The 50,691-nt window shown below is 70.6% G+C and carries 49 protein-coding genes and 1 tRNA gene (1 of these 50 cut by a window edge); 29 read left to right on the top strand and 21 right to left on the bottom strand.

The window, feature by feature from the left end:
• Positions 1-759: 759 nt before the first annotated feature.
• On the bottom strand, positions 760-2,094 hold the full coding sequence (locus ACIP2X_RS34120) for an SGNH/GDSL hydrolase family protein (protein ID WP_401680933.1): 1,335 nt from the start codon (positions 2,092-2,094) through the stop codon (positions 760-762).
• 185 nt (positions 2,095-2,279) lie between these two features.
• On the opposite strand from ACIP2X_RS34120, the gene ACIP2X_RS34115 reads away from it, so the two are divergent.
• From ACIP2X_RS34115 to ACIP2X_RS34105, 3 genes are all read left to right on the top strand, one after another.
• Positions 2,280-3,671, top strand: a complete 1,392-nt coding sequence (locus ACIP2X_RS34115) for a DUF445 domain-containing protein (protein WP_401680930.1) — start codon at positions 2,280-2,282, stop codon at positions 3,669-3,671.
• Positions 3,672-3,748: 77 nt separating this feature from the next.
• Complete coding sequence (locus ACIP2X_RS34110; protein ID WP_401680927.1) at positions 3,749-5,275, top strand: MFS transporter; 1,527 nt, start codon at positions 3,749-3,751, stop codon at positions 5,273-5,275.
• Positions 5,276-5,294: 19 nt separating this feature from the next.
• Complete coding sequence (locus tag ACIP2X_RS34105; protein ID WP_401680925.1) at positions 5,295-5,654, top strand: VOC family protein; 360 nt, start codon at positions 5,295-5,297, stop codon at positions 5,652-5,654.
• An 83-nt stretch (positions 5,655-5,737) separates the two neighbouring features.
• Here the strand turns inward: ACIP2X_RS34105 and ACIP2X_RS34100 are convergent, their stop codons facing one another.
• Entirely contained in the window at positions 5,738-6,187 is a 450-nt protein-coding gene (locus ACIP2X_RS34100) for a hypothetical protein (protein ID WP_401680922.1), read from the bottom strand.
• A gap of 197 nt (positions 6,188-6,384) precedes the next feature.
• Here ACIP2X_RS34100 and ACIP2X_RS34095 point away from each other — a divergent pair, with 197 nt between their 5' ends.
• Entirely contained in the window at positions 6,385-7,332 is a 948-nt protein-coding gene (locus tag ACIP2X_RS34095; protein WP_401680919.1) for a GlxA family transcriptional regulator, read from the top strand.
• Positions 7,333-7,371: 39 nt separating this feature from the next.
• On the opposite strand, the gene ACIP2X_RS34090 is transcribed toward ACIP2X_RS34095, so the two are convergent.
• Positions 7,372-7,674, bottom strand: coding sequence for a hypothetical protein (locus tag ACIP2X_RS34090; protein ID WP_401680916.1), 303 nt, complete (start codon positions 7,672-7,674; stop codon positions 7,372-7,374).
• 162 nt (positions 7,675-7,836) lie between these two features.
• Here ACIP2X_RS34090 and ACIP2X_RS34085 point away from each other — a divergent pair, with 162 nt between their 5' ends.
• Positions 7,837-8,256 (top strand): Hsp20/alpha crystallin family protein, encoded by a 420-nt coding sequence (locus tag ACIP2X_RS34085; protein ID WP_401680913.1) that lies wholly within the window; start codon positions 7,837-7,839, stop codon positions 8,254-8,256.
• A 114-nt stretch (positions 8,257-8,370) separates the two neighbouring features.
• Positions 8,371-8,853, top strand: a complete 483-nt coding sequence (locus ACIP2X_RS34080) for a DUF2267 domain-containing protein (RefSeq protein WP_401680910.1) — start codon at positions 8,371-8,373, stop codon at positions 8,851-8,853.
• Here ACIP2X_RS34080 and ACIP2X_RS34075 read toward each other — a convergent pair.
• The 4 genes from ACIP2X_RS34075 to ACIP2X_RS34060 all read right to left on the bottom strand — a co-directional run bounded on the left by ACIP2X_RS34075 (position 8,828) and on the right by ACIP2X_RS34060 (position 11,839).
• A complete protein-coding gene (locus ACIP2X_RS34075) occupies positions 8,828-9,607 on the bottom strand; it encodes an SDR family NAD(P)-dependent oxidoreductase (RefSeq protein ID WP_401680907.1) in 780 nt (259 codons plus the stop codon). The genes ACIP2X_RS34080 and ACIP2X_RS34075 overlap by 26 nt on opposite strands.
• A gap of 166 nt (positions 9,608-9,773) precedes the next feature.
• Complete coding sequence (locus ACIP2X_RS34070; RefSeq protein ID WP_401680904.1) at positions 9,774-10,391, bottom strand: NAD(P)H-dependent oxidoreductase; 618 nt, start codon at positions 10,389-10,391, stop codon at positions 9,774-9,776.
• A 392-nt stretch (positions 10,392-10,783) separates the two neighbouring features.
• Positions 10,784-10,993 carry a DUF397 domain-containing protein gene (locus ACIP2X_RS34065; RefSeq protein WP_401680901.1) on the bottom strand — a complete coding sequence of 70 codons (210 nt, stop codon included), beginning with the start codon at positions 10,991-10,993 and terminating at the stop codon, positions 10,784-10,786.
• A complete protein-coding gene (locus tag ACIP2X_RS34060; RefSeq protein ID WP_401680899.1) occupies positions 10,994-11,839 on the bottom strand; it encodes a helix-turn-helix domain-containing protein in 846 nt (281 codons plus the stop codon). It abuts the gene before it with no gap.
• A gap of 116 nt (positions 11,840-11,955) precedes the next feature.
• Here ACIP2X_RS34060 and ACIP2X_RS34055 point away from each other — a divergent pair, with 116 nt between their 5' ends.
• A complete protein-coding gene (locus ACIP2X_RS34055) occupies positions 11,956-12,690 on the top strand; it encodes an ATP-binding protein (RefSeq protein ID WP_401680896.1) in 735 nt (244 codons plus the stop codon).
• Here ACIP2X_RS34055 and ACIP2X_RS34050 read toward each other — a convergent pair.
• Complete coding sequence (locus ACIP2X_RS34050) at positions 12,687-13,436, bottom strand: HNH endonuclease (protein WP_401680893.1); 750 nt, start codon at positions 13,434-13,436, stop codon at positions 12,687-12,689. The genes ACIP2X_RS34055 and ACIP2X_RS34050 overlap by 4 nt on opposite strands.
• Positions 13,437-13,596: 160 nt before the next feature.
• Here ACIP2X_RS34050 and ACIP2X_RS34045 point away from each other — a divergent pair, with 160 nt between their 5' ends.
• A complete protein-coding gene (locus tag ACIP2X_RS34045; RefSeq protein ID WP_401680890.1) occupies positions 13,597-14,826 on the top strand; it encodes a DNA cytosine methyltransferase in 1,230 nt (409 codons plus the stop codon).
• An 8-nt stretch (positions 14,827-14,834) separates the two neighbouring features.
• On the opposite strand, the gene ACIP2X_RS34040 is transcribed toward ACIP2X_RS34045, so the two are convergent.
• From ACIP2X_RS34040 to ACIP2X_RS34015, 6 genes are all read right to left on the bottom strand, one after another.
• Positions 14,835-15,314 carry a very short patch repair endonuclease gene (locus ACIP2X_RS34040; protein ID WP_401680887.1) on the bottom strand — a complete coding sequence of 160 codons (480 nt, stop codon included), beginning with the start codon at positions 15,312-15,314 and terminating at the stop codon, positions 14,835-14,837.
• A gap of 13 nt (positions 15,315-15,327) precedes the next feature.
• Positions 15,328-16,086 carry an NgoMIV family type II restriction endonuclease gene (locus tag ACIP2X_RS34035; protein WP_401680885.1) on the bottom strand — a complete coding sequence of 253 codons (759 nt, stop codon included), beginning with the start codon at positions 16,084-16,086 and terminating at the stop codon, positions 15,328-15,330.
• A gap of 12 nt (positions 16,087-16,098) precedes the next feature.
• The gene (locus ACIP2X_RS34030; RefSeq protein WP_401680882.1) at positions 16,099-17,061 is read right to left on the bottom strand and encodes a NaeI family type II restriction endonuclease; all 963 of its coding nucleotides are present in this window, start codon (positions 17,059-17,061) and stop codon (positions 16,099-16,101) included.
• Positions 17,062-17,075: 14 nt separating this feature from the next.
• Positions 17,076-20,051 carry a Z1 domain-containing protein gene (locus ACIP2X_RS34025; RefSeq protein ID WP_401680879.1) on the bottom strand — a complete coding sequence of 992 codons (2,976 nt, stop codon included), beginning with the start codon at positions 20,049-20,051 and terminating at the stop codon, positions 17,076-17,078.
• A 52-nt stretch (positions 20,052-20,103) separates the two neighbouring features.
• A complete protein-coding gene (locus ACIP2X_RS34020; RefSeq protein WP_401680876.1) occupies positions 20,104-21,657 on the bottom strand; it encodes an ATP-binding protein in 1,554 nt (517 codons plus the stop codon).
• A 495-nt stretch (positions 21,658-22,152) separates the two neighbouring features.
• Positions 22,153-23,169 (bottom strand): SEC-C metal-binding domain-containing protein, encoded by a 1,017-nt coding sequence (locus tag ACIP2X_RS34015; RefSeq protein ID WP_401680873.1) that lies wholly within the window; start codon positions 23,167-23,169, stop codon positions 22,153-22,155.
• A 168-nt stretch (positions 23,170-23,337) separates the two neighbouring features.
• On the opposite strand from ACIP2X_RS34015, the gene ACIP2X_RS34010 reads away from it, so the two are divergent.
• From ACIP2X_RS34010 to ACIP2X_RS33990, 5 genes are all read left to right on the top strand, one after another.
• Entirely contained in the window at positions 23,338-23,763 is a 426-nt protein-coding gene (locus tag ACIP2X_RS34010) for a VOC family protein (protein WP_401680870.1), read from the top strand.
• A gap of 158 nt (positions 23,764-23,921) precedes the next feature.
• Positions 23,922-24,701, top strand: a complete 780-nt coding sequence (locus ACIP2X_RS34005) for a class E sortase (protein ID WP_401680867.1) — start codon at positions 23,922-23,924, stop codon at positions 24,699-24,701.
• Positions 24,702-24,776: 75 nt separating this feature from the next.
• Positions 24,777-25,097 carry a DUF6412 domain-containing protein gene (locus ACIP2X_RS34000; protein WP_401680864.1) on the top strand — a complete coding sequence of 107 codons (321 nt, stop codon included), beginning with the start codon at positions 24,777-24,779 and terminating at the stop codon, positions 25,095-25,097.
• Positions 25,098-25,200: 103 nt separating this feature from the next.
• A complete protein-coding gene (locus tag ACIP2X_RS33995; protein WP_401680861.1) occupies positions 25,201-25,920 on the top strand; it encodes a YidC/Oxa1 family membrane protein insertase in 720 nt (239 codons plus the stop codon).
• A 130-nt stretch (positions 25,921-26,050) separates the two neighbouring features.
• Positions 26,051-26,908 (top strand): fumarylacetoacetate hydrolase family protein, encoded by an 858-nt coding sequence (locus ACIP2X_RS33990; RefSeq protein WP_401680858.1) that lies wholly within the window; start codon positions 26,051-26,053, stop codon positions 26,906-26,908.
• A gap of 63 nt (positions 26,909-26,971) precedes the next feature.
• Here the strand turns inward: ACIP2X_RS33990 and ACIP2X_RS33985 are convergent, their stop codons facing one another.
• The 3 genes from ACIP2X_RS33985 to ACIP2X_RS33975 all read right to left on the bottom strand — a co-directional run bounded on the left by ACIP2X_RS33985 (position 26,972) and on the right by ACIP2X_RS33975 (position 29,539).
• Complete coding sequence (locus ACIP2X_RS33985; protein WP_401680855.1) at positions 26,972-27,847, bottom strand: LLM class F420-dependent oxidoreductase; 876 nt, start codon at positions 27,845-27,847, stop codon at positions 26,972-26,974.
• A 91-nt stretch (positions 27,848-27,938) separates the two neighbouring features.
• Complete coding sequence (locus ACIP2X_RS33980) at positions 27,939-28,457, bottom strand: heme-degrading domain-containing protein (protein ID WP_401680852.1); 519 nt, start codon at positions 28,455-28,457, stop codon at positions 27,939-27,941.
• Complete coding sequence (locus ACIP2X_RS33975; protein ID WP_401680849.1) at positions 28,454-29,539, bottom strand: Gfo/Idh/MocA family oxidoreductase; 1,086 nt, start codon at positions 29,537-29,539, stop codon at positions 28,454-28,456. The genes ACIP2X_RS33980 and ACIP2X_RS33975 overlap by 4 nt, the downstream gene beginning before the upstream one ends.
• 535 nt (positions 29,540-30,074) lie before the next feature.
• Here ACIP2X_RS33975 and ACIP2X_RS33970 point away from each other — a divergent pair.
• The 14 genes from ACIP2X_RS33970 to ACIP2X_RS33905 all read left to right on the top strand — a co-directional run bounded on the left by ACIP2X_RS33970 (position 30,075) and on the right by ACIP2X_RS33905 (position 43,808).
• Positions 30,075-31,157 (top strand): ROK family transcriptional regulator, encoded by a 1,083-nt coding sequence (locus ACIP2X_RS33970; RefSeq protein WP_401680847.1) that lies wholly within the window; start codon positions 30,075-30,077, stop codon positions 31,155-31,157.
• Positions 31,158-31,368: 211 nt separating this feature from the next.
• Positions 31,369-32,184 carry a hypothetical protein gene (locus ACIP2X_RS33965; RefSeq protein ID WP_401680844.1) on the top strand — a complete coding sequence of 272 codons (816 nt, stop codon included), beginning with the start codon at positions 31,369-31,371 and terminating at the stop codon, positions 32,182-32,184.
• Positions 32,185-32,215: 31 nt separating this feature from the next.
• Positions 32,216-32,971, top strand: coding sequence for a GntR family transcriptional regulator (locus ACIP2X_RS33960; protein WP_401680841.1), 756 nt, complete (start codon positions 32,216-32,218; stop codon positions 32,969-32,971).
• A gap of 122 nt (positions 32,972-33,093) precedes the next feature.
• Positions 33,094-34,227 (top strand): TIGR03364 family FAD-dependent oxidoreductase, encoded by a 1,134-nt coding sequence (locus tag ACIP2X_RS33955; RefSeq protein WP_401680839.1) that lies wholly within the window; start codon positions 33,094-33,096, stop codon positions 34,225-34,227.
• A gap of 5 nt (positions 34,228-34,232) precedes the next feature.
• A complete protein-coding gene (locus ACIP2X_RS33950) occupies positions 34,233-34,949 on the top strand; it encodes an HAD family hydrolase (protein ID WP_401680836.1) in 717 nt (238 codons plus the stop codon).
• A complete protein-coding gene (locus ACIP2X_RS33945) occupies positions 34,949-35,998 on the top strand; it encodes an ABC transporter ATP-binding protein (protein WP_401680833.1) in 1,050 nt (349 codons plus the stop codon). The genes ACIP2X_RS33950 and ACIP2X_RS33945 overlap by 1 nt, the downstream gene beginning before the upstream one ends.
• Entirely contained in the window at positions 35,991-36,941 is a 951-nt protein-coding gene (locus ACIP2X_RS33940) for a 2-aminoethylphosphonate ABC transporter permease subunit (protein WP_401680831.1), read from the top strand. The genes ACIP2X_RS33945 and ACIP2X_RS33940 overlap by 8 nt, the downstream gene beginning before the upstream one ends.
• Positions 36,928-37,725 carry an ABC transporter permease gene (locus ACIP2X_RS33935; protein ID WP_401680828.1) on the top strand — a complete coding sequence of 266 codons (798 nt, stop codon included), beginning with the start codon at positions 36,928-36,930 and terminating at the stop codon, positions 37,723-37,725. Before ACIP2X_RS33940 ends, ACIP2X_RS33935 begins: the two co-directional genes overlap by 14 nt.
• Before the next feature lie 60 nt (positions 37,726-37,785).
• Positions 37,786-38,847, top strand: coding sequence for a 2-aminoethylphosphonate ABC transporter substrate-binding protein (locus ACIP2X_RS33930; RefSeq protein ID WP_401680825.1), 1,062 nt, complete (start codon positions 37,786-37,788; stop codon positions 38,845-38,847).
• A 109-nt stretch (positions 38,848-38,956) separates the two neighbouring features.
• Positions 38,957-40,432 carry an alkaline phosphatase family protein gene (locus ACIP2X_RS33925; protein ID WP_401680822.1) on the top strand — a complete coding sequence of 492 codons (1,476 nt, stop codon included), beginning with the start codon at positions 38,957-38,959 and terminating at the stop codon, positions 40,430-40,432.
• An 80-nt stretch (positions 40,433-40,512) separates the two neighbouring features.
• The gene (locus tag ACIP2X_RS33920; RefSeq protein ID WP_401680819.1) at positions 40,513-41,292 is read left to right on the top strand and encodes an HAD-IIA family hydrolase; all 780 of its coding nucleotides are present in this window, start codon (positions 40,513-40,515) and stop codon (positions 41,290-41,292) included.
• Between the two features lie 161 nt (positions 41,293-41,453).
• Positions 41,454-42,020: a hypothetical protein gene (locus tag ACIP2X_RS33915; RefSeq protein ID WP_401680816.1), complete on the top strand. Its 567-nt coding sequence runs from the start codon at positions 41,454-41,456 to the stop codon at positions 42,018-42,020.
• Positions 42,021-42,026: 6 nt separating this feature from the next.
• Positions 42,027-42,692, top strand: coding sequence for a class F sortase (locus tag ACIP2X_RS33910; protein WP_401680813.1), 666 nt, complete (start codon positions 42,027-42,029; stop codon positions 42,690-42,692).
• A 93-nt stretch (positions 42,693-42,785) separates the two neighbouring features.
• A complete protein-coding gene (locus ACIP2X_RS33905; protein ID WP_401680811.1) occupies positions 42,786-43,808 on the top strand; it encodes a glycoside hydrolase family 6 protein in 1,023 nt (340 codons plus the stop codon).
• Between the two features lie 31 nt (positions 43,809-43,839).
• On the opposite strand, the gene ACIP2X_RS33900 is transcribed toward ACIP2X_RS33905, so the two are convergent.
• From ACIP2X_RS33900 to ACIP2X_RS33885, 4 genes are all read right to left on the bottom strand, one after another.
• The gene (locus ACIP2X_RS33900) at positions 43,840-45,777 is read right to left on the bottom strand and encodes a galactose oxidase-like domain-containing protein (protein WP_401680808.1); all 1,938 of its coding nucleotides are present in this window, start codon (positions 45,775-45,777) and stop codon (positions 43,840-43,842) included.
• Positions 45,774-47,639 (bottom strand): glycosyltransferase family 2 protein, encoded by a 1,866-nt coding sequence (locus ACIP2X_RS33895; protein WP_401680806.1) that lies wholly within the window; start codon positions 47,637-47,639, stop codon positions 45,774-45,776. Before ACIP2X_RS33895 ends, ACIP2X_RS33900 begins: the two co-directional genes overlap by 4 nt.
• 254 nt (positions 47,640-47,893) lie before the next feature.
• Positions 47,894-48,607, bottom strand: coding sequence for a FadR/GntR family transcriptional regulator (locus ACIP2X_RS33890; protein WP_401680803.1), 714 nt, complete (start codon positions 48,605-48,607; stop codon positions 47,894-47,896).
• An 82-nt stretch (positions 48,608-48,689) separates the two neighbouring features.
• Positions 48,690-48,763, bottom strand: a tRNA-Lys gene (locus tag ACIP2X_RS33885).
• A gap of 195 nt (positions 48,764-48,958) precedes the next feature.
• Between ACIP2X_RS33885 and ACIP2X_RS33880 the strand changes: the two genes are divergently transcribed.
• Positions 48,959-50,092, top strand: coding sequence for a peptidoglycan-binding protein (locus ACIP2X_RS33880; RefSeq protein WP_401680800.1), 1,134 nt, complete (start codon positions 48,959-48,961; stop codon positions 50,090-50,092).
• 49 nt (positions 50,093-50,141) lie between these two features.
• Positions 50,142-50,691 carry the 5' end (the start) of an SPFH domain-containing protein gene (locus ACIP2X_RS33875; RefSeq protein WP_401680797.1) on the top strand. It continues 581 nt past the right edge of the window, so the window shows 550 of its 1,131 coding nt (coding positions 1-550); the start codon lies at positions 50,142-50,144; its stop codon lies off the right edge, out of view.

Below are 50,691 nucleotides of genomic sequence, written 5' to 3'. Positions count from 1 at the left end.
CGCCCCGGGCTCGCGCCTTGGCCCCGGGCTCGCGCCTTGGCCCCGGGCTCGCGCCTTGGCCCCGGGCTCGCGCCTTGGCCCCGGGCTCGCGCCTTGGCCCCGGGCTCGCGCCTTGGTCCCCGAGGCTGCTGCCCCGTGCCCTCGCCTGGAGCGCGCGTCCTACTTCTGGGCTCGCGCCCTGCTTCTGGGCTCGCGCCTCCACGTGGAGCCCACCGCTCCGCTTTCGGCCCGGGGCCCGCGCTCTCGGCCTGGGCCCCGCACTTCTACCTGGAGCCCTGCGCTCCGTGCCCTCACCCGGCCTGCCGCCCCGCGCATTCGCCCTTGGGCCCGCGCCCTTGTCCCGGGCCCGCAGCGCGCCTCCACTCGGAGCTTGCCTCTCCGCCCTCCGGGCCTGCGGCCTACGCCCTCGCCCGGAGCCCGCCTCCACCCTTGGCCTACCGCCTCGCGTCCTTGCCCCGGGCTCCCACCCGGAGCCCGCCGCTCCCAGCCCTCACCTGGAGCCCGCGCCCTGCTTCTGGGCTCGCGTTACGGTTCCGGGCTTGCGCCTCCACCCGGCATTCGCTGCCCTGCGCCTTCGCCCGGAGCGCGCCGCTTCGCGCCATGGTTCCGGGGCTGTGCCCTGGTTTCTGGCTCGTGCCTCCACTCGGGGGTCGCCGCCTCACGCCCCCGGAGCCCACCGCTCCGGGCCCGCGCCCGGACTCGCGCCCGTTTCCGCGCCGGGGCCCGCGCCCCACCGCTCCGGGCTCGCCCCGTCCCCGCTCAGAGGCGGGCCGGGGCCGCGCCCTTGAGGGTGGGGAGGTCGAACTCGTGGGCCATTCGGTCGTAGCCGCGGTCGTTGGGGTGCAGATGGTCGCCGGAGTCGTAGTCCGGGCGGAACCTGCGCGGGGCGTACGGATCGCGTACCGCCCGGTCGAAGTCGACCACCGCGTCGAAGAGGCGACCGGAGCGGATCTCGGCGTTGATCTCCTGCCGTACCGCCTCGCGCTCGTCGCTGTGGCCGCGGTGCCCGCCGAACGGCATCAGGGTGGCGCCGACGACCCGGATGCCCCGGGCGTGGGCCTGGCCGACCAGCGTGCGCAGGCCGGCGAGGACCTGGCCGGGGTCGATGACCGTGGGGGAGCGCAGGATGTCGTTGACGCCGAGGTCGATGACGACGACCCGGACGTTCGTGCGGCCGAGCACGTCACGCGGGAAGCGGCTGAGGCCGCTCGGGTTGTCGGCGGGGCGGCCCAGACCGCCGGTCAGGACGCGGTTCCCGCCGATGCCCTGGTTGACGACGCCGTACCGGGGCACGTCCTTGCCCGCCTCGGCCGCCTCGCGCAGCCGGTCGGACAGGACGTCGGGCCAGCGCCGGTTGGCGCCCACGGTGGAGGAGTGCCCCTCGGTGAGGGAGTCGCCGAAGGCGACGAGGGTGCCGTCGGACTCCCCGCTGAGCACGTCGAGGGCGGTCAGATAGCGCCAGGCCTCGACCTGTTCGGTGTACGGCGCGCCGGTCACGTCCTCGGTGCGCTCGCCGCGCGCGGCGTACGAGATCTGCCGCACGCGCGGGTGCACGGTGACGGGGCCCGGCTCGGCGGGGGCGTACGTGGTGACCAGGACGTCGCTGTCGGGCGGGACGGGCAGGCGCACACCGTCGCTCATCACCTGTTCCCCCGGCGGGATCACGACGGTGGGGAGGCCGTCGAACGTCAGCCGCCGCATGGTCCGCGGGATCGCGGCCGCGCTGTCGTCGGCGGCGGCGAGCGCGATCGTGGCCCGGGTGAGGGTCAGCGGCAGCCGGCCGTAGAGATTGGACAGCGTGATCCGGGCACCCGTACCGCCGACACTGGTGTGGACGACGTTGCGTACGGAGCGGTCGCGCAGGCCGGCGGTCTCGGTGCCGGGCTCGGCGGCCGACGGGGAGGTCGACCAGGAGCCGACCCAGGTGCCGGTGGACGCCGGCGCGGCGGGATGGTGCTGCGGGCGCGGTCCGGCGAGCGCGCCCGGCGCCGTGCCGCCGTCGGAGGCGGCTCCGGCGTATATGGCGACCGACATGGCCACGATCAGCGAGACGACGGCGGCGAGCAAGGCATAACCGTGATGACGCCTGGTCATGCGGTGCGTTTCTCCTCGGGAGGAAGCGGAGCCTGAGGCTCCGAGGTGATCGACTCCCATGATGCGCCATGGGGTGGGGGAAGGTGCGCCGCCCCTCCCCACAGACGCCGGGAACTCCTGTCACGTTCCAGGAGTCGGTCAGGAAGGGACAATGAGGAGTGCAGGCTCGGGAACGGGTGGAGCGGATGGATCGTACGAAAACGGATCAAGCAGGCGAAACAGGAGCAGGTGCCGTAGAGCAGCATGCCCGACCGGGCACCGCCGGTAACCGCGCGGGCGCGGGGCGCGGCGTGCCCGCGTCCGCCGTCCGGGCGATGACGACGTTCAGTCCGGCCGACGAGGAGAAGCGGCGCGGCGTACGCCGGATGAAGCTCACCGCGACCGGCCTGCTGCTTCTGGTGGCCGTGGTCTACGTCCTGGCCAAATGGGCGCAGAACTCGGGTGCAGGCCCCTGGGCCGGCTACGTCGCCGCGGCCGCCGAGGCCGGCATGGTCGGCGCGCTGGCCGACTGGTTCGCCGTCACCGCCCTCTTCCGTCACCCGCTCGGCATCCCCATCCCGCACACCGCGATCATCCCCACCAAGAAGGACCAGCTGGGCGTCTCGCTGGGCGAGTTCGTCGGCGAGAACTTCCTCTCCGAGGACGTCGTACGGCAGCGGCTGCGTGCCGTCGGCATCGGCAGCCGCCTCGGCGCCTGGCTCGCCGCACCCCAGAACGCCGACCGGGTGACGGCCGAGCTGGCGACGGCCCTGCGCGGCGCGCTCACCGTGCTGCGCGACTCCGACGTGCAGGCGGTGGTCGGCGAGGCGATCACCCGGCGGGCCGGCGTCCAGGAGATCGCGCCCGGCATCGGCAAGATGCTGGAGAAGGTCGTCGCCGACGGCGGCCACAAACGGGTCGTCGACCTGGTCGTCTCCCGCGCGCACGACTGGCTGGTGCTGCACAGCGACTCCGTGATGGACGCCGTGCAGGGCGGCGCACCCGGCTGGACCCCCCGCTTCGTGGACCGCAAGGTCGGCGAGCGGGTCTACAAGGAGCTGCTGCGCTTCTGCGCGGAGATGCGCGACATGCCGTCCCACCCGGCGCGCGGCGCCCTGGACCGCTTCCTCTCCGACTTCGCCTCCGACCTCCAGTCCGACACCGAGACCCGCGCGAAGGTGGAGCGGCTCAAGGGCGAGGTGCTGGGCCGTGGCGAGGTCCAGGACCTGATCGCCTCCGCCTGGACGGCCGTACGCTCCATGATCGTCTCCGCGGCCGAGGACGAGCGCAGCGAGCTGCGGCTGCGGGTGCGGGCCTCCCTGCTCTCCCTGGGCGCCCGGATGGCGACCGAACCCAAGGTCCAGGACAAGGTGGACAAGTGGGTCGAGGGCGCGGCCGTGCACGTCGTGACGACGTACCGCAGCGAGATCACCCTGCTGATCACCGACACGGTGGCCGGCTGGGACGCCGAGCACACCACCCGGAAGATCGAGGCCCACATCGGTCGTGACCTGCAGTTCATCCGTATCAACGGCACGGTCGTCGGCTCGCTGGCCGGGCTGCTGATCTACACCGTCTCCCGCATGCTGGGGGCGTGACCTCCCGCGTCCGCGTACGGGCGTGACCCCCCGCTTTCCGGGCAGACGGGAGGGGGTCGCCCGACGGAGAGGGAGCCATGACAGCAGCAGCGTCGTCGTCACCGGACTCTGTGCCCGCCTCCACCGGAACCATCACCACGTCCGTCCCGGCCCGTCTGGACCGGCTGCCGTGGTCCCGGTGGCACTGGATGATCGTGATCGGCCTCGGCACCGTCTGGATCCTGGACGGTCTCGAAGTCACCATCGTCGGCAATGTCGCCGGCCGGCTGGCCGAGGAGGGCAGCGGTCTCGACATCAGCGCCGCCCAGGTCACCGGCGTCGCGGCGGCGCTGTACGTGGCGGGCGCCTGTACGGGCGCCCTGTTCTTCGGCTGGCTGACCGACCGCTACGGCCGCAAGAAGCTGTTCATGGTGACGCTGGCGGTGTACCTGGCGGCCACCGCCATGACGGCGCTGTCCTTCGAGTCGTGGTGGTTCTTCCTCTTCCGCTTCCTCACCGGCTTCGGCATCGGCGGCGAGTACGCGGCCATCAACTCGGCGATCGACGAGCTGATCCCCTCCCTCTACCGGGGCCGGGTCGACCTCATCATCAATGGCAGCTACTGGCTCGGCGCCATCGGCGGCGCCCTGCTGTCGATCGTCATGCTGGACACCACGATCTTCCCGAAGGACCTGGGCTGGCGGCTCAGCTTCGCGCTCGGCGTCGTCCTGGGCCTGGTCATCCTGCTGGTACGACGTCATGTCCCGGAGTCGCCACGATGGCAGTTCATCCACGGCCGGGGCGAGAAGGCGGAGGACCTGGTCTCGTCCGTCGAACGGGAGATCGAGCAGGAGAAGGGTGAGCCGCTGCCGCCCCCCGCCGGCGAGATCACCATCCAGGTACGCAAGAGCATCGGCTTCGGTCTGATCGCCAAGACCGTCTTCGGCCGCTATCCGCGCCGGGCCGTGCTCGGGCTGTCCCTCTTCATCGGCCAGGCGTTCCTGTACAACGCCATCACCTTCGGCTTCGGCACCATCCTCAGCACGTTCTTCGACGTGCCCACCGGACGGACCGGCTACTACTTCGCCGTCATCGCGGCCGGCAACTTCCTCGGCCCCCTGCTGCTCGGCAAGCTCTTCGACACGGTGGGCCGCCGGGTGATGATCTCCTCGACGTACATCCTCTCCGGCGTGCTCCTCTTCGGCACGGCCTGGCTCTTCGACCGGGGCTCCCTGACGGCGACGACGATGACGGCATGCTGGTGCGTGGTGCTGTTCTTCGCCTCGGCGGGCGCGTCCAGCGCCTACCTCACCGTCTCGGAGGTCTTCCCGATGGAGACCCGGGCCATGGCCATCGCCTTCTTCTACGCCCTCGGCACCGCGGCGGGCGGCATCAGCGGCCCGCTGATCTTCGCCGACCTGACCGAGTCGGGTGTCGTCGCCGACACCGTGCTCGCCTTCCAGATCGGCGCCGGACTGATGTGCGCGGCAGGCCTGGTGGCGGTCTTCCTCGCGGTCCGGGCGGAGCGGCGGTCCCTGGAGGACATCGCGACGCCGCTGTCGGTGACGGGGTCCTCGGGGGCCTCCGGGGGCTCCGGGACGAAGACGTCCGACGCGCCGGCCTGACACCTCGGAGGAGCGCCCCATGACCGTCCGCAGAGTCGTCCCCGACTGCCAGGTGCCGTCCGAGGCGGCGATGGAGGGCAACCGTGACTTCTACGGTCTGCTCGGCCTGGAGGAGGTCATGAACCTGGGCTGGGTGATGACCCTGGCCTCGCCGGCCAACCCCACCGCTCAGCTCATCTTCCTCACCGAGGAGCGCACCGCGCCCGTCGTCCCCGACCTCAGCGTGGAGGTCGAGGACGTCGACGCGGTGTACGCGCGGGTGCTGGCCTCGGGTGCGGAGGTCGTACGGGACCTGCGGGACGAGGAGTGGGGCGTACGGCGCTTCTTCGTACGGGACCCGAACGGGCGCGTGGTGAACGTGCTCACGCACCGGTCCTGAGCCGCGGGCGCCTCGCGCGAGGTCCGATCCCCGGGCGCCTCGCGCGAGGTCCGATCCCCGGGCCCCTCGGCGCCTGAGGTGGCTCAGGCGCCGGTCGTGGACCCCGGGCGGACGATCATCAGCACCGTCACGACCGCCCACAGCAGGTTGAAGACGCCGGTGAACATGGCCAGCCGCACGGTCGCCTCCCGTGTCCCGACGCCCTCCACGAGCGCGCCCTGCCGGGGCAGTACCAGCGCGGCGAGCACGACCGCGGCCAGGGCGGTCAGCCCGATCGACACGATCAGCCAGGCGTCGCCGAGCACGCCCATGGCGCTCGCGGTGGCGAACCCGAACACGGGCACGACGACACCGACGGTCGCGTACACCCGGCAGATCCGGTGCAGCAGCTGGACCGTCTCGACGGCCTTCGGGTCGTCGGGCGCGGCCATGGCACGGCGTGCGGCGGGCGGGAACATGCTCGCGGCGACGGTGACGGGCCCGACGGCGACTATCGCGGCGAGGACGTGGACGGCGAGGAGGAACTTGGTCACGGACGTCGACGCTAGGGGGGTGGTGGATCTTGGAGAAGTGGCGGTAGTGCCAGCCTTCGACGGATTCTCGCCACGAGCATTCAGGGCGGCCTCGTGGGCCACGTCAGTGGATGGACGGGTGGGCGGACGGCACGCGTCGGGCCGTGTCCAGGCCGCCCAGGATTGGCGAAAGTTCGTCGTACGCCTAGGATCGCGCCATGCACACCGTGGCCGTACTGGCGCTGGACGGCGTCATCCCCTTCGACCTCTCCGCCCCGATCGACGCCTTCGGCTGGGCCCGGCTCCCGGACGGCCGGGAGGCCTACCGGGTGCGGGTCTGCGCGGAGCGCGAGGAGGTGCACGCGGGGGCGTTCACCGTGCGGGCGCCGTACGGCCTGGAGGCGCTGGCGGAGGCCGACACGATCATCCTGCCCGGCGTCGAGGACCCGCCGCGGACGCTGCCGCCCGGGGTCGCCGAGGCGCTGTGCGCGGCGGCGGCGAACGGCACGCGGATCGCGTCGGTCTGCGTCGGCGCGTTCCTCTTCGCCGCGACCGGCCTGCTGGACGGCCTGCGTGCCACGACGCACTGGATCGCGGCACCGGAACTCGCGCGGCGCCACCCGGAGGTGACGGTCGACCCGAACGTCCTCTACGTCGACAACGGCCAGTTCCTGACGTCCGCGGGCGCGGCCGCGGCGCTGGACATGTGCCTGCACATGATCCGCAAGGACCACGGCTCGGCGGTCGCGGCACACGCCGCCCGGATGTCGGTCATGCCGCTGGAACGGGAGGGCGGGCAGGCCCAGTTCATCGTGCACGACCAGCCCCCGGCCCCGGCGGGCGCGACGCTGGAGCCCCTGCTGGCCTGGCTGGAGGACAACTGCGACCGCGACCTGACCCTGGACGAGGTCGCGACGCGGGCCGGGATGAGCACGCGCACCCTCAACCGGCGCTTCCGGGAGCAGACGGGGACGACGCCCTTGCAGTGGCTGCACCGGGCGCGGGTGCGGCGGGCGCAGTACCTGCTGGAGACGACGTCGTACCCGGTCGAACGCATCGCGACGCAGGCCGGCTTCGGCTCGCCCACGGCGTTCAGGGAGCGCTTCCGCAGGGTGGTGGGGACGAGCCCGCAGGGCTACCGGAGGGCGTTCAGGTCGGCGTCGTAGCCGCTCCGGCGACGCACGAGGTGCCGGACTCCTGAGAGTTCACTCCTGCCGGTCGGCGACCGCCCAGGACGCGAGGGCGACGGCGCCCGCCGCCCCGAGGACGGCGGGCCAGGCGCCCACCTTCTTGGCCAGCGGATGCGACCCGGCGAAGGCGGCGACGTACGCGGCGCTCAGCGCCCCGGCGGCCGTCCCGCCGGCCCGTTCCCGCCACTGCCGCGCCGCGGCGACCCCCGCGACGGCCAGTACGACTCCGCCGAGCTGCCGCTTCCTGGTCCAGCGGGCGACACCGTACCCGCCGACGAGCCCGCTCGCGGCGACGAGCGCGCTGGGAACCCTGGCCATGTGCTGCCTCCTCGTACGACCCCCCGTGTCCGCCCCCGAGACTACTGCTCACCTGCCCCGGTGCACTTAACCTGAGTCGCAGCTTGTCAACTTTCCTCGCGCGAGCTATATAAGAAGGCGTAGGGCATCGCACCCAGCCTCTTCCGAAAGGAGTGACCCGTGATGCTCATGCGTACCGACCCCTTCCGTGAATTCGACCGCCTCGCGCAGCAGGTCTTCGGCCCCGCCCGTGCGGCCGCGATGCCGATGGACGCCTACCGGTCCGGTGACGACTTCGTCGTCCACTTCGACCTGCCGGGCATCGACCCCGAGACGATCGAACTGGACGTCGAACGCAACGTCCTGAACGTCCGCGCCGAGCGCCGCGTCCCCGCCCCGCAGGGCGCGGAGATGATCGTCGCCGAACGCCCCACGGGAACCTTCACCCGTCAGCTCTTCCTCGGCGAGACCCTCGACACGGACCGCATCGACGCCTCGTACGAAGCGGGCGTCCTCACGCTGCGCATCCCCGTCGCGGAGGCGGCCAAGCCACGCCGCATCCAGATCACCGGCGGCGACAGCCGCAAGCAGCTCAGCACCTGAGCGCCCGATCAGGGCGGTCGACGAGCGGCGTCCCGCAGACACGGCACCCCGCCTGCGGGACGCCCCCGCGCCCACCTGGACTTTTTCGGCCCACCTGGAGGAGAAGGCCGCACGATGACCGCACCCACGATGCCGCCCCTGACGACGGCGCCGGCCCGCACCGTGACCTGGACGGAACTGATCACTGCCGTACAGCGGGCGGGCCGGTACCCGACGCGGACGGAGGCGGAGCGCCTCACCCGCACCGTCCTGTGCGCCCTCGGCCGCCACGTCACGAGCGACGCACGGGCGGCCCTGGCAAAGGCCCTCCCGGAGGAGGCGGCGCGGGTCGTCGCCTCCGAGATCCCGGCGCCCCGGCCGCTCACCGCCCCGGAGTTCGTCGACGCGGTGGCCGACCGCGTGCAGGGCGCCACCCCGGCCACCGCCCGCTGGCACGTCAGCTCCGTCCTCGGCGTCCTGCCCGAGGTGGTCGGCGACACCTTGGTGGACGACCTGCTGCGCCAACTCCCGCGGGGATACGCGCTGTTGTTCGGCCGGGCGGAGCTGATCCCGAAGCCGCTCGCCGGGACCGTCAGTCGACGACCTGGCCGCAGGTGACGTTGGGGACCGCGCCGGTCATGGCGGCCGCGTGGTCCGACGCCATGAGCGCGGCGACATTGCCGACGTCGGCGAGCGAGGGCAGCCGTTTCAGCAGGGTCATCTCCGTGAGCTGGGCGACGAAGTCGTCCCGGGTCGTCCCGGTGCCGGCGGCGTGTCTGTCCAGCACGTCCTCGATCGACTCCACCGATCCGGCCGAGCGCAGGCAGATGACCCGCACACCACTCGGGCCCAGTTCCGCCGCCAGGGTGCGGGACAGGCCCTCCAACGCGGCGCAGGTGACGCCGAAGCCGCCGACGAGGGGGAAGGGGATCCGGGAGGGTGTGGCCGTGATCATCATGATCACGCCGGATCCGGCCTCGATCATGCGGGGCGCGACGGCCTTCGCGGTCAGGAACTGGGTCCGGGTCGCGATGCCGATGGGCCGCGCGAAGTCGTCGTACGACATCTCGACGAGCGGCGTCCCCTGGACCTCGTCGAGCCCGATGGCGTTGAACGACACGTCGATGCGCCCCGCCCGCGCGGTGACAGCGGCGACACAGTCCTCGACGGACCCCTCGTCGAGCGCGTCGACCCGCACGGTGTCGGCCCGCCCGCCGGCGGCGGCGATGTCCCCCGCCACCGCCTGAAGCTTGCCTTCGGTGCGACCGGCGAGGAAGACGGTGGCCCCTTCCCGGGCGAAGGCACGCGCGACGGCGCCTCCCACCGCCCCACCGGCGCCGTAGATCAGGGCGTTCTTGTCCGCGAGCAGCATGATCATCAGGGGGGGTAGGCGGATGAAGCACCTGGCAGTTGAGTCTCCTGGCAGTTGAGTCTCCTGGCAGTTTCAACACTCCTGGCAGTTGAAACTCCTGGCGGTTTCCTCATCGTCCCGCGCGGGCCGCGGAGATCGCATCTTGAGCCGGGGCGCGCCGACGCGGTCACGAACGGCTGGACGGATCCCGCCCGTCCAGGAGCGCGGCGGCTTCGCGCCGGGCCCGGGCGAGCCACGCGGCACGCTGCTCCTCACTCGAATCGCCGACCGTACGGAACACCACGCGCCGCACGTCGACCACGCCCACGTACGGCAGGACGCAGGCCCTCCAGACCCGCTCCAACGGATCCCCGAACTCACCCGCCTCCCGTTCGGCGGGAGTGTCGGACGTGTTCAGCACCAGCGCCCGCCCGGCCCGCAGCAACCCGACGGGCTCCCCTTGCGCACTCCCCAACTTGTAGGCCACTCCCGGCACGAACACCCGCTGCACCCACCCGACGAGCACGGCGGGCGGCATTCCCCACCAGTTGGGATGCACGAACACCAGGGCGTCCAGCGTGGCGACCTCGCGCCGATGCAGCGCGACCTGGGCATCCCCGGTACGCGCGGCGACCTGAACGGTCCCCGTCTCCTCGGCGGACGCCTCTGCCGGAAACCCCTCGGCACACAGATCATGCGCGACGACTTCACACCCACGCCGACGCAACTCACCGACCACGGCCCCGAAGAGGGCGTGATTGAAACTCCCGTCCCGCGGATGCGCGAGATACACCCCGACCCGCATGGCTCGCCCTCCCTCAAGTGGCCCTGAACGTCGGAGAGATCCTGGCAGACGGCCAATGGGGCCGACAGGCCCGATCGACGAGCACTCGCGTCACTCGCCGTCCGACCCGGCGTGCCTGGAGAAGCCGGTGCGTCCCACCCGCCCACTGGCACCCGGCGACGCGGCGTCACCACGCACCCACCGGTCCCGGAGGCCCCACCCCTGGGCCGCCCGGCCGGAGGGAACACCGCGGTGGAGGGGCGAGGGTCAGGAGTGGAGCGCAGCGCAATCGGCGAAGCCGACGCCCGAAGGGCGCTCTTGACCCTCGCCCCGGAACCGCCACCCTCAGAACAACCGGGCGGCCGTGGGCACCCTGCAGCCGACGCCACGTCAGGCAGACGGAGATCACCCGCTCAGACGCCTTCCACCTGTCGGGTCCCGGCTACGAAGAGGGCCCACGCCGTGGCTGAGACGGCGATATGCCGATAACCCAGGCGCTTCGAGTCGCGTATGAGTACACCCGGGCTTGCGAACGCCGCCTCCACACACTCGGTGGCGTTTCCGCCGCTGTACGACGACTTGAACCAGACGAGCTCGGACCCCGACTGCTCGGCGACAGACATTCACAGCTCCTTGCGGGCGCGATGGATGAGGGCGGAGGAAGCCTCCATGTCCAACGCTTGTGCGCGCAGGTACTCGAACGCAAGTCTGTATCTGTCTAGTTCTTCGTCCTTCTCCAAGAAGAGTGAGCCGGTGTGGAAGTCGACGTACACGACATCGAGAGCCGACTCTGGGCCGCCAATGATGACGAAGCTCCCCAGCGCTGCGGCGTGAGCGCCCTTGGAGAAGGGCAGCATCTGAAGCGTCACGTGGGGGGACTCGTTGGCTTCGAGCAGACGGTCGAGCTGTTCCTTCATCGTCTCTGGCGACCCGACGACGCGGCGGACCACGGACTCGTCGAGGATCGCCCATAGGCGCAGCGGCTTCGGGCGGGTGAGGATTTCCTGCCGCTTCATGCGGATGTCCACGAGCCTCTCGATCTCCGCTGGATCGAGGGGTACTTCGTTGGCCTGCTGGAGTGCTGTGCTGTAGGCCCGGGTCTGCAAGAGGCCGGGGACGTAGACGCAGGAGAAGTGACTCTCGCGCAGGGCTTCGTCCTCAAGCGTGAGCAGCAGATTCATGCTCTCCGGGATGGAGTCGGCGAAGGAACTCCACCAGCCCTGCTGCTTGGCGTCCTTGGCGAGCCCTACGACCGCCTTGCGCTCGGCTTCCGTGGCCCCGTACTCACGACACAGCGCATCGATGACGATCCACTTGACGGGCCCCGACTGGGTTTCGTACCTGCTGACCGTTGCCTTGGAGACGCCCACAAGCTGGCCGGCTTCCTCAAGGGTCATCCCCTGTCGTGCCCGCAACTTGCGCATCATTGCGCCGAGTTGACGCCTCCGTGTGGTGGTCCGTTCAGACATTCGGCTCCTCAGCCCCTGCGGCGGGCTCAGCCCGTGGATCTCCATCAGGCTAGGCAGCGCTCAGCCGAGTCACCATCAGATTCACTCTAAGGGTCCCCATCGCAGTGAGAAGTTACATGGTGAGACTTCTCTGTGCCATGCTCGCTCGCAAGCCGCTACACAGTGCAGTCGTCCGGACACGGCATGGCGTTGTGTGGCTTGGGAGGGAAGGCTGGTTCATGCCTGGCTTTGAAGTCCGCGAAACGCGAATCCGCTGCGTTCTGCCATTCGAGGCGGCCCCAGCGGAACTGAGGCTGCTTCGGCGAACGGTCGCCAGACAGCTGACCCAGTGGGGGATGCCCGTGGTGGCCGACGAGGCCAAGCTGCTTGTCACGGAACTTGCGACGAATGTCCTCAAGCATGTCGGCGAAGGCGCGCCGGCCACTCTGGTCCTTGAGTGGAGAGGTGCGCGGCTACGGGTCGAAGTCCACGACAAGAGCCCGGTGGTGCCGTCGGTGAGGACAGCTGGCTGTGACGAGGAGTGCGGCCGGGGGCTGCCACTGCTCGCCGCGCTCTCTCTCGATTGGGGCGCAGTCCTGACTGCGGCTGGCAAGGCGGTCTGGTGCGAGATCTCGGCTGGCCCGGTGGGAGGCTGCCAGCGCCTTGAAAGAGCCGTCGCGGCGCTCGTGAATTACCAGAGTGCGACCGGCAACGCCTGCCAGCACGGGAGGAGCCTGGAGATGGCGCTCGGGGAATCGGCGGTCGAGCTGATCGCGGACCTGCTCCACTGGACGGCCGCCCGTGGCGGCGATCCCGACGACATCCTTGATCGCGCCCAGATCCACTATGAAGCCGAGGGGCGGGCGGCTTAGTGGATGGCTGCCTGAACGGGCTTCTGTATCTGGCTCCGAAGAGAGGCCGGAGTGCGCCAGGATTCACCGGGACGGCTCCTGTGGCACATGCGGTGGCAGTTGGCGCACAGGCACGCGAGATCGTCGAGCTTGGTCTCCCGCGTGCCCGACACGTACAGGGGAGTGATGTGATGCACTTCGATGTAACCTTCGCCCAGCTCTCCGTAGGTGCGGGCGAAATCGAAGTCGCAGACCTCGCACTGGAGCCCCTGCCCCTGCCTCCGTGCATGCCGGATCTTGAGCGCGCGCAGCTTTGGATCCCGCTCGCGCGCGAGCGCACGCCGTACGAGGAGGCGTCCCTCAATAGCAGTGACGCCCGTCTCGTCGACTTCGTCAGGCTGCGGGGGAAGGAGCTGGAGTTCGCCGGAACCGATGCCCTCCTCGATCGCTTCAGCGGCCAGAAGCATCTCAGTCTCACGTGCGGTGAAAGCCTCGATCATCTGACGCGTGGGCTTGCCGCACCGGGTCGCCTTTCCCGGGTAGTGCCGGTGGTTGGTCATGAAGTCCGTGGTCTTGCGGCTCACGCTGTCCGGAGAGCGGAAGCTGGGCATCGCGAGCGCATCCGGCCCGTGGATCGGGAGCGAGCGAAGGAGTTCCGACAACTCCTGGACCTGACGGTTGCCAGTGCGCAGCTCACGCCAGCCGTTCTTCACGACGAGGGCTCCGGCGAGCACCAGTTCGTCCTCAGTCCACGCAGGTATCCGCATGGGCCATATCGTATGAGTGTTCGGCGTGACGGAGGGTACGGTCAGCGACCCGCGGTGCGTGCTGCACACTTAGTGGGTCTCGTTGTCAGTGGGGTCTGTCACCCTCAGTGATGGTGGATCGCAAGAGGTATCTGCCGCTGCACGGCTGTAAGGAGGGGGCATGACCCGCATGAAGGAGTCTGAGCGCACTATGGCGGCGCCCGGGGAGCCGGAGTTCACGTCGATCGAGATCTGTGCGGGCGCCGGCGGGCAGGCCATCGGCCTGCACCAGGCAGGTTTCGGTCATCTCGCTCTGGTGGAGATTGACGCGCATGCAGTGGAAACGCTGAGGCTGAACATCGAGGACCACGAAGTCTGGGCGTGGGAGCGAGAGCACTGCGACGTGCTGTCTGCAGACGTCAAGAAGTTTGAGCCTTTCCGGGACATGGAGAAGGGCGGCGACCTCCTCAGGCGGCGCGACCTGGATCTCCTGGCCGGAGGGGTCCCCTGCCCGCCGTTTTCCCACGCGGGCAAGCAACTCGGTAAGAGCGACGAACGAGACCTCTTTCCGCGCATGCTTGAACTGGTCGAGATCCTGAAGCCGCGCGCAGTCATGATCGAGAATGTGCGCGGGATCATGGACCCGAAATTCTCCGACTACCGTGACTGGATCACAGCCCGCCTCCAGGGCGGTGAGTACCTGGGCGATGACGGGCAACTCGTCAGCGAGGAAGGCCTCGGCTACAAGGTGTGCAAGTGGGGCGTTCTGGAAGCCAGCGACTTCGGCGTTCCGCAACTCCGCCCGCGCGCCATCTTGGTTGCCTTCCGTGACGACGTGATCAAGGATCTCAAGTATGAGTGGCCGACGGCCACGCACGAAGAGCCTGTGAGTGTCGCGGAGAGCCTCGGCCCGTCAATGCTCAAGCGCTACGAACCGTACTTCGATGGGGCGCACGCGGGTCGCGCCCGCGAGGCCTACGACAAGTGGCTTACGAAGGCACGTGAGCGAGACGCCGAACTCAAGGGCAAGGGTGGGGGCATCGCGCCCACGCTGGTAGGCGGCTCGAAGAAGCATGGCGGTGCAGACCTCGGTCCGAGCCGAGCCAAGGCGGCTTGGAAGCAGCTCGGAGTCTCGGGACTGGGTGTGGCTAACGACGCTGAGACATGCATGAAGAAGCAGACGGAGGATAGGGACCTCTTCGGCCCCGATGGGCCGATGCTCACTGTTCGGCAGGCCGCCATGATCCAGGGCTTCCCGCCCGAGTGGGACTTCTCAGGTGGGAAGACCGCACAGTATCGACAAGTGGGCAACGCATTTCCACCGCCTGTCGCCAAGGTCGTCGGTAAATCAATTATCGATGTGCTTCAGGCGGCGCAGGAGCGGGACCGAGCGAGTACTGATCAGTCGTAGGTCTGGCTCTACGTAATTGCACTGCGGCGCTTTTCCACTTCGGCTGCAATGCGTGCGGCACATTCCTCCGACGGCTCGTGTTCCCAGAACCGGAGCACTGTCCAGCCGGCGTCGGCCAAGCGCTGGTCAGTGTCCCGGTCGCGGGCCATGTTTCGTGCAACCTTGTCTGACCAGTAGCCCGGGTTGGTCCTCGGGGCGACGTAGTGTTCCGGGCAGCCATGCCAGTAGCACCCGTCGATGAACACAGCTATCTTCGTTGGGCCGAAGACCATGTCGGCCGTACGGCGCAGGTTCGGCAAGGGCCGGGCGGCTACCCGGTACCGCAACCCTCTGGCATGGACAAGCCTTCGAATCAGGCGTTCGGGCGTGGTGTCACGGCTTCGGATGGCCTGCATGTTTCGACGGCGTGCAGCGGACGACGCCCAAGAACCGGCGGGTGGTGACCACTGCTGCGCGGGCTCGTCCGGGAAACCTGAAGAACTACTCATGGCCCTCTGAGTCTTACCAGGTTGCCAGCGTTGAGGCGAGTTCCTCGTAGGGACGCAGACGACCCTGGGCTACACACTCGGCCAGGTCGTCCTTCTGCTGCTTGCTGCCGATCTCGTCGACAGCCTGCCGCAGGGCGTCAAAGGCGATGTGGTAGACCGTGTCAACCTCGCCTGTCCCTCTGGCAATGGCGGCAATTCGGCTCGGCATTGGCTCTGCAGTCACCGTCACCAAATGCGGAAGCCTTCCGCGCCGATGCCGAATCATCTGCAGGAATTCATGCCTGATGTTCTGCACTCGGTCGGAGCGTATGGTCCACTTGCACGATACAGCGGCGTGCATGAAGGGCGTCATATCGGAGTGCATGCCGACCGGGACTACGCCGACAGTCACGTCTGGTTTGATCAGATAGTCAAGCCCTAGGTCGGCGCTCAGTACGGGATTCTTCCGGACTGCCTTCTTGACGTTGTCCAGATGTGCGTACTGCGCAAAATCAGACACGACCTTCTTGTGGTCGACAATCCAGGTGCGACCTGGGTCCTCCTTCGGCAGCGAGGCGTCGAGGTCAGCTCGAACAGCACGTTCCAGTGCCGGTCCGAGGTCCTTGGGTGTACCAGGGAGGACGATTTCAGGCGAGATGCCCAGATGCGCGAGAATCTGAGCGGCGATCGCCTTTGAGGGTGCGCTGCTGCTATCCGCGCTATTGGGAACCGGCTTTCCCGACTTCTTCAGAATCTTCCAGCCGAGGAGCTGCGTGGCGGATGATGCGATCATTCTTCGCTTCTTCTATCTGGTGTGAGAAGGGAGTGGCGGTGCCGCTTCAGGTTTATCATGAGGAAGAGCGGCAACCCAACTCTCACCGTTCAGTAGTACGTGGCGGGCCATGCCGTGATGGGGTCGCTTTCTGGCTACGCGCACACTCACGAATTCGCCTTCACGAGGGCGTGGGAGACCCAACTGCTGTGCTACGGCACGATGGCTGTCGTAGTCACCCATGATCAGAATTCCTTCGGGCATCAGTGCCGAGCGTGAGCCTCCGTTGCCGCGAACACGCTTCATGTAGTCCTTCTGCTGAGCCACTGTACGGACAACGTTGCGCCCTATGCGCCGCCTCTGCACCCGCCGGAAAAGTTCGTTGAGGCGTTGCTGGCCCGACGAAGGGGAAAGGACTGCCACCCGGTCCGTCGGGTCCATGTGGAGGAGAACGTTCTCCGGTAGTTCCGCGTCTCGCCATAGCCAGCAAATCTTGTCTCGATGTGCCGCTTTCACGGTGAGCTTTGCGTCACGGTTTCCACCTTGGTTCAGCCATTCCTGCCGCACTCGGAAGAGCCCCGCGCTCCACCGGCTCTCATCGTCGTTCGCCCACACGAGGAGGCAGAGATGCCCCATGGCCTCGGGGGGAATCATCCAGCCGCCAAAGCTCTGCGAGTATTTGCAGTCCACGTCTATACCGGCAATTTTGTAATCCATTGCCGTGCCGTCCGCGAACTGGAATTCGCGCTGCAGATTGATTTCAACCAGGGTGCCGGCATGCGTTTTCTCGGTCTTGTAGAGCTGGCTCCATCTATAGCGACCGGTATTCTCGCCGTTCAGTAGCTGATCGATAGTGTTTCGCAGAACCCCCGCGAACCGCTCCTCGACGCGTTCAAGCCCGGTGATCGCCGCTAGGACAGTCTGGAGCTCGGCGTCGCGTCGAACCTCCTCAGACGTGATGATGTTCTGCGCGGCCTGGATGTCGATCGGCAGCAAGCGAGAATCTCCAATCACGAATTGAGCGGAATTGTGGCGTCGTTGCTGTACCTCGAGTCCTTCGCGCGGAAGCGCACCAGCCTGCGATCCGCGCTCATGGCAGACGTGGGCGGGATCAGAGTGAAGGCCATAACGATTTTGGAAGTGTCGGCTGATCCGTTGCGGACGGCAGCATGAACATCGCTCTGACTGTCGCCTTCGACGACCGGATACAGGAGGACCACTCCGGTGGTGGGGTCGATCATGCCGCTCGCCATGGGCGTGGCGGCTTCGTCGATGAGACGTTGTGCCGCGGAGCGGTGCTCCACGCTGGCAATGCGGCCGAACGAGGTCTTCCCGGTCTGGCGACGCCGCCGGACGAGCGACAGCGGAGTCGAGCCCAGGATGCTGGCTTCCACTCGCTGAGCCGATGTCAACTTCGGTGAGATCAGCAGCCATTTCGTTACCCTGGCTAGGGTTCCGTCGAGTTGCCGGAGGTAGGTGAGGTGGGGGTCGAAGTACCGCGGACGCTCCCACTCGAGTTGCGCCAGAAGGTTCAGGATGTCCGCATGTCCTACGACCCCTGTAAGCCCCTCGAAGGTCCGTGGCACAGGGCTGGAGTCATCTGGTGGGTTGCTGAATAGCGTGGGTGCGGTGCTGAGCGCGTCCAGCAGTGGCCGCCATCGCTCCGTGTTCCGCATGAGTGCCGCGCTATCCCGAGGGTAGGACGCGGGCTCGATCGGGCGTCCGGGCGAGCGGATCTCTACCAATTCGGCGTTGAACATCTTATTTCGGGCCGAAGGCCTGATCCATGGGAGATGCTGAGCGACGAGAGGGGGCACTTCCATGGGCGTGATCTGAGGCCTACCGTCGACCACTACGGCGTATTGGGCGAGTTGCTCACGGAACGTCTCCTCATCTCGGCAGATGCCCTCATAAGCCTCGTAAAGATCTGCGGTCCGGTCCCGGCCGAACGGCTCCTCCCGCCCGATGTACAGCCGTACCAAGTCCCGGTAGCCCGGTCGGAAGCCGAACCAGCGCCCCATCTGCATGAGTGTGTCCGCCTGCTGTGTGGTCCGCCGGTAGTAGGTGACTGTGAGTCCCTCGACGGTGAAGCCACGTGACAACTTCGTGCCTCCCACGAGGATCTTCCAGACGTGCGGAGTCCGGTCAAAGTCGAGGTCGAGCTGGTCGAAGTAGCGGTCGGTGTCCCCGTTGACGACGACAACCGGCTGCCCGCCAGAACCGATGCGCTGCCGTGCGGCGTTGACGTAAGGACGCAGATCGCCATACGAAGTTGGCGTGGGAAGGTCGGAAGCCCGTGCTTGGCTCACGGGAGCAAAGTCCGACTCCCACAGCGCGGCGAGACGATCGTGGCCGGCGGTCGAGCTGTAGCCAGCTTGATGCCACATCGAGTTGATGCGTAGCGCCAGTTCGGCGTGGTCATCCTTTCTCACCGACTGGTGGACCAGCATGGTGTGGTGGCGGAACGGTCCGTCGGGAACGCCACGAGCAGCTCTGTACAGCTTGAGGGCGCCAGAGACGACGAATGCGTCCATGGCTTCCTGGAGGCGGTCGCCTGTGGAGTCGTAGATGCCCCGAACGTGCGACTGCTCCTGCGAGTTGGCGTACGTCCGCTCATTGGGCGGTATCGCAGAGTCCAAGTCGTGGAAGTCCTGTGCGCCCATGTACCCCGACGGGCGGGGCAGCGAGATGAGGAAGTCGCTTGGGAAAAGGTCCTTGTCGTCCCCAGGGTCGACGAAGACGTTGGCGAACGGGGTAGCCGTGTAGCCGACGTACTGGGCCCGAGGCAGCAGTCCAAGGAGCTGGGAGATCAGCCCGTTGATCGCGGTGCGGTCCGCGCTGCCCCGTTCCCACTTCTTCGGGTCCGAGGTGTTCACAGAAGCCTGGTCGGATTCGTCGTCGATGATGAGGGCTGGGAGCTCCCCGAGGAGGCCGTGGATCTGCTTGAGGTCCTTTACCAGCTTCTCAAGAACCGATTTGTTCTTCTTCACCACCAGGATGCGCGCGGCGGCGTGGTGCAGGTTCGCCGGGTCGCACAAGGGGCGCGTGGGCTCCCTCTTCTCGAACTCGAGGGCGCGAATGCCTTGTGCCAGGCTCTTGTAGTCATTGTCGCGGGTCGTCAGGCGTTCGATGTCGAATGCGCCGAGCGTGGACGGACGCCCGCCGTGTTCGACGAAGTCAGGCCAGTCCTCGTCACCGTCGCTGACGTAGTCCACGCCCACAAGAGAATCGAGGTCGGTGATGTCTGCACCGCGCAGGATGTTCTCCTGGCCGATCAGCTCCATGTCCAGGCGCCGTTGCGTTTGGGCGCGCAGAAGGTTGAGCGTGCCGCCCAACACGATGACAAGTCGGTAGCCGGCGTCTATCGCCTTTGCGGTGACGCCGGTGAAGTTGGCCGTCTTGCCCGACTGTACATAGCCGACGACCAGGCCTTTCGATTGCCGGGCCGCGGGCTGCTCAGGGTCAGACAGTCGCTCGACGACAGCCCGGCTCGCCTCGTGCAGGCTTGCGATGGCCGATTCCGGCCAGCCCTTGGCGCGGAGTTTGCCCTCATAGGACGCCCAGTAGAACGACCTGGCGGCTGCGCGTTCCAGTGTGTACCACGGTGTGAACTCGCGCGTGATGACCGTGGGGCCAGGCAATTTCGCCACGGGGGCGGCGTTGTCGAGCGCCTTGCAGAGGTCGCTCCCGAAGCGCAGCCGCTCGTAAATGGCCGTTCGGCGCTCGTCGGTACGCGCTGGTGTGTCCTGCGCCCACTGCGCACCTTCCGCGAAGTCCCAAGCCGTCAGGTGGCGGCTCCATATCGCTGCTAGTGCCTCGTGTCCGCTGACCAGACTCTCTCGGAAGCGCTCCTCGCCCAGGTCGGCGTCTGGATAGTCCTCGTCGGCGGCCAGCGCGGCCCAGCGGGCGAAGTGCCGGGGGACGATGCCCATACCCGCCAGTGCGGACGTATGGATAGCCAGGAGCTGGTCCGGGGTCACGCTCATGCGAAGTCCTCAATCAACGGATCAGGGGCGAGTTCTCACTGCTGCACGCTGGCTATGACCCAGCCTCCGCACGTCGCGCGCGATGTGCTTCCGCCGAAGCGAGAAGGATGGTGTTCCAGTAGTCGACGCGGTCCTGACGGCTGCGCTCCCAGCGTCCGAGTCCGAAGCAGTCCTCCAAGAGCAGGTAAAGGAGAGTCTTCGCTACCGGTGCGTCGTTCGCTCCGCCCCTCCTGCCTTCGTTGAAGTCCTCCCGGAACTCCTTGTTCAGGACGACACTGTTGTTGTCGCGGTCGAGTTCGAAGAAGCGGTCGCGCGGGAGCGGGCCCCAAGCAAAGGCGATCGGCTCCTCACCAAGCTTCTCCGGCAGCTCCTCCTTGATGACCCGCTTGACCTTGGGGTCCAGGCCCTTCCCTGGCGGAGTAACCGCCCTGCGCACGATCTCAGTTCGCTTCGCACCGTCCCGGTAGGTGCTCTCGGCGTCCGCGAGGTACTGGTGGAAGGTGTTGCCATCGGCGTCGATCGCCTTCTCGACACCCACTGTGAAGGCCGGAGTGACGGTGACGCGCTCCTTCTTGACATCAAGGCTGATGACGCTGTTCTTCTGAGTCGGCAGATCGACTGCAACCCGAGCCAGCGCAAGGTGACCCTCTTGATTACGCAGACCGTTCCAGCCGCCTGCTTGGACAAGGCGGTTGTTTCGGTAGAAGTAGAACCCTTGTCGATCCGCCAGCGAGCCGATCTGCCGGAAGCCGGCCTGCTTGGACTTGGCAGGCCAGATGTGGGCAGTCAGGACGACGTCGCCCAGACCCTCGACAGGGGCGACGAACTCCCTCGGATAGCCCTTCCTGCCCGGCACTTTGTACCCAAAGGGGTCCAGAGCCTCTACGGCTATGTGATCCACTTCCTCGCCGATTTCGCTCTCGTCACTGTTTACGTCCCAGACGGCGATGTCCAATTTGAGACCCTGCTGCAGGAAGCGATGCAGGTACAGGCCCAAGTGCATCTCGAGGCGGGAGATCGCCTTCGACAGAAACTGGTCACCCTGACCGCGAGTGATGGTCTCGAAAGCGCGTACGTGGTCCCAGCGGACGATCGTGCCGTGCCATTCAATGACGCCGTCGTACCGGTCGACGAGATCTTGTGCGTAGCGAGGGTCGACGGTGTCGCAGCGGAAGCTGTCCTCGATCCCTTCCGCGGTGAGGCGGCGGCCTGCCGCACGGCTCTGCTTGGTGCGGCTTACGACAGTCAGCGAGGACGCGTGGGAAAGCGACGCCGCCTTCAAGCCCGTGCCGTACATACCAAGGGCGCTCTCGCCGTAATCCCGGCGTCGTCCCACTGTCATCGCCGCATTGAGGCCGGAGTCGTCCATGCCCTTGCCGTTGTCGATGATCAACAGGCTGAGTATCCGCTCCGCGTCACGGAGGAAGTGCACGACAATCTTGTCGGCGCCCGCGTCTATCGAGTTGTCGATCAAGTCCGCGACAGCGACCTCGAACCCGTAACCCTGGTTGGTCAGCGCCCGGCCGTAGCCGGCGTCCGGCGGCAGGTACGTGCTTCCGGTTGTGGGGACGTCGTACTGCCAGACGGTGCCGGACTCGTAGGGCATTGCTTCCTCAAGTGTGCAGCTCAGGGCGCTGCTTTGCGGGCAGCGGCCCTTAAGGCCAAACAGTAAGTGTGAATGTACTGCAAAGCTCGGACATACGGTGAGGTTGATCTGTGAAGTGGGCGAATTGTTGCCTTATCTGCTAGGTCTGGCCCACGTCGCGACTTGCGCACCATGTCAACGCCCCTTGACGGAGGCTTCCTTCGGGCCGGGCACCAGCGAGTGCGGCTAGGAAGGTTCTGCGTGGGGTGGCCTCGGCGGATCGTGGTAGCGGCATCAAGTGCGCCGTGGGCACCAGCATTCCATCGGAGTGGCGAGGCCATCCGCTGCAGCGGCCTGGCAAGTTGCTCACCACAGCTGGACGGCCCCGCCACGACGAAATGCGGCGTGGCCTCAACGCCGATCAGAGTGGTGTCGCGCAGGAACAGCGTGCCGTCTGTTCCTGGCTGCACATGAATCGACCCTCGACAGCCCCTGGCTCTCGCATTCGGCCCAGAGCTACCTCTGCGTGCCGTGGCACGCCCCGTACGGCTGTCCCGTTCCGCACCAGCACGGTCCCGTCCCCTCCGGGGGCCAGGCGACCGCGCGGCCGCGGGCCGCGAGGGTGGTGGCGTACTGGGGGAGGAGGGTCGGGTCGTCCGGGGTCGTGCCCTCCGATGCGGCGAAGGCCTCGAAGGAGGGGACCGTGCCGGTGACGACGCCCAGGTTGGGGGTGCCGGAGGACGACAGTTCCCGCAGGGAGGTCTCTATGGTCGACAGGTGCTCCTCGTGGGAGGGGTACTCCGACGACAGCGCCGGGTACGCCGAGAGCAGTTCCGTCAGTTCGCCCTGCGGCCAGTGCAGGACCGCCACGGGGAACGGGCGGGACAGGGCCTCCCGGTAGGCGCCGAGTTCGGCGCGAAGGCGCGAGATCTCCGCCTCCAGCTCCGCCGGGTTGTCCGAGCCCAGGGACCACACCCGCTTCGGGTCGTGGAGTTCGTCCAGGGAGACCGGCATGGAGTGCAGGGTGTCGGCGAGGGTGTCCCACTCGTCGTGGGGCAGGCCCAGCATGCGGCGCACCCGGTGGCGGCCGAAGAAGAGGGGGTGCGTGGGCTGCGGGGGGCGTGCGCCGTCCGTCACGAGGAGCCGGGCGGCCTGCGTGAGGACCTCCTGCGCCGTCTCCAGCTCGTCGTGGGCCTCCAGGGCCTCCGCCACGATCACCCAGGGGGCCGCGTCGCGCGGGGACGCCGTGCGGATGCCGTCGATGATCGCCCGGGCCTCGGCCTCGTGGCCGTACTCCCAGAGGTTCGAGGCCTTCAGGGCCCGGACCAGGAACGGGTCGTCCAGGCTGTCGCCGGAGGAGAGCAGGCGGTCGTAGAGCGCGGTCGCGGCGGGGCGGTCGCCGGACAGTTCGAGGTGGGCCGCGGCCCGCAGCAGCAGGGCTTCGGCGTCCTCGGGGTACAGGCCGGCGGTTCGCTCCAGGCGGGCCGCCTCGGTGGCGTGGTCGACGTTTTCGGCAGGCGTGTCGGGGCGCATGGGGGACACCGTACTGCCGAGCGGTGACAAAGGAGAGTCCGTCCCGCGCCCCTGGCCGGCCGGCCGGACGAACACCGCCGTGCGCCCGCGTCCGGCGGGACGGACCGCCCGTCGCCCGGGTCGCCCGCCGGGCGTGACCGCGTCGCACCGCTGCGGCACAGTGAAGGTATGGATGACAGGGACACCGGTCTCGCCGGGGCCCGACCGGCCACCCGGCTGCCCGCCCAGGACCTGGAGCGGGCCCGCCGCTTCTACTCCGAGAAACTCGGTCTCGAACCCGTCGACGAACGGCCCGGCGGGCTGCTGTACCGGAGCGGGGGCGTGGAGTTCGCCCTGTTCCAGTCGGCGGGGGCCTCGCCGGGGACCTTCACGCAGATGGGCTTCCAGGTCGACGACGTCGACGGTGTGGTCGCGGCGCTCCGGCGGCGCGGTGTCGTCTTCGAGGTGGTCGACCTGCCGGGGCTGCGGACGTCGGAGGAAGGGATCGCCGACGTCGAGGGGCACTATCCGAGCAAGGGGGCGCGCGGCGAGCGTGCCGCCTGGTTCCGGGACAGCGAGGGGAACCTGCTCGGGATCGGGGAGCCCGTCGTCTGAGGGGGACCGCTCGGCCGGAGCGGAGCGAGGCGAGGGCAAGGCGGAAGCGAGGCGGAAGCGGGACGCGAAAGGCTCCGCGCGGGTCTGGAGACCTCGCGCCGCGCGCCTTATCGTGCGGGTCGCCCGTCCCGTGGCGACGGGGGAGGAGGCGTCCGCCCATGCGTGTGCCCGTCGTGCAGCACACCGACCGGCGGCGCCGCGCCCGGCGCCGGCGCGCGCTGTGGACGGGGGCGGAGGCCCTCGTCACCGTCGGGGTCGTCGTCCTGCTCCTGGTGGTCCACCAGTTGTGGTGGACCAACCGGCAGGCCAAACAGGGCGCCCAGCGGCAGGTGGCCGCCCTGGAGCGGGAGTGGGGCGGGGCCCGCGGGCCGGTCCAGGGGGAGGGCGGCAATCCGGCGGACCACGACGACGCGGACCCACCGGTCCGGGCGCGGCCCGGCACTCGGACCGGCGGGCCCGCCCCGGCGCCGGCGCCCGCGTCCGGGCCCTCCCGTGCCTACGCCATCCTCGCCATCCCCCGCCTGGACCTCCGCGTCCCCGTCGCCGAGGGCATCAGCAAGCCCGACGTCCTCGACAAGGGGTACGCCGGTCACTACCCGGGCACCGGGCAGCCCGGCCGTGCCGGGAACTTCGCGCTCGCCGGGCACCGCAACACCCACGGTGAGCCCTTCCGGTACCTCGACCGGCTCGGCGACGGCGACCGGATCGTCGTGGAGACGCGGGCCGCGGTGTACACGTACGCCGTCGACCAGACCCTCGCGCGGACCTCCGCCCACGACACCGGGGTGATCCGCCCCGTGCCGCGCAGCCTCGTCCACCCCGGCCGGGGCTACAGCGCGCCGGGCTTCTACATCACCCTCACCACCTGCACGCCCCAGTACACCTCCACGTACCGCCTGGTGGTCTGGGGCACACTCCTTTCCCTGCGCCCCCGGTGAGGCGCGCCCGGTGAGGTATAAACGAACGACAGCACGCCGTACGCGCACGAGGGACACGGGGGAGGGGGAGCCGCGATGATCCAGCGTTGCGCGAGGTCGCGCGCCGGCCTCCTGCTCCTGACTCTCTTCGTCCTCTTCCTGGACCTCGTGCCGCTGGACGCCGGCACCCTGACCGCCACCGTCGCGCTCGCCGCGACCGCCGCGGCCGGGTCGGCGTTCGCGCTCTCCCAGCTGGTCTCCGCGCGCTGCGCGCCCGCCGTGCCGCCCACGCGGGTGCGTACGGCCATCCGCGACCGGGACCTGCGGACGGCCTTCCTGCCGCAACGCGACCCCGACGCCAAGGGGCGCACCCGCCCCCGAGCGCCCGGACACGCCCTCCTGACGACCGTCGCGTAGGGCACGCCACCCCGGAGCAGCACCTCACCGTGAACCCCGCGCGGGTCGTCATGCCGCCATCCCATGTCCCGGCACGACGAGACCCACCACGGAGGGCTCACCCATGTCCGTTTTCGCCAACCTGGTCGAGCAGCTCGCCGAGTTGCTCCAGCCGTTGTTCCACGCCTCCGCGGCCGCCGCCGCGATCGTCCTGTTCACCGCGTTCGTACGGCTGCTGGTGCTGCCGCTGTCCCGGGCGTCCGCGCGGGGGCAGAAGGCGCGCACCGCGTTGCAGCCGAAGATCGCCGAGCTGCGCAGGAAGCACCGCAAGAACCCCGAGCGGCTTCAGCAGGCCGTGCTGGAGCTGCACGCGAAGGAGAAGGTGTCCCCGCTGGCGGGCTGCCTGCCCGGTCTGATGCAGATCCCCGCCTTCTTCCTGCTCTACCACCTGTTCTCGAACCCGACGATCGGCGGTGAGGCCAACGCCCTGCTCGGCCACGAGCTGCTGGCCGCGCCGCTGGGCGACCGGTGGCTGGACGCGCTCGCCGGCGGCGGGGCGTTCGGCGCCGCGGGACTGGTGTACGTCGCGCTGTTCGCCCTTGTCGTGGTCGTCGCCGTGTTCAACTTCCGCCGTACGCGGCGGATGACGGCCGCCGGTGCTCCGATACCGGCCGACGGTGAGCGGCTGCCGGGTCTCGGCGCGGTCGGCGCCGTCACCAAGGTGATGCCGTTCATGTCCTTCTTCACACTGGTCACGGTGGCGGTGGTGCCGCTGGCGGCCGCCCTGTACGTGGTCACCAGTACGACGTGGAGCGCCGTGGAGCGGGCCGTGCTGTACCGCTGAGCGGGGCGCCTGCCTACGGTCCAGTACGTGAACGGGTATTGCGGACCGGACCGTCACCTTGGAGGATCGACCAGTCCTCCGATGGCTGCACACGTCGGAAGGCGCCCCACGATCGAGGGAGATTGTGACCATGAAGCTGCTGCGAGTCGGAACGGCCGGGGCGGAACATCCCGCGCTGCTCGACGCCGAGGGCGTGCTGCGGGACCTGTCCGGACTGGTGCCGGACATCGACGGCGCGCTGCTCGCCGACGACGCGGCGCTCGGCCGGATCCGTGCGGCCGCCGACGCCGGGGACCTGCCCGTACTGGACGGCACGGGGCTGCGGATCGGGCCGCCGCTCGGGCGGATCGGCAAGGTCGTGTGCATCGGCCTGAACTACCACGACCACGCCCGTGAGACCGGGGCGGAGCCGCCCGCCGAGCCGGTGGTGTTCTTCAAGGCCGCGGACACCGTGGTCGGGCCGAACGACACGGTGCTGGTGCCGCGCGAGTCGCGCAAGACCGACTGGGAGGTGGAGCTGGCGGTCGTCATCGGCCGTACGGCCCGCTATCTGGAGTCGGCCGAGGAGGGGCTCGCGCACGTCGCCGGGTACGCGGTGGCGCACGACGTCTCCGAGCGGGAGTTCCAGATCGAGCGCGGCGGGACCTGGGACAAGGGCAAGAACTGCGAGACGTTCAACCCGCTGGGGCCGTGGCTGGTGACGGCGGACGACGTGCCGGACCCGCAGGGTCTGTCGCTGCGGCTGTGGGTCAACGGCGAGCTGAAGCAGGACGGGTCCACCCGCGACCAGATCTTCCCCGTCGGGGAGGTCGTGCGGTACGTGAGCCGGTTCATGACCCTGTACCCCGGTGATGTGATCAACACGGGGACGCCCGCCGGGGTGGCGATGGGGCAGCCGGAGCCCAAGCCCTACCTGCGGGCCGGGGACGTGGTGGAGCTGGAGATCGAGGGGCTGGGGCGGCAGCGGCAGGAGCTGAAGGACGCCTGAGGGTTCGCACCGGGAGGGCGGCGCGGCGCGCCGCCCTCCCGGCATTCCCGCCGGACGTCGTCGTCAGGCCAGCAGGGCGGCCAGTCGGCGCCACTCCTCGCGCGGGAGCGCGTCGCCGGGGCCGGTGCCGATCACCTGGAGCGCCACATGGTCCGCGCCCGCCTCGTGGAAGGCGGTGACGCGTTCGCGGATGTGGTCCTCGTCGCCCCAGGCGTACACCGCGTCGATCAGGCGGTCGCTGCCGCCGTCCGCCAGGTCGGACTCGGTGAAGCCGTGCCGCAGGAAGTTGTTCGTGTAGTTCGGCAGCGTCAGGTACATGGCCAGGTAGTCCCGGGCGGCGGCGCGGGCCCGGTCCGGGTCCCGCTCCAGGACGACCTTCAGCTCGGGGGCGAGGATCGGCGCCTCGCCCAGGATCTCGCGGGCGTAGGCCGTGTGCTCCGGCGTCACCAGGTACGGGATCGCGCCCGCCGAGCGGTCGCGGGAGAGCTCCAGGGTCCTCGGGCCGAGCGCGGCGAGGAGGCGGCGCCCGGCGGGTACGCCGGCGGCGTCCAGCGCGTCGAGGTAGCCGACGAGGGCCGAGTACGGGCGGCGGTACTGCTGCGTGAACTTCTCGTGGCTGACGCCGAGGCCCAGGACGAAGCGGCCCGGGTGGGCGGCCTCCAGGTCCGCGAAGGCGGCCGCGCTGTCCTTGGCCTCGTACTGCCAGATGCTCTGGATGCTGGTCCCGACGGTGATCTCGGACGTCGCGCCGATGAGCGGGGCGGCGTGCTGGGCGCCGGGGCTGCCGCCCAGCCACAGGGCGCCGTAGCCGAGGTCCTCCAGTTCCGCGGCGGCGTCCGTCAGTTCGCCGCGCGCGGCGGGGTCCTCGGAGCGCAGGCCGGTGCTCCAGATGCCGTACCGTCCCAGCCGTTGTTTCAGCGAGGCTGCGGGGTTGTCCATGGAAGCGATCCCTCCGGTTGCTGTGACGGCCGTTACACCGATGTGTAACCGGAGGGCCGCTCGGGCTAATCCCGCACCAGGGGTACGGAAATCAGGCCTGGTCGCCGCTCAAGAAGTGTTCGAGGGCCTCCACCACCATGCGGTGGTCCTGGAGCTGGGGCAGTCCGGACACGGTCACCGAACCGACGACGCCGACGCCCTCCACGGTGATCGGGAAGGAGCCGCCGTGGGCGGCGTAGCGGTCGGCATCCAGCCGGGAGGACTCCTCGAAGGTGGTGCCCTTGGCCCGGAAGCGGGCGCCCACCAGGTACGACGCGGAGCCGTAGCGCTCCACCACCCGGCGCTTGCGGGCGATCCAGGCGTCGTTGTCGGGGGTCGAGCCGGGCAGGGCGGCGTGGAAGAGCTGCTGGCCGCCGCGGTGGATGTCGATGGCGACCGGGGCCTGGCACTCCCGGGCCACCTCCACCAGCAGCGAGCCGAGCGCCCAGGCGTCGTCGAAGGTGAACCGGGGGAACACCAGGCGGCGTTCCTGGGCCTCCAGCTCCTCGATGCCGGGCGTCAGTTCGGGGGTGGTCGCCGGGGTCGTCGCGGTCGGGCGGCTGTGCGTCACAGGGTCACCGTCACTCCGTCGCGGGCCGAACGGCGGGCCGCTTCCAGTACGTCGAGGGCGGCGGCCGCCTCCAGGGCGGTCACCGGGTTGGGGGCGCCGTCGCGCACGGCGGCGGCGACACCGGCGTAGTACGCGGGGTAGTCGCCGGGCAGGGTGGGCACGGGGCGGCCGCCGCCGGTCAGCGGGGACTCGCCGGAGCCGAGGCGGCCCCACAGCGACTCGGGCTCGGTGCCCCAGCCGGCGGTCGTGGCGGGGCGGTGCCCGTCCTTGAGCGCCGCCTCCTGCGGGTCGAGGCCGTACTTGACGTAGCCGGCCCGCGAGCCCAGCACCCGGAAGCGCGGGCCGAGTTGGGCGGTCGTCGCGGAGACGTAGAGGTGGGAGCGGACGCCGCTCGCGTGGGTGACGGCGATGAAGGTGTCGTCGTCCGTCTCGGCCCCCTGGCGGCGGACGTCGGCCTCGGCGTAGACGGAGGCGGCGGGGCCGAAGAGGACCAGGGCCTGGTCGACGACGTGGCTGCCGAGGTCGTAGAGCAGACCTCCGATCTCTGCGGGGTCGCCGGACTCGCGCCAGCCGCCCTTGAGCTGCGGCCGCCACCGCTCGAAGCGGGACTCGAAGCGCCATACGTCGCCCAGTTCGCCGTCGGCGACGAGGTGGCGCAGCGTCAGGAAGTCGTTGTCCCAGCGGCGGTTCTGGAAGACGGAGAGGAGCTGTCCGCGCTCCTCGGCGAGGGCGGCCAGCTCGCGCGCCTCCGCCGCGGTGCCGGCGACCGGCTTGTCGACGACCACGGGGAGGCCGGCCTTCAGGGCGGTGGTGGCGAGGGGGACGTGCGTCTTGTTCGGCGACGCGATGACGACCAGGTCCAGGTCGTCGGCCCGCTCGAACAGCTCGTCCGGCGTGGCGACCACCCGCACGCCGGGGTGCTCGGTGCGGGCCTGTTCCTGCCGCTCGGGGTTCGAGGTGACCACCGTGTCCAGGGCGAGGCCCTCGGTGGTGGCGATCAGCGGGGCGTGGAAGACGGAGCCCGCGAGGCCGTAGCCGACGAGGCCGACGCGGAGGGGCGAGCCAGGGGGTGTGCCAGTCATGCGTCCACTTTCGCAACGCTGTTGCCAAAGTGCAAGCGCGGGAGAGAATGGGATGGTGAACAGGGCGAACAACACCACGGGAGCGGTCGGGGGGCCCGGCGCGGACGGGGCCGGGTGGGGTGTGGACGGTGCGGGGCGGGTTACCGGCGGCGCGGAACAGGGTGCGGATGGTGGGGGGTCCGGCGGGGATGGTGCCGGGCGGGGTGCGGGCGGCACCGGGCGGTGTGTGGATGGTGCCGGGCGGGCTACGGGCGGCACGGGGCGGGATGTGGATGGTGCCGGGCGAGAGGCGGACGGTGGGGGGCCCGGCGCGGGCGGTGCGGGGCGGGGTGCGGACACCATCGTGCGGGCTATGGGCGGCGCTGGAGAGGGTGCGGGCGGCTGGGGGCTTGGTGCGGACGGCTCGGGGTGGGCTTCGGGCGGCATCGGGCGAGGTGTGGACGGTGTCGGGCGGGAGGGGGAACGCGCGGGACACGGCGCGGATGGTGGGGGGTCCGACGGGGGCGGTTCGGGGCGCGGGGTCGGGCGGGGGCGGTTGGGGGCCAACTTGCTGGCCGTGCGGAGTCACAACGCCGCGCTCGTTCTCGAACTCCTGCGCGGGGCCGGGACGGAGGGTGTCAGCCGGCTGGAGCTCGCCGAGCGGACCGGGCTGACCCCCCAGGCCGTCAGCAAGATCACCGCGCGGCTCCGGGACGAGGGCCTCGTGACGGAGGCGGGGCGACTGGTGTCCACGGGCGGCAAACCGCGCACGGTGCTGCGGTTGGTGCCGGGGGCCGGGCACGCCGTGGGGGTGCATCTGGACCGGGACGAGCTGCGGGTGGTGCTGGTCGACCTGGCCGGGACGGTGGTGGGGGAGCGGCGTACGGCGATGGACCTCGGGGCGGGCGCCGAGGCCGTGGTCGGGGACGTGGCCGCACTGGTCGCCGAGGTCCTCGGCGGGGACCCGGCCCGCGAGGTGCGCTCGCTGCTCGGGGCCGGGGTCGCGCTGCCCGGACCTCTTGACCACGTCCACGGGGTGCTGCACCGGGTCACCGGGTTCCCGGAGTGGGACGGGTTCCCGCTGCGCGACGTGCTGGGGCGCCGGCTCGGGGTACCGGTCGTGGTCGACAAGGACACGAACGCCGCCGCCCTGCGGCTCGCCGTGGCGGGCGGCGGCGGATCCTTCGCCTACCTTCACTTCGCGGCGGGGCTCGGCAGCGGGCTGGTGATCAGGGGCGCGGTGCATCGCGGGGCACGGACCGGGGCGGGGGAGTTCGGCCACCAGGTCGTGCAGTTGGACGGGCCGGTGTGCGGATGCGGGAACCGTGGGTGCGTCGAGGCGCTGTGCCTGGACGCGGTGGCGCGGGGGGACGTGGCGGAGGCGGCGCGGGTGCTGGGGGTCGGCGCGAGCAACCTGATCGCACTGCTCGACGTCGACCTCCTGCTGCTGGGCGGCCGGATCGTCGAGGCCGAGCCGGAGCGGTTCGCCCACGGGGTCGCCGAGGTCCTCGCGGAACGCGCGCGGCGCACGGGCGAGGAGGCGGTGCCGGTCCGGATCGCGGAGGGCGGCAGCCGCGCGGTCGCCGAGGGCGCGGCACAGCTGCTGCTGGCGCCGCTGTTCGGGCGGGGCGGGGGATGAGGAGGGTGAGGGGACGGTCGTAAGTCCGGTGGCGGCGGCCGGGTGACGCCCCCTGCCTCTGCCCAGCCCCCTCCTTCAGCCCAGCCTCTCCTTCAGCCCAGCCCCCTGCTGCCGTCCGCCCCCGCGCGAAACTGCCCGATCGGGCGGACCCGTTGGGCCGTACGGCGCGGTGTCCTCGCGGAGCGGGCGGGGGGTGACGCGCAATGGGGACATGCGACTGTGCACGCCCGTCTCCCTCTGCCTCGCCGCAGCCGCCGCCCTCCTCGCCGGAGCCGCACCGCCCGCGTCCGCCTCTCCCGCGACCTCCGTGTCCTCGGTGCCCGGAGCATCCTCGGTGTCCGCCCCGCGTGCCGCCTCCGAGGCCGAGTGCGCCGGTTCCGACGACCGGCAGTTCCCGATCACCACCCGCATCGTCGGCGGCCCCGGCTCCTACGACGCCGGTGGCGGGTACGGGACCTGGTCCATCGAGCTCAGCAACACCACGCGGAGCGCCTGCGCCGGCATCCACCCGGTCGTCGTGCTCGTGGACGGTGAGCGGGACCTGAAGCCGTCGCAGCCCCGGCTGGAGTTCTACGAGGGGGCGCGGCCCCGCGCGGTGCGGTTCGAGCGGACCGACCGGGACGAGCTGGTCGGCGTCTTCGACGACGGTTTCGCGGGGTTCACCGTCCAGCCGGGGCGGACCGTGACGGTGCGGGTGCGGCTGGCGCTGACCTCCGACGCCGTACCGAACGACATCACGGCCAACGCGGCCGTCGTGCAGCGGCGTGCGGACGACGGCGACTGGGTCGGGCAGTCGAACGACTACCGGTTCCGGGTGCGGGCGGCGGTCCCGGAGTCGGAGGGCACCGCGGAGCCCGGCGGCGACGACCCCTCCGCGTCCGCGTCCGCCGCCCCCGACGGCGGCCTCTCGTTCGCCGACGAACTCGCCCGCACCGGCCTCACCACCCCGCGCGGTGTCCTCGCGGCCACCTCCTTCCTGCTGGTCGTGACCGGCACCGCCCTCGTGATGGTGCGCAGGCGGCGCTGAGCCGCCGGGTGGCCCGTGCGACGATCCCTGCGTGGACTACCCGAACGACCAGGCCCCCGGCGCCCCCGTCCGCTACGGCATTCCGGAGCACGGCCGCATCCCCAAGTACTACGCGGTCAAGGCGCGCCTCGACCGGCTGATCGAGGACCTGGGGGAGGGCGGGCTGCTGCCCACCGAGCGCGATCTCTCCGAGCGCTACGAAGTGGCCCGCGAGACCGTCCGGCAGGCGATCCGCGAGCTGGTGCTGGAGGGCAAGCTGCGCCGGCAGGGGCGGGGAACCGTCGTCGCGGGCCCCAAGCTGGAGCAGCCGCTGTCGCTCGCCAGCTACACCGAGGGCGTCCGGCGGCAGGGCCTGACCCCGGGCCGGCATCTCGTCACCCTCGACCGCTTCCCCTGTCCGGACACGCTGGCCGCCGAGACCGGCCTGCGGCGCGGCGAGCCCGTCTGGCACCTGGAGCGCCTGCTGCTCGCCGACGACGAGCGGGTCGGTCTGGAGAGCACGTACGTCGCCGTGTCCCGGGTGCCCCGGCTCGACGCCGACTTCGACCCGGACTCCTCCTTCTACGCGTGGCTGGGTGAGCAGGGCATCGGGTTCGGCGACGCCGACGAGCGCATCGAGACGGTGCTCGCCACCCCGCGCGAGGCACTGCTGATCGGGACGCCGCCCGCGCTGCCGATGCTGCTGATCCACCGGGTCTCCCGGGACACGGAGGGGCAGCCGCTGGAGCGGGTGCGGTCCCTGTACCGGGGCGACAGGTTCTCCTTCACGGCGCATCTGGGGGGCTGAACCGCTCCGGTCCGGGACCTCTCTAAGCATCACGAAAAGATAACGGGTCTAGCCCAAACTTGATGGCTCGTTCACGCTCTCGTTGTCGGCCGGTCCCTTCCGGTTCCCCGAGCGCGAGGAGCGTGGCAGTCGTGAGAGTGATAGTCGTCGGAGCCGGCGTGGTGGGCACCATGCACGCCTGGCATGCAGTGAACCGTGGCCACGAGGTCGTACAGATCGAGCGCGAGGCGGAGGCTCGCGGCGCGTCCCTGCGCAATTTCGGCCAGATCTGGGTCAGCGGCCGCGCGGGCGGTGAGGAACTGGAGACCGCCCTGCGGGCCCGTGAGCTCTGGGAGGAGATCGGCGGCCGTGTCCCGGCCCTCGGCTTCCGCCCGAACGGCTCCCTGACCCCGGTCCGCGGCGACCTGGAACTCGCCGTCGCCGAGGCCGCCGTGGCCCGCCCGGACGCCGCCGCCCGCGGTTACAAGCTGCTGAACCCCGACGAGGCCCGCGCCCTGAACCCCGCCCTGCGCGGCGAGTTCACCGCGGCCCTGTACTGCGAGCGGGACGCGGCCGTCGAGCCCCGCACCGCGCAGCTCGCCCTGCGCGAGGAACTGCTGACCTCCCCGCGCTACCGCTTCCTGCCCGGCCGCGAGGTCCGTGACGTCATAGGCGCCAACGCCGTCCGCGACGACCACGGCGACGTCCACCAGGGCCACGTGGTGGTGCTCTGCACCGGCGCCTGGCTCGGCGGCCTGGTCCGCGAGCTGGCCGGCCCCGACCTGCCGGTCCGCCGGGTCCGCCTGCAGATGATGCAGACCGACCCCCTCGGCGAGCGGCTCCCCACCTCGATCGCCGACGCCGACAGCTTCCGCTACTACCCGGCCTACCGCGGCACCGCCCTCGACGAGCTCAACGCCGGGCAGCCGCAGCCGCCGACCGCGGCCGAGCACCGTATGCAGCTGCTCATGGTCCAGCGGGCCGACGGCGGGCTGACCATCGGCGACACCCACGAGTACGAGCACCCCTTCGCCTTCGACACCCTCGAAGACCCCTACGACCACCTCACCGGCGTCGTCGAGTCCCTGCTCGGCCGCCCGCTGCCGAAGATCCGGCGCCGCTGGGCCGGGGTGTACGCCCAGTGCACCGACGCCTCCCGGGTCGTGCACCGGCAGCAGGTCCGCGACGGCATATGGCTGGTGACCGGGCCCGGCGGGCGCGGCATGACCTGCTCGCCCGCGATCGCCGAAACCACCGCGAACGAACTTGGCTGGTGAACACCATGACGAACCCGTCGACCACGACGCACCCCACCACCGGCATCCGCCTCGTCGTCCTCGACATGGCCGGCACCACCGTCGCCGACGGCGGCCTCGTCGAGCGGGCCTTCGACGCCGCCGCCCGCGAGCTGGGCGTCGAGCCCGGCACCCCGGACCACGCCGAGAAGCTCGACTACGTCCGGGCCACCATGGGCGAGTCCAAGATCTCGGTCTTCCGCCATCTGTTCGGCACCGAGGAGCTCGCCCGGCGCGCCAACGCCGCCTTCGAGAAGGCCTACGGCGAACTGGTCGACGGCGGGCTCGTCGCCCCGGTCCCCGGGGCCCGCGAGGCCGTCGAGGAGATCCTGGCCGGCGGCCGTACCGTCGTCCTGACCACGGGCTTCGCCCGCGTCACCCAGGACGCCGTCCTCGCCGCCCTGGGCTGGCAGGACCTGGTCCAGCTCACCCTGTGCCCCGCCGACGCGGGCGGACGCGGGCGGCCCTTCCCGGACATGGTGCTCGAAGCCTTCCTGCGCACCCGGGCCGCCGAGGACGTCCGGCAGGTCGCCGTCGTCGGCGACACCTCGTACGACATGCTCAGCGGCGTCCGCGCCGGGGCGGGTCTCGTCGCCGGGGTCCGCACCGGGGCGCACGGCGACGAGGCGCTGCGCGAGGCGGGCGCCGGCCATGTCCTCGACTCGGTCGCCGGCCTGCCCGCGCTCCTGCGGGGGACAGGCTGATGGGCATCCGCTTCGACTCGGTCACCGTCGCCTACGACGGCAACGTCGTCCTCGACTCCCTGGACCTGACCGTCGCCCCCGGCGAGGTGATGGCCCTGCTCGGGCCGTCCGGCTCGGGCAAGACCACGGCCCTGCGCGCGGTCGCCGGGTTCGTGCGGCCGGCCTCCGGGCGGGTCTTCCTCGGCGACCGGGACGTGACCGACCTGCCGCCGTACCGGCGGGGCATCGGGATGGTCGTCCAGCAGTACGCCCTCTTCCCGCACATGCGCGTCGAGGACAACGTCGCCTTCGGGCTGAGGGCCCGCAAGGCCGACCGCGCCGGGATCCGGCAGCGGGTGGCCGAGGCACTGGAGATGACGGGGATGGCGGCGTACGCCCGCCGCTACCCCCGTGAGCTGTCCGGCGGCCAGCAGCAGCGCGTGGCGATCGCGCGGGCGCTGGCCATCCGGCCGGACGTCCTGCTGCTCGACGAGCCGCTGTCCGCGCTCGACGCCCAGTTGCGCTCCGGCATGCTCGCCGAACTCGCCCGGCTGCACCGGGAACTGCCCGAGGTGTCGATCCTCTACGTCACCCACGACCAGGTCGAGGCGCTGACTTTGGCCGACCGGATCGCCGTGATGGACAAGGCGCGCCTGCAGGCCTGCGGCACCCCGCGTGAGCTGTACCGGGCACCCGCGAACGAGTTCACCGCCGCCTTCGTGGGCAACGCCAACCTGCTGCCGGTCACGGTGGGAGAGGGCGGCGTGGCCTTCGCCGGCGCCGAACTCGCCCTCGACACCGGGTCCGTGGCCCCGGGCGCCCGGGCCACGCTGTGCGTACGCCCGCACCTGGTCGGGCTCGGCTCCGGACCCAACCAGCTCGCCGGGACCGTCTCGGAGATCCAGTGGCGGGGCGCGACGCACCGGCTGTACGTCGACGTGGACGGGCACCGGGTGCTGGCGGACCTGCTGGAGCTGCGGGAGCCGCCGGCGCTCGGGGAGGCCGTCGCGCTGCACTTCGCGCCCGAGGACGCGGTGCTGCTGCCCGCGGGGGTGAGTGCGGATGGCTAGCGATGTCGGGCGACCGGGCGCGGGCAGCGCCCTGAAGGGACGCGCGGACCTGCGCGACCAGCCGGCCGGCCGCCCGGCCGCGCGGCCCGGCGCACCGGCGGCCGGGCCCGGGGCCGCGTCCCGCAAGCCGGCGGCCTGGATCTGGGCCCTGCCCCCGGTCGCCCTCCTCGCCCTGTTCTTCCTCTACCCGCTCGCCCTGGTCGTCCAGCAGTCCCTCCAGCCGGACACCGGCGGCACCTCCGTGCAGCCCTACGCCGACGTCTTCGCCTCGCAGGCGTTCCGCGAGGCCCTGTGGACCACCGTCTGGCTGGCCGTCGCGGCCACCGTCGGATGCCTCGTCCTCGGCTTCGTGCTCGCGCTGGTCATCGCGTTCGTGCCGTTCCCCGGCGCCAGGGCGGTGTCGAAGTTCATCGACGTCTTCCTCTCCTTCCCGTCCTTCCTGATCACGCTCGCGCTGCTGTTCGTCTACGGCTCGGTCGGAATGGCCAACGGACTGTGGACGGGCGTCACGGGCGCGGCGGAGGGGCCCTTCCAGTTCCTCACCACGCCCTGGGGCGTGCTCCTCGCGGAGATCACGTACTTCACGCCCTTCGTGATCCGCCCCCTGCTCGCGGCCTTCTCCCAGCTGGACACCGCCCAGCTGGAGGCGGCGAGTTCGCTGGGCGCGCGGGCGCCGCGGATCATCCGGCAGGTCATCCTGCCGGAGGCCCTCCCGGCGCTCGCCGCCGGCGGCAGCCTCGTCCTCGTGCTCTGCCTGAACGAGTTCGGGATCGTGCTGTTCACCGGGGCGAAGGGCGTCACGACCCTGCCGATGCTCGTCTACAGCAAGGCGATCCTGGAGTCCGACTACCCGGGCGCCTGCGTGGTCGCCGTCGTCAACGTCCTGATCTCCGTGGGCCTGTACGGCCTGTACCGGGTGGTGAGCCGTCGTGCTGGTGCATAGCCGCAAGGCGAAGTGGACCGTGTGGACGGTCTTCTTCCTCCTCTTCCTGCCGCTGTTCGCCCTGCCGCTCCTCGTCGTCCTCGGTGCCTCCTTCGCCACCAACTGGTCGAGCGTGCTGCCCTCCGGTTTCACCACCGGCCACTACTCCGCCGCCACCCGGGGCGAGGCCCTGCAGGCCCTCACCACCAGCCTGGTGACGGCGCTCGCCGCGAGTCTGCTCGCGCTCGTCGCCGGCACCTGGGCGGCGCTGGCGGCGGCCGCCCTGCACAAGCGGTACCGCAAGGTGCTGGACGCCCTGTTCGTGCTGCCGGTCGCGGTGCCCTCGGTGGTCGTGGGCCTCGCGATCCTGGTCGCCTTCTCCCAGCCGCCCTTCCTGCTGAACGGCACCCGCTGGATCGTGATCGCCGCCCACACCGTCCTGGTCACCGCCTTCGCGTACCAGTCGGTGTCGGCCGCGATCGTCCGCCTCGACCCGGCGTACGAGCAGGCCGCAGCCTCCCTCGGTGCCCGGCCCTCGTACGTCCTGTGGCGCGTCAGGATCCCCCTGCTGCTGCCCTCCCTGACCGCCGCCGCCGGCCTCTGCTTCGCCCTGTCCATGGGCGAGCTGAGCGCCACGATGATGCTCTATCCGCCCGACTGGACACCGCTTCCGGTCCTCATCCACGCGGCCACCGACCGCGGCGCCCTGTTCGCCGGGTCCGCGATCGCCGTGGTGCTCATGGCGGCGACCCTCCTGGTCCTGCTCGCCGTGTCCAAGATCCGCACCAAGGCCTCGTACCGCTAGTCCACCCCCTCCGTCCGCAACCCCCTCAGCAGCCCGGTCACGCAAGGAGTTCACCTCGCCATGCCCGCAAAGAGCCTCAAGCCGATCGCCGCCGTCCTCGGCAGCCTCGCCCTCGCCGCCTCCCTGACCGCCTGCGGTGGCGGCTCCGCCGCCTCCGACGAGAAGGTCGTCACCGTCTACAGCGCCGACGGCCTCAAGGGCGAGAACGGCGACGGCTGGTACGACCAGGTCTTCAAGGACTTCGAGAAGGAGACCGGCATCAAGGTCGAGTACGTGGAGGGCGGCTCCGGAGAGATGGTGCAGCGCGCCGTCCGGGAGAAGCGCAACCCGCAGGCCGACGTGCTCGTCACCCTCCCGCCCTTCATCCAGCAGGCCGACGAGAAGGGCCTGCTCCAGAAGTACGCCCCGAAGGGCTCCGACCAGGTCAACGGCGCCGACAAGTCGGCCGAGGCCACCTGGACCTCGGTCGTCAACAACTACTTCGGGTTCGTCCACAACACGAAGGAGCTGAAGCAGGCCCCCACCACCTGGGAGGAACTGCTCGACGCCAAGTTCAAGAACAAGCTCCAGTACTCCACCCCCGGAGTCGCCGGCGACGGCACCGCCGTGCTCATCAAGGCCATGCACGACTTCGGCGGCGAGCAGCAGGCGATGGAATACCTCGGCAAGCTCCAGGCCAACAACGTCGGCCCGTCCGCCTCGACCGGCAAGCTCGCGCCCAAGGTCGACAAGGGCGAACTGCACGTCGCCAACGGCGATGTGCAGATGAACTTCGCCCAGTCCAAGTCCATGCCCAACCTCGGCATCTGGTTCCCGGCCCGTGAGGGCGGCAAGCCCACCTCCTTCGCCCTGCCCTACGCCGGCGGCCTGGTCACCGACGCCCCGCACGGCGAGAACGGCAGGAAGCTCCTCGACTACATGCTGAGCCAGAAGGCGCAGGCCCAGGTCAGCGAGATCGGCGGCGGCTTCGCGGCCCGCCAGGACGTCAAGGCGACCGACGCCAACGCGATCGCCCTGACCAAGCTCATGGACGGCGTCGAGATCTTCGAGCCCGACTGGAACGACATCGGCGAGAACCTGACGAAGTACGTCGACTCCTGGAAGTCGGCGACCGGCAGCTGAGCCACCCCTCGCACCACGCAGGACGCAACGCCCCTGGCACCACCACCGGGGGCGTTGCCATGCCCGCATCCGCCCATCCGCCCATCCGCCCATCCGTCCGGAGGTTCCCATGCTGTCCCGACGTACCCTGCTCCTGTCCGCCGCGGCCCTCACCGTCTCGGTGACCGGAGTCGCCCGCGCCGCCGCCAGAACCCCGAAGGTCCTCGTCGTCGGCCTCGACGGCGCGCTCCTTGACCGGATCAAGGACACCGACACCCCGCACCTCGACGCACTCATGGCCGCCGGCCTGACCGCGCCGAGCAGCATCTACGCCAACCCGCTCGCGCCGACGATGTCGGGGCCCGGCTGGTCCACCCTCATCACCGGCGTCTGGCCCGACAAGCACAACGTCAAGGACAACGCCTTCACCGGCCACCGGTTCGCCCAGTACCCGGACTTCCTCACCCGGATCGAGACGGCGAAGCCGGCGCTGTCGACGTACGCCGTCTGCTCCTGGGCCCCGATCACCGACACGATCCTCTCGGCGAAGGTCGACACCCGCGTCTCCACGCCGAGCGCCGAGTACGACACCGGCACCACGGCCCGCGCGGTGGCGCGGCTGCGGGACGGCAACCCCGACGCCGTGTTCGTCCACCTCGACAACATCGACCACGCCGGTCACGACCACGGCGCCGCGAGTCAGCAATATCTCGACGCCATCCGCACCGCCGACGGGCAGGTCGGGCAGATCGTGAACGCGGTCAGGTCCCGGCCGACGTACGGCGACGAGGACTGGCTGATCATGATCACCACCGATCACGGCCACACCGACGCGGGCGGCCACGGCGGCTCCTCGCTCCCCGAGCGCCAGACGTTCCTCGTCGCCACCGGCCCGACCCTGACGCCCGGCTCGGTCCGCCACGACGTCAAGATGCCGGACGTCGCCGCCTCGGCCCTCGCCCACCTCGGCATCGCGATCGACCCGGCGTGGAACCTGGACGGCCGCCCGGTCCAGCAGCCCACCGCCGACGACTTCGACACCCTGCGCTCCCGGCTCTCGGCCCGCACCGACGAGACCGGCATCCCGGCCTCCGTCCTCGGCTGGACCCGCACCCCGCCCACCGGCTGGTCGGTCGACAACTCCGCGATGGGCACCGGCGGTATGACCGAGTGGCGCGGCTGGTCCTTCACCACGGACGAGTTCTGGACCCAGAGCCAGCGCGACCAGCAGCGCGAGTCCAACATCCGGGCGCGGGGCGTCTTCGCGGTCGCCGACGGCGACGAGTGGCACGACAAGTCCGTCACCGGCACGTTCGACTCGACGCTGGTCAGCCCGGCGTACCCGGTCACCGGCGGCCGTGCCGCGACCCTCAGCTACACCACCTACTACCGCCAGGAGTCCCCGCAGAAGGGCGAGGTCCTCGTCTCCTACGACGGCGCGGCCCCGGTCCTCGTGCGGACCTACACCGCCGACGTCCCCTCCCGCACCGAAGACGTCACCCTCCAGATCCCCGCCGGCGTCGGTACGGTCCGCGTCCGCTTCCGGTACACCGCGGGCAACAACTGGTACTGGGTGATCGACGGAGTCAGGATCACCCAGTCCTGACTAGTCTTGGGGGCGTCGGTACGCCGCGGTTCCGGCGCCCCCAGCTCGTTTCGCACGTACGCCAGGAGTGATCGACGCACATGGCAGACCGCAAGCCCATCGATTCATGGCTGACCGACATGGACGGAGTCCTGATCCACGAGGGCGTGCCGATCCCCGGCGCCGACGCCTTCATCAAGAAGCTGCGCGAGTCCGGCAAGCCCTTCCTGGTGCTGACCAACAACTCCATCTACACCCCGCGCGACCTGCACGCCCGGCTCCGCCGGATGGGCCTGGACGTGCCGATCGAGAACATCTGGACGTCGGCGCTGGCCACCGCGAAGTTCCTGGACGACCAGCGGCCGGGCGGCTCGGCCTATGTGATCGGCGAGGCGGGCCTGACCACCGCGCTGCACGACATCGGCTACATCCTCACCGACCACGAGCCGGACTACGTCGTCCTCGGTGAGACCCGGACGTACTCCTTCGAGGCCATGACCAAGGCCGTACGGCTCATCCTCGGCGGCGCCCGCTTCATCTGCACCAACCCGGACGAGACCGGCCCCTCCGCCGAGGGCCCGCTCCCCGCGACCGGCGCGGTGGCCGCGCTGATCACCCAGGCGACCGGCCGCAAGCCCTACTTCGCGGGCAAGCCGAACCCCCTGATGATGCGCACCGGCCTCAACGCGATCGGCGCCCACTCCGAGACCAGCGCCATGATCGGCGACCGGATGGACACCGACGTGCTGGCGGGCATGGAGGCCGGCATGCAGACCTTCCTGGTGCTGACGGGTCTGACCCGTGCCGGGCAGGTCGAGGACTTCCCGTACCGGCCCTCCAAGATCGTCGACTCGATCGCGGACCTCGTCGACCGCATCTAGGGCAGCCGGCCGGCCAGGCCCTGGGCCCGTGCGCGCCGCAGCGAAACCAGGCCCGGGGCGGATCGGGGTGAAACCCACCCGTTCGGAGCAGTCCCGCCCCTGTTGAGGATGCAGGGGCGGGTCGTGCGGGGGAGTCTCCAGGAGTCTGGAGGTTCACCACGATGGGTTCACTGCGACTCACTCTCTGTACGGGCGTTCTGGCGGCCACCGCGACCCTCGCACCGGTGGCGCACGCCGCGGACGGCGGCGTCTCGGTCAGCCCCACCACTCCGGCCCCCGGCGGCGACCTGGGGCTGCGGGTGACCGGATGCACGGGAAGGACCGGTGTCGCCACCTCGGCCGCCTTCGTCGGCGAGGCCCGGCTTAGCGGCGTGGACGGCACGCTGACCGGCGAGACCAGGATCCGCTCGGCGGTGCGGCCGGAGCGGTCCTACGAGGTCCAGGTCACCTGCGACGGCGCGGACGGGCCCAGGTCCATCACGGCGCCGCTCACCCTCGCCGGCGGATCCGCCCGGTCGTCGGGCGGGCAGCACCCGTCCGGCCATGCCTCGCCGGTCGCCCCCGTCAAGGCGGGGGGCGGGGGCACCGCGCGGCTCGCCGCCGGGGACGAGGACGCCCGGGCGACCGGGCCCAACGCGGCGCACGCCGTCACCGGACTGGTCCTGGCCGGCGCGGCCGGCGTCGCCGTCAAGGTGCTCGGCGGCCGCCGGAGCCGCAGGACGGGCTGAGCGGCGATGTCCGACCGGGAAGGAGCCACCGGCACCGGACGGCTGGTCACGGGCGTGGTCTGGGCGGTGCTGCTGCTCGGGCTGTGGCTGTGGGGTCGCGAGGTGACCGACGTACGGCACGGCACGATGTCGCCCGCCACGGGCGACATGGCGGCGGCGGGCCGCCCGCCCGTCGCCGCCCTGCCGCCCGCCGCCGAGCCGCTGACCGGCGCGCGGCCCCAGCGCCTGGACATCCCCGGCCTCGGCATCCAGGCGCCGGTCGTGGCCCGCGGCCTCGACGCGCAGGGCGCGGTCGACCCGCCGCCGTACGACCAGCCGGGCGTCGTCGGCTGGTACGGGGCCGGCACCGAGCCGGGCGCGGCGGGCACCGCGCTGATGGTGGGGCATCTCGACACCGAGACCCGCCCCGCCGTCTTCCACGCGCTGAGCGCGCTGCGCCCCGGCCAGACCGTCCGCGTCGTCCGGGACGACGGCAAGGTCGCGCAGTTCACGGTGGAGGACGTCACGGTCCTCGACCGGGACCGCTTCGACGCCCAACAGGCCTACGGAACACGGGAGTCGGGGCGTGCCGAGCTACGGCTGATCACATGCGGCGGCACCTTCGACCGCGCCGCCGGCAGCTACACGGCGAACGTCGTGGTCTCGGCGTATCTCACCGGAACCGTCGTGTAACAGCTCCCGGCCGGGCCCCTTCGCCACCTCGTGGGAGCAACGCGGCGTATGTCAGGATTGGGCCCTGGACCGGTGCACCCAAGGGGGAGTTGGATGTACGGCAACAGGGGGGCGGCCGGAGTGCGGGCGACCGCGGTGGTGCTGGGGGCGGCACTGCTGATCGCGGGCTGCACGTCCGGTGACGCAGACGATGGCAAGGACGGCGACGACGCGGGCGGCGCAAGCACGCGGCAGCCCCGGGCCGCGACGCCGTTCTGGGTCAACCCGCACGGGAACGCGGCCGAGCAGGTCGCCGCCTACGTGCGCGACGGCCGGGAGGCCGAGGCGGAGGCGATCCGCAAGATCGCCGAGCAGCCGACCGCCGAGTGGATCGGACCGGAGAACCCGCGGCGGGAGGCGCGCGGTTTCACCGAGGCCGCCGCGAAGGCCGACCGGACGGCCCTGCTCGTCCTGTACAACATCCCGCACCGCGACTGCGGCCAGTACTCGGGCGGCGGGGCCGCCGACGGCGCCGCCTACCGGGCCTGGGTGGACGGCGTGGCCGAGGGCATCGGCGACCGCTCCGCGACGGTGATCCTGGAACCCGACGCGCTGCTGCACCTGGTGGACGGCTGCACGCCGGACGAATTCCACGAGGAGCGCTACGCCCTGCTCGGTTACGCGGTCGGCAAGCTCACGTCGCTGCCCGGCACCGCGGTCTACCTGGACGCCGGCAACGCCGGCTGGGGCCACCCCGACCAGATCTTCGAGTCGCTGAACAGGGCGGGCATCGCCGAGGCCGACGGTTTCTCGGTCAACGTCTCCAACTTCTACTCCACCGAGGAGTCCCTCGCCTACGGCAAGGAACTGTCCGCCAAGGTCGGCGGCAAGCACTTCGTCATCGACACCAGCCGCAACGGCAACGGCCCCTACACGGAAGGCGATCCGGGCGAACGCTGGTGCAACCCGCCCGGCCGCGCGCTCGGCGAGACCCCGACCACCGAGACGGCCGACCCGTCGGCGGACGCCTACCTGTGGATCAAACGCCCGGGGGAGTCGGACGGCGAATGCAAGGGCGGCCCCCGAGCCGGCACCTGGTGGCCCGCGTACGCACTGCAACTGGCCCGCGCCTCATGAAGCACCCGGGCTACCCGCGCCGCCAGGCCCCCTAGGGCACCCGCACCCACCGGGCCGCGCTCGGCACCCCCGCGTCGTCGACGGCGAACACCATGTACCAGCCCGACGGCACCAGGTTCCGGTTCCGCGGTACGGTCACGGTCACCTCGTCCCCGGTCACGGTGAAGTCCAGCGCGACCGAGCGCTGATCCACGTCCGTCACATGCGTCGAGGCGCTCGGCCGGATCAACCGCATCTTCCGCACCGACGCCGCCTGCCGGGACGTGAACGTCCCCGACTCCCCGCGCGCGAGCGTGCGCGGCCCTCCGTCCAGCGACGGCCGGGGACCTCGGTGCAGATACGGCGGCGTGTAGATCTCGATGCGCTGCTCGAACTCTCCCGGCCTGGTGTTCGCCGCGTCCCCGAACAGCGAGTCCGAGCCGAAGAACAGCACCCGCCCGTCGGGCAGCAGCAGCGACCCGGAGTGGTAGTTGCGCCCCAGCAGCGGATCGGCGACCCGGTCGAGCTCGCCGGTCGAGGGGTCGTACAGCCGTGCCTCCAAGATGTCGGAGTCACCGCGCCCGCGGTAGTCCTCCGAGCCCCCGGCGATCAGGACGCTGTCGTCCGGCAGGAGTGAGGCCTGCGGATAGCGGGTGCCCTTCCCCAGCGACGGCCCGTCGACGAAGCGCGGCCGGCTGACCGAGAGATCGACGATCCGCGTCCTGCTGCTCGCCAGCGCGGACTCCCCGACCCCGCCGCCCCCGATCACCATGTACGTCTCGTCCTGGGCGGGCGGCAGCAGCACCGAGTTCGCGGTCTCCAGCATGTTCGGGTCGCTCATGCCGGGCACCACGGTGAAGGTGTCGGTCCGCACGTCCCAGACGCCCGGCTCCCGGCCCACGTCGTCCGGCCCGTACCCGGCGTTCGCCCCGGAGTAGAAGATTTTCCCGTCCTGCATCAGGAACAGCGCCGGATACGTGGGGAACTGCCGCTCCTTCGCGGTGTAGCTCCACTTCTTCGTCGCGGGGTCGAAGACCTCGTTCTTGCCCGGCACCAACTGCCCGATGTCGTCCAGCCCGGAGACACTGAGGATCCGCCCGTCGCCCAGGGTGGTGAGCGTCGGGTACCAGCGGGCCTCCTTCATCGGATCGACCTTGACGTACCTCTCGGCGACGGGGTCGAACTCGTAGGCGTCCCGGATCCCCTGGAAGTCCTTCTTGTCCAGCGCCAGTTTCTGCGCGATGCCGTACGTGTTGCGCGCGTCCGGCCCGGTCAGCCCGTGGACGCGGTAGTTGTCCTGGGTGCCGGTCTCGTACCGCGCGCCCTCCCGTGCCGCCTCGACGTAGATCCGCCCGAATCCGGGATCGTTGCGCAGGAAGCGCCCGGTCGCCTCGTCGAAGACCTTCTTCGCGCGCGGCACCAGCACCGGGTCCTTGGAGACGAACGTCCTGCCGTTCTCCTTGCCGGTGAACCGGGTGCCGGCGGGGAGGGTGATCGGCTTGTCCGGGTTCTCGTTGTAGACGATCATCAGGCCGCCGGCCTTGCGCACATCGCCCTGAAGCTTCTCGTACCGCTTGGTGCCGCCCGCGATCAGCAGATTGCCGTTCCCCAACTGCGTATGCCCGGTGCAGAACAGGTCGTTGGGCGTCGGGACCTTCTTCACGGTGCCCTCGACCGGGTCCCAGAGGCGGGTGTCGAACTTCTTCGCGTCGAAGTTGTCCTGGTCGTTTCCCGACCCGGCCACCAGCAGCACCTTGCCGGTGTGCAGCAGCGCCGCGTGAATGGTGTTCTGCCGGTACTCGTCGGGGAACTCGACGACCTCCCAGCGTCCGTTCTCCGCCTTGTACCCGGGCCGGTCGATCCGGTACTCGTGGTACTTCTCGGAACCCACCCGGTAGAGCCACGGTCCGTTCATCCCGGCCACCGCGAGGACGACCGCCGTGCCGATCGCGAACCGGCGGACCCGCAGGCGTCCGGCACGCTCGGTCATTTCGCCACCCCGTGGGCGGGCGTCGGCGCGGGCACCGCGTCCTGCGGCTCGGGCGCCGCGGCGGTCCGTCTCCGCGCCTGCCGCAGTTCCCAGCGCCAGGCCAGCACCGGTGTGGCGGTGACCAGCAGCGCGAACGACGCCCAGAGGACCATCGCCGGGTGGGAGTGGCCGAATCGGTGGCCGGCGGCGATCGAGGCGCCGAAGACCAGGATGAAGTACCAGTGGTAGCGGAAGGTCCCGAACCACCGGTCCGGGCTCGCCGAGTCGCCCTTCGGTGTGACCACGAACCGGCTCCTGCGCCGCAGCGCCGCGTCGATCAGCGCCTTCGCGTACAGCGGCGCCGACAGCGCGGACATCACCATGCCGGCGACGCCGCCGGAGCCCTCCGGCTCGTGCGGTGAGACGTTGTGGCGGCGGTTCCAGACGTACAGGCCGATCTGCAGGGCGGAGGCGTTGCCGTAGAGCATCAGCCAGACCGCCGGGTCGATGTTCACGCCGGAGGCGCCGAGCCCGAGGAACAGCGCGCAGCTCAGCGCCGCGAGTATCCAGTTCAGGGCCGACATCGGATAGAAGATGATCATCATCGTGTAGTTGAGGAGCTTGGCCGGCGGCAGCGAGTACCAGCCCTTCCAGTACTGCTTGAGGATCGTCTCGTAGGTCCCCCGCGACCAGCGCATCTGCTGGGTGAAGAAGTCCGTCCAGGCGGTCGGGCCCTCACCGACCGCGAGGACGTCCGGGGTGTAGACCGAGCGCCACTTCCTGCGGGTGACGGGGTTGCGGTGCCGGTGGATCTCGAAGCCGGTCGCCATGTCCTCGGTGATCGAGTCGTACAGACCGCCGATCTGCTTGAGGGCCTTGATCCGCACGGCGTTGGAGGTGCCGACGAACATCGGGGCGCCGTAGCGGTTGCCGGCCCGCTGGATCAGCGCGTGGAAGAGGAACTGCTGCGACTCGGCGGCCTTGGTGACGAACGTGTCGTAGTTGCCGTAGACCTGTGGGCCGATCACGAAGGCGATGTCCGGGTCGCGGAAGTAGCCGAGCATCCGCTCCAGGTAGTTCGGCAGTGGCACGTGGTCGGTGTCCACGGAGGCGAAGAAGTCGTAGGCGTCGCCGTGCGCGTCGAGCCAGGCGTTGTAGTTGCCGTGCTTCGTCCGTGCCCGGTGCGGTCCCTTGGCCTGGTTCCATCGCGGGACGCCCTTGCGGGTGAAGTGGTGCACGCCGAGGCGGGCGCAGACCTCCTTGACCTCGGGGTCGTCGCCCTCGTCGAGCAGCCAGACGTGCAGCAGGCCCCGGTGGCGGATCCGCACCGCCGCCTGGAGGGTCCGGGTCACCATCTCCAGCGGTTCCTTGCCGGGCACGAAGGAGGTGAGGAAGGCGACCGACGTGCCGGCCTCGGGCACCACCGGGACCGGGTCACGGGCGACCAGCGTGGCGTGCGCGTTGGACAGCACGTTCATGCAGCGGAAGAACTCGATCAGACCGATCGCGACCAGCATCACGACGTCCAGCGCGGGCAGGAAGGCGTACGCCGGGTGATCGCGTGCGGTCCAGTGCGCCGGATGCAGCAGCCAGACCAGCAGGACCAGCGAGAGCAGGGGGGCGGCCGCCAGCATCAGGGCCACCCGGACGCGGTGCGGCTCCTGCGAGATCAGCGAGCGGTACCGCACCCGGTAGGGCCCGCCCGGACCGGGCTCGGTCAGAGGGCCGGCCAGCCGGCTGTAGTGCTCGTAGTCGTAGCGCGGCAGGGTCCTTCTGAGCCGGCGGAAAGCTCCCGTGTGGCCGCTCCGGTGCGCATCCGCCCGGAGCCTCAAGGTCTGTGACGGGTCGAGGTGCTGCCGGGCGCCCGTCGGCGTCGACGTCATGAGTCATCCCCCCGCACGCGGGTCGGCACCGCGTGTCTGTCGGTCCCTTCACCCGCTCCGGCCCCCCTCGGCCGTCACGGGCGCGTCCGGTCGCGTGACGCCCCCCTCGGCATCACCTCAGGAACGGGGCCCCTCTCCCCGCACCACCGGCAACCGGTTCCTTCCCCCCAAGTGGCGCGTCGTCGCGGCCACTTGCGACCAGGGTTCTACGCCCTTCCGCATGATCGCAAGATGGGATACACGGTATTCACCCGTTAAACGGGCTCATTCGGACGCAAGTTGGCGTTGGCTGGGGCGCTTGAGTGCAGTCGGGTACGAAGGTGGTGGAAGTGGTCCCTAATGGCCTGCTCGGCACGGTGCGTGTCGCCGGAGCGCACCGCGTCCAGGATCTCCCGGTGCTGCCGGCAGGTGACCCGCGGATCCTGCGGCACCTCGACAAGATCCCTGCTCACCCGGTGGAAGGTGTCCCAGAACGCCTCCAGCACCTCGCTCAGCAGGACGTTGTCCAGGCCCCGGTAGAGGGTGGCGTGAAAGGTCCGGTCGGTCGGGGCGAGGCCGGCCCCCCGCGCCGCCCGCTCGTCCATGGCGTCCACGAGCGTCTCCAGCTCGGCGAGGTCCGACGCCGGCAGCCGCCCCGCGAGCCGGGACACCAGCCCCGTCTCCATCGCCTCGCGCAGATCGAGGAGCTGGCGCAGGCTGTCCTCGCCCCGGTGGTGTCCGGCGACCGTGCGGAAGGCGAGGCCCTCGATCATCGGTGCGAGGGACATCCGGCCGACATAGGTGCCGAAGCCGTGGCGTATCTCGACGATCCCCATCGCCTGGAGCGCCTTCAGTGCCTCCCGGACCGAGTTCCGGCTGACGCCGAGCAACGCCATCAGCTCGGGCTCGGTCGGCAGCGGCGCCCCGGAGGCCAGCCGGCGGTCGACGATGAGCTGCTTGATCCGTTCCTGGAGGTCACGCGCTGCCATGGCCAGAGGGTAACCGGCCATAACCGGGGAGGCTCCTCCCATGCGAAAGGCCCCTCACCGTGGTGAGGGGCCTCGCTGTCGGTGCGCCGCCAGGGACTCGAACCCCGGACCCGCTGATTAAGAGTCAGCTGCTCTAACCAACTGAGCTAGCGGCGCCTGCTGACGTCGTTAACTCTACATGACCTGCGGGCGTGCTCCGGACCGCCGCGGAGGGGCCGCCCGGGCCCCGGAACGGGCCCCCGGGGGCCGTACATCATTCGGACCGTCAACATGCGCGCCCGGAAGACAGTTGTGAAACTGATCAACGTGCACAGGTTCGGAAATTCTCGCCAGGAGTGTGAGGGGAATCGCATGGAGACCCCGGTATTCGAGGAAATCGATCCCGCGAGCGACTGCGACTGCCCCGGATGCGCCCACTGGCGCCGCGTCCTCCCGCATCCCACCCCGCACCGCCCCTTCGCCCACCCCGCCGCCCGACGCGCCCTCGCCCTGGCCGCGCTGACCTCCGCGGCCCTCGGCGCCGACCACACGGCGCCCACTCCGGCGGCCGCCCACGCCCCGCTGCGGCCCGGCGTTCCCGCGGACGACGGGCCCGAGACCCCCCAGGGCGGCACGGCGCCCCTGCACGGTCCGGCCGGGACCCCGGGCAAGCCGTCGGACACGGGAAAGACGCCCGAGACGACCCGCGAGAAGATCATCCAGCGGGCCCAGAAGTGGGTCGACGCGAAGGTGCCGTACAGCATGACCTCCTACTGGTCGGACGGCTACCGGCAGGACTGCTCGGGCTATGTCTCGATGGCATGGGGACTGCCGCAGAACGAGTGGACCGGCTCCCTGCACACCTTCGGCACCCGCATCGCCAAGGCGGAACTCCAGCCCGGCGACATGCTGCTGTTCCACAACCCCGACAACCCGGAGAACGGCTCGCACGTCGTGCTGTTCGGCGGCTGGACCGACTACACCCGGACGTCCTACATCGCCTTCGAGTCGACCCGCCCGCACGCCCGCCGGGCCGTGACGCCGTACGCCTACTGGAGCAACTCCGCCCGGTACGTCCCGTATCGCTACAAGGGCGTGGTGGAGACCCCGCTCGCGACCTCACCGGAGACCCCGCCCGTGACTCCTCCCGAGACCCCGTCCGCGACGCCGTCGCCGACCCCGGCACTGCCCGGGACCGACCCGAGGCGGGGCGGCAGGCCCTCCGCCGCGCCGCACACCGGGGCCCACGCGCCCGCCTCGCACGGAGTGCCGGGCTATCCGGGCCGGGCGATGTTCCGGCCCGGCGCCGACAATCCGTACGTCACCCAGCTCGGCGGACAGCTGGTGAAGAAGGGGTTCGGCAGGCACTACCCGGACGGGCCTGGCCCGCGCTGGGGCGAGGCGGACCGGCGGGCGGTCGAGGCCTTCCAGCGCACCCAGGGCTGGCGGGGCGGTGCCGCGGACGGCTACCCGGGGCCCGAGACCTGGCGCCGGCTCTTCTCCTGACCTGCTGTTCCCCCCACGAACGCATCTGGCGCGGAGGCTGGAGACACGCATGACCACGACCACTTCCGAGACACCCGACCCCGGGGGAGCCGAGCGGACCCCGCCGCCCGCCAACCGGGCCACCCGGGTGATCCACAACGAGGCGACCACCGAGATCCCCGTCCATCTGCTGTTCAGGGACGATCCCGATCCGGTGTCCGTGCAGCTGCGGCCCGCCGTGGTCAACCGTCGTCAGGGCACGGGCGAGCAGCCGCGGCTGCGCCGCCCGGCGGGGGCGCGGGCCCGGCCGGTGCCGCAGATCGCCCCCGATCTGGTGGAGCGGCCCGCACGGGTCCTGCCGGCGGCCGCGGGCCTGCTCGCCGGTGCCGCGGGGGCGGCCGGGTGCGCGCTCACCTCCTGGTGGGCGGGGGCGATGCCGCCGGCCGTGGTCTCGGCCCTGGGGCTGCCGGCCTCGGCGGGCGCCGGTGCCGGCCCGGCGCAGTGGGCGGCGTACGCCGGGGCCGGGGCGCTCGGCCTGTTCGGGTTCGGCGGCCTGGCGCGGGGGCGGACCGGGCGGGCCTGGGTGCTGGGGGTGTTCGGCCGCTACCGGGGGACCGTCC

The organism is Streptomyces sp. NPDC089424, from assembly GCF_044749345.1.
GTDB lineage: Bacteria > Actinomycetota > Actinomycetes > Streptomycetales > Streptomycetaceae > Streptomyces.
Note: the sequence above shows the minus strand (reverse complement) of the source record. Positions and strands in the feature narration are given on the sequence as shown.

What these genes read in the sequence shown, in the direction of transcription:
- ACIP2X_RS33990 (WP_401680858.1), top strand. Translation starts at nt 26,051, where the DNA reads ATGAAGCTGCTGCGAGTCGGAACGGCCGGGGCGGAACATCCCGCGCTG.
- ACIP2X_RS33890 (WP_401680803.1), bottom strand. Translation starts at nt 48,607, where the DNA reads ATGGCAGCGCGTGACCTCCAGGAACGGATCAAGCAGCTCATCGTCGAC.
- ACIP2X_RS33900 (WP_401680808.1), bottom strand. Translation starts at nt 45,777, where the DNA reads ATGACCGAGCGTGCCGGACGCCTGCGGGTCCGCCGGTTCGCGATCGGC.
- ACIP2X_RS34085 (WP_401680913.1), top strand. Translation starts at nt 7,837, where the DNA reads ATGCTCATGCGTACCGACCCCTTCCGTGAATTCGACCGCCTCGCGCAG.
- ACIP2X_RS33930 (WP_401680825.1), top strand. Translation starts at nt 37,786, where the DNA reads ATGCCCGCAAAGAGCCTCAAGCCGATCGCCGCCGTCCTCGGCAGCCTC.
- ACIP2X_RS34050 (WP_401680893.1), bottom strand. Translation starts at nt 13,436, where the DNA reads ATGCGGATACCTGCGTGGACTGAGGACGAACTGGTGCTCGCCGGAGCC.
- ACIP2X_RS34090 (WP_401680916.1), bottom strand. Translation starts at nt 7,674, where the DNA reads ATGGCCAGGGTTCCCAGCGCGCTCGTCGCCGCGAGCGGGCTCGTCGGC.
- ACIP2X_RS33985 (WP_401680855.1), bottom strand. Translation starts at nt 27,847, where the DNA reads ATGGACAACCCCGCAGCCTCGCTGAAACAACGGCTGGGACGGTACGGC.
- ACIP2X_RS34035 (WP_401680885.1), bottom strand. Translation starts at nt 16,086, where the DNA reads ATGATCGCATCATCCGCCACGCAGCTCCTCGGCTGGAAGATTCTGAAG.
- ACIP2X_RS34095 (WP_401680919.1), top strand. Translation starts at nt 6,385, where the DNA reads ATGCACACCGTGGCCGTACTGGCGCTGGACGGCGTCATCCCCTTCGAC.
- ACIP2X_RS34005 (WP_401680867.1), top strand. Translation starts at nt 23,922, where the DNA reads ATGCGTGTGCCCGTCGTGCAGCACACCGACCGGCGGCGCCGCGCCCGG.
- ACIP2X_RS34010 (WP_401680870.1), top strand. Translation starts at nt 23,338, where the DNA reads ATGGATGACAGGGACACCGGTCTCGCCGGGGCCCGACCGGCCACCCGG.
- ACIP2X_RS34070 (WP_401680904.1), bottom strand. Translation starts at nt 10,391, where the DNA reads ATGCGGGTCGGGGTGTATCTCGCGCATCCGCGGGACGGGAGTTTCAAT.
- ACIP2X_RS34060 (WP_401680899.1), bottom strand. Translation starts at nt 11,839, where the DNA reads ATGTCTGAACGGACCACCACACGGAGGCGTCAACTCGGCGCAATGATG.
- ACIP2X_RS33975 (WP_401680849.1), bottom strand. Translation starts at nt 29,539, where the DNA reads ATGACTGGCACACCCCCTGGCTCGCCCCTCCGCGTCGGCCTCGTCGGC.
- ACIP2X_RS34025 (WP_401680879.1), bottom strand. Translation starts at nt 20,051, where the DNA reads ATGAGCGTGACCCCGGACCAGCTCCTGGCTATCCATACGTCCGCACTG.
- ACIP2X_RS33905 (WP_401680811.1), top strand. Translation starts at nt 42,786, where the DNA reads ATGTACGGCAACAGGGGGGCGGCCGGAGTGCGGGCGACCGCGGTGGTG.
- ACIP2X_RS34110 (WP_401680927.1), top strand. Translation starts at nt 3,749, where the DNA reads ATGACAGCAGCAGCGTCGTCGTCACCGGACTCTGTGCCCGCCTCCACC.
- ACIP2X_RS33950 (WP_401680836.1), top strand. Translation starts at nt 34,233, where the DNA reads ATGACGAACCCGTCGACCACGACGCACCCCACCACCGGCATCCGCCTC.
- ACIP2X_RS34055 (WP_401680896.1), top strand. Translation starts at nt 11,956, where the DNA reads ATGGTGAGACTTCTCTGTGCCATGCTCGCTCGCAAGCCGCTACACAGT.
- ACIP2X_RS34105 (WP_401680925.1), top strand. Translation starts at nt 5,295, where the DNA reads ATGACCGTCCGCAGAGTCGTCCCCGACTGCCAGGTGCCGTCCGAGGCG.
- ACIP2X_RS34000 (WP_401680864.1), top strand. Translation starts at nt 24,777, where the DNA reads ATGATCCAGCGTTGCGCGAGGTCGCGCGCCGGCCTCCTGCTCCTGACT.
- ACIP2X_RS33910 (WP_401680813.1), top strand. Translation starts at nt 42,027, where the DNA reads ATGTCCGACCGGGAAGGAGCCACCGGCACCGGACGGCTGGTCACGGGC.
- ACIP2X_RS33965 (WP_401680844.1), top strand. Translation starts at nt 31,369, where the DNA reads ATGCGACTGTGCACGCCCGTCTCCCTCTGCCTCGCCGCAGCCGCCGCC.
- ACIP2X_RS33915 (WP_401680816.1), top strand. Translation starts at nt 41,454, where the DNA reads ATGGGTTCACTGCGACTCACTCTCTGTACGGGCGTTCTGGCGGCCACC.
- ACIP2X_RS34115 (WP_401680930.1), top strand. Translation starts at nt 2,280, where the DNA reads ATGGATCGTACGAAAACGGATCAAGCAGGCGAAACAGGAGCAGGTGCC.
- ACIP2X_RS34020 (WP_401680876.1), bottom strand. Translation starts at nt 21,657, where the DNA reads ATGCCCTACGAGTCCGGCACCGTCTGGCAGTACGACGTCCCCACAACC.
- ACIP2X_RS34120 (WP_401680933.1), bottom strand. Translation starts at nt 2,094, where the DNA reads ATGACCAGGCGTCATCACGGTTATGCCTTGCTCGCCGCCGTCGTCTCG.
- ACIP2X_RS33920 (WP_401680819.1), top strand. Translation starts at nt 40,513, where the DNA reads ATGGCAGACCGCAAGCCCATCGATTCATGGCTGACCGACATGGACGGA.
- ACIP2X_RS33940 (WP_401680831.1), top strand. Translation starts at nt 35,991, where the DNA reads ATGGCTAGCGATGTCGGGCGACCGGGCGCGGGCAGCGCCCTGAAGGGA.
- ACIP2X_RS34015 (WP_401680873.1), bottom strand. Translation starts at nt 23,169, where the DNA reads ATGCGCCCCGACACGCCTGCCGAAAACGTCGACCACGCCACCGAGGCG.
- ACIP2X_RS34040 (WP_401680887.1), bottom strand. Translation starts at nt 15,314, where the DNA reads ATGAGTAGTTCTTCAGGTTTCCCGGACGAGCCCGCGCAGCAGTGGTCA.
- ACIP2X_RS34080 (WP_401680910.1), top strand. Translation starts at nt 8,371, where the DNA reads ATGACCGCACCCACGATGCCGCCCCTGACGACGGCGCCGGCCCGCACC.
- ACIP2X_RS34045 (WP_401680890.1), top strand. Translation starts at nt 13,597, where the DNA reads ATGACCCGCATGAAGGAGTCTGAGCGCACTATGGCGGCGCCCGGGGAG.
- ACIP2X_RS34075 (WP_401680907.1), bottom strand. Translation starts at nt 9,607, where the DNA reads ATGCTGCTCGCGGACAAGAACGCCCTGATCTACGGCGCCGGTGGGGCG.
- ACIP2X_RS33945 (WP_401680833.1), top strand. Translation starts at nt 34,949, where the DNA reads ATGGGCATCCGCTTCGACTCGGTCACCGTCGCCTACGACGGCAACGTC.
- ACIP2X_RS33995 (WP_401680861.1), top strand. Translation starts at nt 25,201, where the DNA reads ATGTCCGTTTTCGCCAACCTGGTCGAGCAGCTCGCCGAGTTGCTCCAG.
- ACIP2X_RS33895 (WP_401680806.1), bottom strand. Translation starts at nt 47,639, where the DNA reads ATGACGTCGACGCCGACGGGCGCCCGGCAGCACCTCGACCCGTCACAG.
- ACIP2X_RS33880 (WP_401680800.1), top strand. Translation starts at nt 48,959, where the DNA reads ATGGAGACCCCGGTATTCGAGGAAATCGATCCCGCGAGCGACTGCGAC.
- ACIP2X_RS33925 (WP_401680822.1), top strand. Translation starts at nt 38,957, where the DNA reads ATGCTGTCCCGACGTACCCTGCTCCTGTCCGCCGCGGCCCTCACCGTC.
- ACIP2X_RS34065 (WP_401680901.1), bottom strand. Translation starts at nt 10,993, where the DNA reads ATGTCTGTCGCCGAGCAGTCGGGGTCCGAGCTCGTCTGGTTCAAGTCG.